This is a genomic window from Planotetraspora thailandica (assembly GCF_016863335.1).
Classification (GTDB): domain Bacteria; phylum Actinomycetota; class Actinomycetes; order Streptosporangiales; family Streptosporangiaceae; genus Planotetraspora; species Planotetraspora thailandica.
Window position 1 is genome coordinate 1 of the sequence record NZ_BOOR01000064.1, and the last position, 57,671, is coordinate 57,671.

Sequence of the window (57,671 nt, forward strand, 5' to 3'; positions counted from 1 at the left end):
GCAGCCGCCACCTCCGGCGGCTCCGCCAGGGCCAGCGCGGATGCGGCATCCACGAGTACCGCCACCAACGCACCAGACGATGCAGCGGGCCCGGTGGAGCCTGGCGGTTCGGTCGAGCTGTGCGAGGTGTGCGGCTGCGGGGGAGGCTCTTGCCCATCGCGCACATGCGCAGCGGAAAAAGCACGCTCCTCGGCAGGCGACCCATCGGATACCTCCGCCGCCGCCTCGCCCTTTGCCGCACTCTTTGTTCCGCCCTTCGCGCGCGTGGCCTCCCACCACTCCTTGATCCCCGACGCAGAGCTCAACGCCGAACTGCCGTCCGACGACCACGCCCGGGCCCGGGCCCGCTCCCGCACCTCCGCCCACCACTCAGAACCAACGAACTCGCCAGAAGCAAGAGACGGACGCCTGCGCCGATCGGCCACGCCCGCTTTCTCCCAAGAGCCCAGGATCGAAACTGTGTCTGAATACTCTCACACTGAGTAATCATTTGGCTACGGAAAGTAGAACACAATTTCTAGTCGCCCGATGCGCGCACCGATCTGCCAGTGCCATGATCCGCACGGCGGCCGGCCCGGGATCGTTCACCCTAAAAGGCGGTTGAGCTCGGCGACGTCCAGGGTGCCTGGCGCCAGCCGTTCGCGGGCGAAGCGGTTCGCCTCCCGCTGGAGCGCGGCGTTGACCGGCGTCGGCACGCCGTGAAGGCGGCCGAGCAACACGATCTCTCCGTTGAGATAGTCGGCCTCGATGGATCCGCTGCCCCTGGCCAGGCTCTGCCACGACGAGCTCCCCGCACGGGGAACACCGTTCAGCGTGCCGATCTCGACCGCGTCTCCCCGCGTCTCCCGCTCCTCCTGGTGTGAGGCGTACGGGATGTCCGCCGCGTCCAGCACGGCACGGCCCTCGGCGCGGGCGCGCCGGGCAATCCCGTGGACGCCGTCCACGGCGCCGCACATCGCCTCGGCGGCGTTGCCCAGGTTGCCCAGCAGCTTGGCGTACTTCCAGCGCATGACGTCCGGTACGGCGAAGCTCGCGAAAGAGCTCCCCGACAGGTCGGCCGCCATGCGGTCGGCGAGGTCGTCCACACCCTGGGGATAACGGCCGACCGGGAGCATGCCCGACAGCGGCCTGCCGTACGCGGCGACGACCCCGGGCTCCAGGTGGAGGGCGGGCAACCAGATGCACATGCCGTAGACCCGGGCGAACCGCCGCAGGGCGAGCCGCTCGTTCTCGACGGCGTTCTGCGCACACACGACGGGCAGCCGCTCGGCGGCCGAGCCGCCTCCCGCGACCGGCGCGTCCTCCCACGCGGCGAGGGCCGCGGCGGTGTCCTGCGTCTTGGTCGCGATCACGAGCACGTCGTCCGGGTCGAGAGGCACGGGCCTGTCGGCGGCCCGGATCGGCAGGGTGGCGTCCGCCTCGGGGGTGATCAGGCGCAGGCCGCCGTCACGGATGGCCTCGTAGTGGGGTCCGCGCGCGACGAGCAGCACGTCGTGGCCGCCCTGGTGGAGCCGCCCGCCGATGGTTCCACCGACCGCGCCGGCGCCGATGATGACATACCGCATCGCTCGATCCTGGCACGCCCGCCGGCCTTGGGTTTCAGTGGGCCGTCGCAGCGAATATGCTGCGTGCGGTACTTATTTCCCGCGTTATCCGGAGGACGGGCCGAAATGTACAAGGAGTTCCTCGGCGAGGTCGTCGTGTGGCTGATCCCTGTCGTCGTGCTCATCGGCCTGGCGTACCTGATCACGCGCCCTGCCTGAGACCATCGATCATCGTCTTCTGCAGCAGCCGGTAGGTCGTGTCCAGGTCTTCTGGCAGGCCGAATCCCCCGGCCACTTCGAGGACGACGAAGCCGTGCATGGCCGCCCGCAGGCAGCGGGCGGCATGGACCGCCGCTTCTCCTTCCAGGCCGCAGCCGCGTAGCACGGCGAGCGCGGCCGTCATCAGTTTTCCGCCCGCCTCGGCGAGAGCGGGGTCGCTCAGCGGCGCGGGCGGCATCGCCGCATACCGGTGGGGATGGTTCACCGCATACCTCCGCCACGCCTGCATCAGGGCGGCGACGGCCTCGTCTCCGCTCCTTCCCATGATCGCCTCGCCCAGGGCGTCGGTCATCTCCTCCAGCACCCGCCGCGCCACCAGCGAGCGGAGCTCGCCGATGTTCCGTACGTGCTTGTAGAGGGATGGCGCGGCCACGCCGGTGCGGGCGGCGACCGCCGACAACGTGAGCGAATCGGGACCCTGCTCGTCGACCACGCCGAGTGCGACGTCGACGACGGCGGCCGGGGACAGCCCCGCCCTAGGCACTGACGGACTCCTTGAGGAACGCGCGGATCACCTCGGTGGTCGCCTCTGGCCTGTCCTGGTACGGATAGTGCCCTGAGCCGTCGATCATCGCCAGGCGGGCGACCGGGGCCATCAGGTCGACCGCCATCCGGGCCTCCTCCTCCGGGTTCGGGAAGTCCGGGTCGCGGTCGCCCATGACGACCAGCACCGGGCAACGGACGTCCTTGGCGGGCTCGGTCCAGCGAACCGGTGTGGGCGCGATGACTCCCCGGGTCGCGGCCATTCTGCCGCGCTGCTTGAGGGTCGCCTTGAGATGGCGCAGGTGGGCGCCGAGGTCGGCGGGTTCGATGACGGGAAACAGCGACTTGTAGTACATCGTCCACAGCAGCGGGCTGTGCGTGACGGCTCCCTGTGCGGCCCGCAGGAACCAGCTGAGTTGTGCGTCGCGCACGAACGGGCTGATCAGCACCAGCCCCGCGACGTCGTCCGGGGCCATTTTCGCGGCCCACGGGCCGGCCGCCGTGCTCGACGAACTCCCGACCAGTACGGCAGGCCCGCCGAGGTGGCGGACGAGAGCGAGCAGGTCCTTCGCGACCTCCTCGGGCGCGTAGGAAGCCCATCCCGTGCTCGATTCGCCGTGCCCACGCACGTCGACGGTCGCGACGCGGAATCCGGACTGCACCAGAGGGGGTGCCAGGAGACGGTAAGCGGCACGGGTGTCGCCCATGCCATGCGCGCACACCACCAGCGGGCCGTTCTCAGGTCCGGTCACGCCGTACGCGATGGTGCCGCCGGGCACATCCAGGAAACGTGTTTCGCTAAGCGTCATAGCCAAAAAGCTATTCACATTAGCTTTCTGTGTCAATGCCTCTTCTTGACGGGGTCGGTCTCTGGGTGTTTGCCCTGATATAGGTAGCGTTGCGAAGTATGGGGGCCAGAGACGCGGTGCGCTCGTGGCTCCTTGAGGGGCTCCACCACTCGGACAAGCAGACCGTCGGGCCGTACGGTCCCGAGGTCCCGCACGAGCAGCACCGGTGGTGGCGGGTCATGTGCCTGACCGGTGTCGACTATTTCTCGACGCTGGGTTATCAGCCGGGCATCGCCGCGCTGGCGGCCGGTGCGTTGTCGCCGATCGCCACCCTGTTCCTCGTTCTGCTCACGCTGCTCGGGGCGTTGCCCGTCTACCGGCGGGTCGCCGAGGAGAGCCCGCACGGGCAGGGATCGATCGCGATGCTGGAGCGGCTGGCCCCGCAGTGGCGCGGCAAGCTGTTCGTGCTGGTGCTGCTGGGCTTCGCGGCCACCGACTTCGTGATCACGATGACGTTGTCGGCGGCCGACGCGACGGCGCACATCCTGGAGAACCCGTTCGTCCCCCACGTGCTCGAAGGGCACCAGGTGGCGGTGACCCTGGGCCTGCTCGGCCTGCTGGGCCTGGTCTTCCTGAGGGGCTTCCGGGAGGCCATCGGCATCGCGGTCGTGCTGGTCGGCGTCTATCTGCTGCTCAACGCCGTGGTCGTCGCCACCGCCCTGCTCCGTGTCGCCGACCACCCGGTGGCGATCATCGATTGGCACAGGCTGCTGGTGATCGAGCATCCCGGGCCGTTCGCCATGATCGGTTTCTCGCTGCTGGTGATGCCCAAGCTCGCCCTGGGACTGTCCGGATTCGAGACCGGCGTGTCCGTGATGCCGCTGATCAAGGGAGACCTGCGGCAGCGGATCACGGGCGCGAAGCGGCTTCTGACGGCCGCGGCCATCATCATGAGCGTCTTCCTGATCCTCAGCAGCTTCGCGACGAGTGTGCTGATCCCAGAAAGAGAGTTCCGGCAGGGCGGCAGCGCGAACGGCAGGGCCCTCGCCTACCTGGCGCACGCCTATCTGGGCAACGGGTTCGGCACGTTGTACGACGTCAGCACGATCGTGATCCTGTGGTTCGCGGGGGCCTCGGCGATGGCCGGGCTGATCAACCTGGTGCCGCGTTACCTTCCGCGGTACGGCATGGCCCCCGACTGGACGCGGGCCGTACGGCCGCTGGTTCTGGTCTTCACCGCCATCGCCTTCGCCATCACGATCATCTTCAAGGCCGACGTCAACGCCCAGGGCGGCGCGTACGCCACCGGAGTGCTCGTGCTGATCCTCTCGGCGTCGGTCGCGGTCACCATCTCGACCCATCGGCATGGCCAGCGAAGGCTGATGGCGGCCTTCCTCATCATCGACATGGTGCTGGCCTACACCCTGGTGGCCAATGTGTTCGAGCGGCCCGACGGCGTGAAGATCGCGTCCTTCTTCATCGTCGCCATCATCGTCACCTCGCTCGTCTCCCGGGCGACGCGGTCGACCGAGTTGCGGGTCAGCCGTGTCCACCTCGATCCGTGCGCGGAGGACTTCGTCAACGAGGCCGCCGGCGAGATTCATCTGATCGCCAACGACCCCGGCATGCGCGACCAGACCGAGTACCACGACAAACTGCGCGAGCAGTGGTTGATCCATCGCCTGCGCAGCGCCGAGCCGATCATGTTCGCCGAGGTGACCGTGCCGGACGCCTCGGAGTTCGAGAGCGAGTTGCGGATCTGCGGCGAGGACCGGTTCGGCTACCGCGTCCTGTCGCTGCAGAGCCCCACGGTGCCCAACGCCCTGGCGGCGCTGCTGCTCTACCTGCGCGACCGCACCGGCGCGGTTCCGCATATCTACTTCCACTGGACCGAGGGCAACCCGGTCGTGGCTATGCTCCGTTATCTCCTCTTCGGCGGCGGCGATGTGCCCGCCCTGACCCGTGAAGTGCTGCGTCAGGCCGAGTCGGATGTGGCACGTAGGCCACATGTGCACGTCGGCTGACTGCGCAGATCTTGACGCCTGCTTAGCCCTATGCCGCCACAGGTCACGTTTACCCTGGCCTCAAGAGGCAACGGATCTTGTCACGGGGAGGCCTCTATGTTCGGCATGACAACTGCGGCTCTGCTCGTCGCTCTGGGAACGGGGACCGCGGTTTCCGCCCAGCCGTCACCCTCACCCACACCCTCGGCGCCCACATCACCGGCGTCACCGTCTCCGTCCGTAGCGCCGTCGGCCCACACCAAGGCCGACGCCGTGATCAAGGACGCGCAGGGCACTCCGGTCGGCTCCCTGGAGGTCGAGGACAGGGGAAGCGGCAAGTCGATCGTGACCGTGGCGGTCGCCGGACTGCCTCCCGGATTCCATGGATTCCACGTCCACAGCAAGGGCGTCTGCGACCCTACGGCCAAGGACCCGGCCACGGGGAGCCCGTTCTTCAGCGCGGGCTCACACCTGGACACCTCGTCGCACCCCAACCACCGGGGTGACCTGCCGAATCTCCTGGTCGGCAAGGACGGCACCGGGGGCGCGAGCTATCTGACGGACCGCTTCTCGGTCGAGCAGCTCCTCACCGGTCAGGGGACGGCCATCGTCGTCCACTCCAAGCCGGACAACATGGCCAACATCCCTGACCGGTACGCCGCCGGCGGGAAGGCGGGCCCAGACGCCGACACGCTCAAGTCGGGGGACTCGGGAGCACGCCTGGCCTGCGGTGTGATCACCGGCCAGTAGTCGGCGGGGATGGTTTCCCGCCCCCGGCTGGTGGGAAGCCGGGGGCGGGAAACGCGGGGTGGATGGTCTCGAGGTGCGCGGCGCACAATCACTCTGGGTTGATATCCAGTTACCCTCTGTTTACACGCCGTCACGCCGTGTCGCTGATTCTTTGCCGATCGATGACCGCGGCGACTCTCCAGTCCTGGCCTGAAGTGGCGAAATGCCTGGCGTGGGGCGCTTTTCCGGCCGAGCTTTTCTTTGCCGGGCGGGGTGTTTCCCCGCCGGGTCCTCAGGGGGATCCCAGAGACCGGGCGGCAGCCCATGAGGCGGTCAAGTGTTCGGAAAGGTTCGGTGACGTCGCCGTGTCCGCGACAGTGGTGCCAGCTGACTGGGGGGGTGCCGTCGCGGCGGCGCTGGGCCCTGTGACAGGCAGGACGTGGACGGCGGTGCTGCTGGTCTGCATCTCCACCGTCGCGGGGGCGTGGCTCGCCCGGCGGCATTCCGGACGGGTGACCGCCTGGCTCGCCGTCACGTCGGCGATGATGCTCGTCACCGCCTTGGCGGACCTCCTGCCCGACGCCTGGGGTGACGCGGTGGAAAGCGGCGTTCCCCTGTGGGCGGTCGGGCTCGCGGTCGCCTTCGGCTTCTTGGTGATCACCCACTACAGCCGCAAGTCGTGCGCCTGCGACCCCGTCCCCGTACGGCCACGCCCCGCCGATCACGCGCCCGGGCGACACCGCCCGGTGCGGGAGGTCGTCGGCGCCGCGGCCTTCGGCGGCATGGAGACGGCGACCGCGCTCACCCTGCATCGCGCGATCGAGGGGGCGACGCTGGCGTTGAACGCCTCGGTCATCGTGGTCGTCGCGCTCATGGTCCACTCGGCCAGCGAAGGTCTGGCGCTGGCCGCGTTGCTCGACGTGGGTGGTCAGCGGCTGATCCCCTGGCTGATCGTGGCCTGTGTCAGCCCGGCGGTCGGCGTCGTCGCCGCCACCCTCAGCCCTCTTCCCGGCCAGGTGGTGTCGATCCTGCTGGGAATGGTCACCGGGGTCGCCCTGCGGACGGCCATCGCCGGCATGCAGCACGCCGCGGGGAGCAGAAAATGGACCTTCCCGTCCAAGCGGCACCTCGACGTGGCCGCCGCCGTGGTCGTGACCGGTGGCATCGTGCTCGTCGCGGCCACCGGCGCCAGGGCCGGGCACGTGACCCCCAGTCGTCCGCCGGCAGCCGCGCCGACGCCTGCCACGCGTGGGACTCCTCCCGCGGAGATGACGAAGGACCAGCTGCGCACGGCGATGTCGACCGGGCGGCTCAGCCTGGCCGACGTGCTCGCGCGAGACGACGGCATGACCAGGCGGCTCGCCGTCGCGTGGATCCTGCGGCATGTCCCCGGGCTGGGCGGGGCCGACGTCCAGGCGGCTCTGTCGGCCCTGGGCATCGACGGGAACAGCCATGTCGGAGATCTCGGCGCGGCTGAGCGCGCCGAACTGCTCAAGACGCTGCCCCCGAAGCCTCACTGAGTCCCTAACCGCCGTGGGCTCCGTGGAAGGGCGTGGTCACCCCCTCGTAGGCAAGATGAAGGGCCATGCCCTCGTCGGCGTGGACGAGATTGTGGCAGTGGTTCATCCAGAGGCCGGGGTTGGTGGCACGGAAGGCGACCTGCCAGACCTCGCCTGGCCGTACGTCGAAGGTGTCCAGCCAGAGCGGGCTGCCCGAGGGGGAGCGTCCGTCACGTGAGAGCACCAGCACCCGATGGCCGTGCAGGTGCCACGGATGGATGTCGCGGCTCCGGTTCACGACGGTGAGCCGCACCAGATCGCCGGACGAGACCATCTCTGTCGGGATCGACGGGAAGGCGTGGCCGCCCACCGTGTACGCGTACATGGGACGCCCGCCGGACAGGGCCAGGCCCCGGTCGAGCACCAGGGTGAAGTCCCGGTCGAACCGGCTGGACCCGCTGATGGGCGCCGGAGCCGCCGTGCCGTACCGGAGAAGGTCGAGGTCGGGCCAGCCGGCCGTGTCCTCTTCCGGCGCGCCTGCGCTGCTTCCAGGCGAGAGCCGTACGGACGTGGTGCGGTCGTCGGTGCGCAGGACGACCATACGGTCGGCGGGCATGGTGAAGGTGAGGTCGTAGCGGCCGCCCGCGGGCAGGCGCAGGCCCACGCGGCCGAGCTCGCCGGGGCCGTTCAGATCGGTGCCGTCCACGGAGGACAGCCGGTACGGCGTGCCGGAGAGGGTGAACCGGTGCGGGGTGTCGTCGGTGTTGATCAGGCGAAGCCGTACGGGAGTGCCGGGAGCCGCCTGCCGGTCGAGGGGTTGGTCGCGGTCACCGACGACGGTCCGGCCCGCGAACGTGTGGACCGGCAGGGCGAGGTCCACGCCCGCAGGTGGGGGGCCGACGAGCAGCGTGCCGTACAGGCCCATCTTGACGCCGAGGGAGGAGACCTCGTGGGTGTGGTACCAGTAGGTGCCCTGCCGGTCGGCGAGGAATCGGTAGACGAACTCCTGGCCTGGCATGACGGCCTCCTGGGTGAGGCCGGGCACGCCGTCCTCCCCGGCGGGCACGTCGTAGCCGTGCCAGTGCAGGGTCACGCCCGAGGCGATGTCCGCGTTGCGGAGCCGTACCTCGATGAGGTCTCCCACGTTCGCCGTGATCGGCGGGCCGGGCACCTTCCCGTCGAACGTCCACGCTGCGACCTTCTGGCCGGACGACAGCGTGACGGTGGCGGTGCGGGCGGTCAGGCTGTAGCGGCGCACGACCCCGCCGGGGGAGGGGGAGTCGGGGCCGCGGAACGAGGTCACCGGTCTGCCCGGCTCCTGCCCGGCCACCGCAAGCCTGGCTCCGCCGCCGTGGTAGCCCATGGCGGCCGTCAGGGACTGGTCGCGGCCGTCGTCCATCGTGGGCGGCGGAACGAAGGCCAGGCCCACACCGGCCACGCCTGCGATGGCGGTGACCGCGATGGCGATCCGCGGGGAGCGGCCGGGCCCGGCGACGATCCGCCAGGTCAGCAGCGTCGCGCCGGCGACCGCCGCCGTGATGGCCAGCGCCGAGCCCAGCGTGGCCGGATAGCCGAGCAACAACGTGCCTGCGAGGCCGCCGACTGCCGCGTATCCCGCCGCCAGGAGCGCGACGACGACGGACGGCTGAGGATCGGCCGCTCGGGTCAGCCGGGGTACGGCGACCACGGTGGCCGTCACCCCGGTCACCAGGAGAAGGGGCAGGGCCACGACGACCTTCTCCTGGACGAACCACCAGCCCGCTCCGGACAGTGCGACGACGACCCCGACGCGGGTCAAGGAGGCGAGGATCGCCACTCCGAGGACGGCGAGCGCCGCCCGCGGCCGCCGGGACGCCGCCGCCACCCCCGAACCCAGCCACGCCGCCGCGGTCACCACGGCGGCGAGCAGGTCGAGCGTCATCAGCGTGGCGGGAGTCATGACGCCTGCGCCACCGGCTCCGGGGCCGCCTTCAGGAGCTTGCGCGCCTGGTTGAACACCGACGCGCTGACACCCATGATCGCCATGCCGTTGATGGCGTGGAGCCCGAGGACGGCCAGCGAGAGAGGGGTGGTGTTACCGCTGCTGTCGTCGAAGGCGCTGCCCAGCGCAATGATCAGCACCTGGACGATGATCAGGCCGAGCGGCAGGATCGTGAGCCCGATCAGGCGGCCCGGCACCTTGGACACGGCAGCGGCGATGGTCGCGAGCAGCGACAGGACGGGGATGACCATCATGCCGTTGAGGCCGTGGAGCGCGAACGAGTCGCTGTCCTGCGGTTTGTCGAACGCGCCGACGGCCGCGAGATACCACTGCACCACGACGGCGGCCATCATGAGACCGGCCAAGACGGCATAGACCCTGCGCATGGTGTGCTCCCTCAAGGTGGGGGTGGGCGGACAGTGGCGATCGTGTCCCATGCGCCCCCGCTGAGGCGTCCGCCGCCCAGCGACGATTTCCCTACGGCCCAGGGAGTACGGCACCTTCCCGCCTCCTACCTCCCATGGAGTGCCTCGGCCCCACCCTCACCCCGCCCTCGCCCTCGTGGGCCCATGCGGAACCTCACGGAACCTCGCGCGTGATCATGCAGAAGTTCGCCGATCACGGCCTCTGCCTGCGCAAACCCTGGCCGTGATCATGCAGAAGTTCGGGGGCATGCGGTGTGACCTGCGCGAACGCCGATCGTGATCATGCAGAAATTCGCCAGAGAGGCCTGTGGCCTGAGGGTGCGCCATTCGTGATCATGCACATGTCGGCGTGGTCCTTCGCCTTCACCTGCGATGGGTGTCGCGGTCTCGGGCGCTCCTGCGGCGTACGGCCAGGCGGCGGAGATGAGGAGTCCTGCATGATCACGAATTGCCTTCGCGCTGCTCAGGGGTACGACTTCCGAAGTACTGCATGATCACGATGACTGTTCGGGCAGGCCAGACCGTACGCGCCCGAACTTCTGCATGATCACGCACAGGGATTGCGCAGCTCAGGCCACATGTGCGCGAACTTCTGCATGATCACGGCTAAGGGTTGGGCGGCTAAGGGTTGGGTGGCTGGGGGTTGGGTGCTCGCGAAACTTTGCACGATCACACCCGGCTCTTCTGCTTCGTGCCGTCGCAGTTTGGGAGGAAACTGGGATGGTTCTTTTACTTGATTGAATCAAGTCTAGTGTTACCGTGAGTCTGTGCCCGGCGACTGGGCTGGGGTAGGGCCGATGCATCGGATGCACGGCGTCCGTACCGGCCGGGGCGAGGGCGACGGACGTGAGAGCCCACCCGTTTCCATACGAGTCGAGCCGTGAGGGCCCGCTTCGGATGCCACGCGGGCCGGATGTGGGAATCGGCGCAAGAGTCCTCACGTTCTGTGGTGATTGAGTTGCACTCCGGATGGCAGGCCGGTTCGACAATCCTTCGCGCCGCATACAGTATGCGGGTAGAGGGGGTCGCCCGATCGGGGGAGGGGGTGCTCCGTGGCCGGTTCCGGTGGTCTGCTGACGCGTTTTCGCAGGTCGGTGTCGCGGATGCTCCCGCGCTCGATTCGTGGGCGTCTGACGGCTCTGGTGACGTTGCTGGCGCTGTTGTTGCTGGTGCCGACGGGAATCGCGGAGGCGGTGATCGGACGGCAGGCCGTCGCGAACGGGATCTGGCTGGAGGTACGCCGGCAGGCGGGAATGACGGCGGCGTCGGTGCGAGCCGGTCGGCAAGCGGCGGTGCTGCAGCCCCGGGTGGACGGGGTGCACCTGGTGCAGGTAGTCGACGCCGGGCACCGGGTGGTCAACGCCTCGCCGAAAGCGGCGGGTTTGCCGCCGTTGAGTTCGGTGCGCCCACCGGCCGGTAATCCGGAGCGCGATGTGGAGAGTTGCCTGCCGCATCTGGGGTGTTTGCGGGTGGCGGCGTTGCGGGTGGCGCCGGGGGCTGATTCGCCGGTGGTGTACGCGGGGCGCCCGGCGGCCAGCGTTCGGCCGTTCGAGGCGTTCGGCCAGTTCTTCGGCCTGCAGGAGGGGGTGCTGACGATCTTGGCGGCATGGGCGACATGGAAGGTCACCGGACGCACGCTGCGGCCGGTGGAGGAGATACGGGCCGACCTGGCGGCGATCGGCGGCGACGACATCAGCAGCCGGGTGCCCGAACCCTCGGGACAGGACGAGATCGCCCGCCTGGCGCGGACGGTCAACGGCACGCTGAGCCGCATCGAGGAGGCCAAGCACGGCACCGAGCGGGTGCTGATGCGCCAGCGGCAGTTCGTGGCCGACGCCTCCCACGAGTTGCGCACCCCGCTGGCCGGGCTGCGCGCGGAGCTGGAAGAGGCTCAGATGCATCCGAGAGAGACGGATCTTCCCGAGCTCTTGAGCAACGCGTTGTTCGACGTGGACCGCCTGGAGGCGATCATCGCGGACCTGCTGCTGCTGGCCCGGGTGGACTCCATAGGGGAATCCGAGCGCACGCGAGTGGATCTGTCAGAGCTGGTGGCCGGCGCGGCGATGCGGCGGCTGGGCCGGTTGCCGGTGCGGGTGACGACAGAGCCGGGAGTGCACGTCACCGTGGTGCGCTCTCAGGTGGCCCGGGTCGTGGCCAACCTGCTGGACAACGCCCAGCGGCACGCCCGCCGTTCGGTGGAGGTCCACGTGAAGCGGGACAGGGCCACGGCGGTGTTGCTGGTGATGGACGACGGGCCGGGGATCCCGGCGGCCCATCGAGACCGGATCTTCGAGCGGTTCACCCGGCTGGACACCGCACGCAGCCGCGACCACGGAGGCACGGGGCTGGGGCTGGCCATCGCCAGGGACGTCGCCATGGCTCACGACGGCACCCTCACGGCCTGCGAATCGCCCTCGGGCGGCGCCTGCTTCATTCTCCGGCTGCCTTTGGACGACCCCGCGAACTAGATGATCGAGGTCATCCGGGGGATGATCACGAGCATCGACGTGCCGGCGCCCTGGGGGCTCAAGATCCGCATGTGGCCGCCCAGCGCCTCGATGCGGTCGCTCAGGCCGATGAGCCCGGATCCGCGCTCCGGATCCGCGCCGCCGATCCCGTCGTCGCTGACGGACAGGCACAGCCGGTCGTCCTCGATCGCGAGGTCGACGTGGGCGACGGAAGCCTGGGCGTGCTTGGCGACGTTGGCCAGCGCCTCGGAGACGATGTAGTAGGTCGTGACCTCGACGCGCTCGGGCAGACGCCCGTTCGCACGCACGCTCAACTCGACAGGTACGGCTGAGCGCCGCGCGAGCGTCCTCAGCGCCGGAATGAGCCCGCCCTTCGACACGATGGCGGGATGGATGCCACGGGAGAGCTCATGGAGGTCCTCCACGACACCGGCCAGGTCTTCGGCCGCGCCGGAGAGCTGCTTTCTGACGTCCTTCATGTCCGGGGGCATGGCCGTCTCGATGGACCGCAGCTGCAGGGCCAGCGAGACGAGTCGCTGCTGCGCGCCGTCGTGGAGATCGCGCTCGATCCTGCGGCGGGCCTCGTCGGAGGCGGCCACGACGCGGGCGCGCGAGACGGCGAGTTGCTGGCCGAACTGGGCGTTGGCGATCGCGGTCGCGACGAGCTCGGTGAACTCCAGCATGTGCTCTTCCACGCCCGGCGGCGGTTCGGCTGCGGCCGACAGGGCGATCATCGCACCCCACAGGCGTCCTTCCACGACGATGGGGACGCCGACAGCCGAGTTCATCCCCTGTCTCTTGCCCCATGCGCGAATATCGCCGGGGCCGTCGGAGTAGTCGGTCATCCGGGCGGGGCGGCCGGTGCGGTGGACGATGGCGGCGATGCTCGGCTCGTCGGCAGGCCAGCGCGTCCCGTCGGGGACGAGGAAGGCCGGCCCGCGGATGCTCCACGAGCCCATCGTTACGAGTGTGCCCGGCGGATCCGGAGCGTCGAAGCGGGTTATCACGGTGTGGTCGACCTTGAGGATGCGCCCCATCTCACCCGCGACCGCGTGGAACAGCTCGTTGGGCGACACACCATGGGCGACCAGCGTGGCGACGCGCCGCAGCGCCGCCTGCTCTTCGGCCACCCTGCGCAGCTGGGTGCGTATTTTCCGGATCGTCATGAACGACCCGGCCAGCAGCACGAGGACGATGACCGCCGCGAGGCCGAGCAGCTCAGGTTCGTAGACCAGCCCTGTGACCTTCGCCGTGGGGACGGGGAGAGAGTAAATTAAGGGATATCTGTGTGACACATCCGGTGGTGCGGACGCGAGGAGGCCCGCCGCCGCGACCAATAAGGCGCCTGTGACGATCCCCGTTATCCGGGGCGGGCGCGTCGGGCGTTGCAGCGACGACATCGGTCGCACACGCACAGTGAGGATTTTACTCCGGCGCCGCCCGGACGGGATCCGGCGGCCACCCGGTGCAGGGGGTGACCACAAATATGTGGGGTGACGCGCAGGCGGACGGCGCCCGGATAAGAATCGCGGTCGCGGATGACGACGTGCTGCTCCGGGAGGGGCTGGTGAGTCTGCTGGAGCGGTCGGGGTTCGAGGTGGTCGGTGGGGCGGGCAACGCCGGCGACCTGCTCGACCTCGTCAGGAAGCACGAGCCCGACATCGCGATCATCGACATCCGGATGCCACCGAGCAATGAGACGGAAGGCCTGGAAGCGGCCAAGGTCATCCGTACGGAGTTTCCCCGTATGGGCGTGCTCCTGCTGTCGGCGCACGTGGAGGTCGAGGAGGCCATGGAGCTGCTCGCCTCCGGGCACCGGATCGGCTATCTCCTGAAGAGCCGGGTCGCGGCCGTGGGCGACTTCATCGAGACGATCCGCCGGATCGCCGGCGGTGGATCGGTCGTCGATCCTCTTCTGGTCAAGGAGCTGTTCTCCGCCCGCCGCAGGAATGACCCCCTCGAGCAGCTGACCGAGCGGGAACGTGAGGTGCTCGCCCTGATGGCGGAGGGACGGTCGAACGCGGGCATCGCCCACCGGCTGTGGATCACCGAGGGCACCGTCGAGAAGCACGTGCGCAGCATCATGGCGCGGATGCAGCTCCCGGAGACGGGGGACGACCACCGCCGGGTGCTCGCGGTGATCGCATTCCTCGGCTCCCGGTGACACGACCAGGCGGGGGAGAGGTCAGGGGGCGCCGCAGGACGGCTGCCCATCGGAGTGAGCCGATCCGACGATCGCGCTGATCGCCTGCCCCGACAACCGCGACTTCGGCAGGAAGCCGAGTGCGGGACTGTCCGCGATCATCTCCGCCAGGTCGCCCTCGGCGTACGCCGAGGTCATGATGATGCTCGGATGGTCGGTCCGCCCGGTCGCCGAGAGCTCGCGCACCAGGTCGAGGCCCGATTCGTCACCGAGGCCGATGTCGATCAGCGCCACGTCGGGCCGGAGCTCGCCCGCCCGCCTGATCGCCTCTGCGCACGTCGACGCCACGCCTACAACCTCGATTCCGTCGTGCGTGAGCACGTCGCAGGCGATCATGAGGAAGTAGTCGTTGTCGTCGACGACCAGGCATCGCAGAGCCATGGTTCCAGGATCCTCCCGAGACGGGCCGTCAGGCATTGCAGCTAACGGGAATGACAGGAGTTCAGCTGGCATGCACCCGAGACGGAGGCTGGTGGCGAAGACGGCGACCGCTGTCCACGGGCATCGTGAGACGCGTCAGCCGTCTCCGCTCGGGAGTTGTCATGAAACGACAGATCCGCATCCCCCGGCCTCGCAGACCCGTCGCCGAGGCACCTTTGGATCTGCGCACTCCCCGGGGGCGGCGCCTGCCGTACTGACCGGCGCCGACCGGTTCCTCCGGCGCGTCAGCCGGGGAGGGGGATGCGCAGGTTGACCGTCCCCCGCATGTCGAGCCACGCGCTGTCCGGTCCGCGCACCAGGCGTAGCACCACCTCTTCGCAGCCGGGGCAGCGCGCGACCATGCCGGGGCCCGGGCCGTACACCCGGAGTGAGGCGATCGGGCCGGAAAGGCCGCAATGGACGCACTGGCCCAAGGCCGCCGTGACGTCCACGGCGAAGATCTCGCGCAGCGGGCCGGCCAGGGCGTTGCCGTCCTGGTAGGAGTCCTGCTCGGGTTCGGTCATGTCACCCTCCGGTGGGGCCGAAACGTTCGGTCTTGATCGCGGTGGCGTCGTGTCCCATGGCGAGCAGGATGTCGGAGACCGTCTCCACGAAGCCGGTCGGCCCGCAGACGAAACACTCGGGCCGGAACTCCGCCGGCCAGCCGCCGGTGTTGACGTCCGCCACGGTCACCCGCCCGGCCGGGCGGGCCCAGCCGTCCGGGACGACGCGGGTGTAGAGGTAGGTCACGTCCAGGCCGGAGATCGGCTTGCGCAACTCCTCGGCGTAGTAGCGCTCGCCCGGCTCGCGCAGCGAGTAGAGGAGCCGGAACGGCGTACGGCTGCCGGCCTGCTCACGGGCGCGGATCATGGCCATCAGCGGCACGATTCCGGACCCTCCTCCGACCAGGAGCACCGGCCGCGTGCCGTCCGGCCGCCACACGAACCAGCCGCCGACCGGGCCGCGGATCTCCAGCTCGTCGCCCGGCCTGAGCTCCTCGGTCAGGTACGGTGAGACCTCGCCGTCGGCCACCCGCTGCACCGTCAGGTCGACCCGTTCTCCGTCGGCGGCCGAGGCGATGGAATAGCTGCGCTGCGTGCTGTAGCCGTCCTCGGCGGTGAGCCGTACGTCGACGTGCTGGCCGGCCAGATGACCGGGCCAGCCCGGGATGTCGAGGACCAGCGTGCGAGCGGTGGGCGTCTCGTCTCGGATCTCGGCGAGCTTGGCGACGTGCCAGGCCAGCCTGCGCATGATCAATCTCCCTGGTAGCGCTGTTCGCGCCACGGGTCGCCGTAATTGTGGTAGCCGGCCGTCTCCCAGAAGCCGGGCCAGTCCTCGTTGAGGAGCCGGATGCCCTGGACCCACTTCGCGGACTTCCACAGATAGAGGTGGGGCACCAGGAGCCGGGCGGGGCCGCCGTGGGCCGGGGCGAGCTCTTCGCCGTCGAACTCGTAGGTGATCCACGCCTTGCCGTCGAGCAGGTCCTCGACCGGGAGGTTGGTGGTGTAGCCGCCGTAGGAGTAGACGAGGGCGTATTCGGCGCTCGACTCGACGTCGGCGAACAACGTGTCGAGGGACACGCCCTTCCAGGCGGTGCCGAGCTTCGACCACTTGGTGACGCAGTGCAGGTCGACGGTCGGAGTCTCGCTCGGCAGGGCCATCAGCTCCTGCCACGACCACCGGTGGGTCTTGCCGTCCTCGGTGTCGATGGCGAACTCCCACCGGTCCAGCGGCACCCGGGGCGTGGGCCCGGCGGACAGGACCGGGAAGTCATGGACGAGATATTGGCCCGGAGGCAGCTTCACGCCCTCGTCTCTGGGCCTGCCGCGAAAGCCGCGCGAAATGAATCCCATTTGTACCTCCGGCGCCACATTATCTGGCGTGCCCCCGGCCGGGAACGGCCGGGGGCGATCTTTGACGTCGGCGCCGGACGTCTGGATCTCACCTGTTCAGGATGCTTGAGGTGAGGACGCGACGCCCCCGGCGCCTCGCCGCAGCCCTTCGGCTTGGCGGAGGTGGGCCTCCGGGGGCGCCGCACCGGGTCGTCAGAAGACCGGAACGCCGTCGCGGACGAGCTTCCAGTTCGCCTCGGCGAAGGTGGCGGGGTCGATGGTCCCCGACGCCGTCGCGTACTCGATCAGTGCCTGGCGGATCTCCACCTGCCCGTTGTAGACCACCGGGGCGGTCGTCACGCCGGGGAAGCCGCCGCCGCCCGACTGCCGGTAGTTGTTGATCGCCACGACGAACTGCTTGTCGGCCGCGACCGGCAGGCCCTGGTAGGACAGGCCGATGATGCGCTGGCCGACCGGCTTGGAGATGTCGATGTCGTAGGTCACACCGGACAGCTGGTCGTAGTTGTAGTCGGGGGTGCCGCCCGCGTTGGTGAGGGAGCGCAGGTCGATCGGCGCACCCGGGGCGACCTGGTTGAAGTACCTCGCCGAGTACTCCAGGTAGTCCTTGATCTGGGCGCCGGTCAGCTTGATCCCGAGCAGCGTGTTGTCGTAGACGTACAGGCCGGCCATGTCACGCACGCTCACCGGGCCGGCGGGGAAGACCGCGGTCCGGCTGAACGGCGCGGCGATCGACAGTACGGGCAGCGACGCGTCGGGCGTGCCCGCGACGGCCTTGCCGACCAGGTCGGTCTGCACCTTCTGGATGTAGTCGAGGATCGCGGTGTCCTTGTACGGAGACTCCGCCGCGGACAACTGCTCCTTGGACTGGGCGACCACCTGGTTGACGTAGGCGACCGTCGTGTCGTGCTGCTTCTTCATGAGCGAGACGATCTTCGGGTCCTCGGGCACGGTGTTGCTGTTGAGCGTGGCGGACGACTTGCCGACCACGGTCCACTGGCCGCGCTGCTTGGTGAGGGTGAAGTCGACGACCGACAGGCGCTGGCCCCACCGGCCGGGCTCGGTCAGCAGGACCTGCTTGCCGGTGACCTTGTTGGTGACGAACCGCTGCGGCACGTCGTTGTGGGCGTGGCCGAACAGGACGGCGTCGATTCCCGGGACCTGCTCGGCGACCATGGCGGAGGCGTTCTCGACCGGCAGGTCCGAGCCGTAGGACGACATTCCGTTGTCGCCGGCGTGCGCGGTGACCAGCACCACGTCGGCGCCGAGGCCGCGGATGACCGGAACCCACTTCTTCGCGGTCTGGACGAGGTCGAGGAACTTGAGCTTGCCGTCGACGTTGGCCTTGTCCCAGACGGCGATGCCCGGGTTGGTGAGCCCGAGGATGCCGACCTTGACGGGCTTTTCGCCCTTGACCTTCATCGTCTTGAGGATGAAGGGCTGGTAGGCGGGCCGGCCGGTCTTCGCCGAAACCGCGTTGGCGCCCAGCACCGGGGCCTTCATCTGGTCGATCCACGTGGCCAGCAGGGGCAGGCCGTAGTTGAACTCGTGGTTGCCGAGGGTCACCGCGTCGTACCCGATGGCGTTCATGGCCTTGGCCATCGGGTGGGTGGCGCCGGTCTCGGTGACCGGCTCCTTCTTGGCGTAGTAGTAGTCGAGCGGCGTGCCCTGGATGGTGTCGCCGGAGTCGAACAGCAGCGTGTGGCCGGCTCCGCGGTCGGCCCTGATCTGGTTGACCAAGGTCGAGATCTTGGCGAGGCCGACGTCGTTGTGGGCGCTGTCGTCGTATTCGGCGTTCTTGTAGTAATCCCAGTTGACGGCGTTTCCGTGGATGTCGGAGCTGGCCATCACCGTGATCTTGAGCTGGTGGCCGGAGTTCGCGGAGGCAGGAGCGCCGGGCGCGAAGAGACCGACGGCCACGAGGATGGCGGCACCGGCGGTCAAGGCCTTGGGGATGTGAGAGGACATTTCCGCGACGCTAGCGATGGTCGATCACCGCCGCGTCACAGAGTTCTTAACCGGAAATGGAGATCAGAGGTCAGTTCGTCAGGCGCGCTCGGAGGCGGGCGACCTCAAGGCGCCGCCGTGGCCGACCCCGGTCCGACCGTGTCGCCCATATGGCCATTTTGTGACCTATGTCACATTAGGGGTCCTTAGGGTGGCCCTGGCACTCCGTGTCTAGAGCGGGCCAGTTTAGGGGCACCCTCCATGCGTCCGGCGGTGGTTTTCTGGAGGTGTGGCGGGATCGCCGTCGCGCCGACCGGAGCGAGGAAGGAGCCATCGTGACCAGCCCGATGCCGCCCTCTGACCGTGGGGATGCGGCGGCCGCCCACCCGCACGGGCGGTTCGCCGCGGACGCCGCTCACGAACTGTGCACGCCGGTCGCAGCCCTCCGCGTCGAGCTGGAGGAGGCCCGGCTCCACCCGTCGGAGACCGACCTGATCGAGCTTCTCGACCGGGCGCTGGTGAACGTCGACCGGCTGCAGGCGATCGTGACCGACCTGCTGACGCTCGCGCGCGCCCAGGCCGCCGGGCACGTCGATCGGCAACGGGTCGATCTGGCGGATCTGGTCAGCTCCGAGGTCGCGAGGCGCAGCGACCGGCTGCAGACGGTGGTGTCGTCCGCCGGCCAGGGTGTCGCCGCGATCGTCGTCGACGTCGACCGCTTCCAGCTGCGCCGGGTTCTCGCGATCCTGCTGGACAACGCCCATCGGCACGCCAGGAACTCGGTCCGCGTCGAGGTGAGGTGGGACGGCGAGTCGGCCGAGCTCTCGGTCGCCGACGACGGCCCGGGAATAGCGCCGGAGCACAGGGAGCGCATCTTCGAACCGTTCTCCCGGCTCGACCCCGCCCGTGATCGCAGGAAAGGCGGCGCGGGCCTCGGCCTGGCGATCGCCAAGGAGATCGTCAGAGCTCACGGGGGGACCGTGGAGGTCGACTCCTCTCCCGGCGGCGGTGCCCGTTTCGTCGTCCGGCTTCCCGTCGCGCGGCTGCTGGAGGCGTGCCAGCGGGCCGAGACCTGGCTGGACAGCGAGGCCTCGTCGGGAGAACCGCTGGAGGATCGCGGTGACCAGACCGAACGCGGACTCGGCACCTTTACGGTCGAAGACCGGGCATATCGGCTGCGGCCACGGTCGGAGATGGTCAGACCCGCTCAAGAACGGTGGCGTTGGCCAGACCACCGGCCTCGCACATTGTCTGGAGCGCGTAGCGGGCGCCTCGCTGCCGCATCGCGTTCACGAGCGTCGTCATGATGCGGGCACCGCTCGCCCCGAGCGGATGGCCCAGAGCGATGGCGCCGCCGTTCACGTTGACCTTGTCCGGGTCGGCGCCCGTCTCCTGCAGCCAGGCGAGCACGACGCTCGCGAACGCCTCGTTGACCTCGAACAGGTCGATGTCGTCCAGCCGGAGACCGGCCCGGCGCAGCACCTTCTCCGTGGCCGGGATGACCCCGGTCAGCATGAGAAGCGGGTCGGAGCCCGTCACGGCGAAGCTGTGCAGGCGGGCGAGAGGGCGCAGGCCGAGCCTGGTGGCCGTCTCGCTCGTCGTGATCAGCACCGCCGCCGCGCCGTCGTTGACGGGGCTGCTGTTGCCCGCCGTGACCGACCAGTCGATCTGAGGGAAACGCTCGGCGTAGCCGGGGTCGGCGAAGGCCGGCCTGAGGGTGGAGAGGATCTCCACGGTGGTGCCCGGCCGTACGGACTCGTCGGTGTCATGGGTGCCGCTGCGGCCGCTGATCGGCGCGATCTCGGCGGCGAACCGCCCGTCGGCGTAGGCCGCGGCGGCCTTCGCGTGTGAACCGGCGGAGAAGACGTCCATCTGCTCGCGCGTGATCGACCACTTGGCCGCTATCAGCTCGGCGCTGATCCCCTGCGGCACGAGCCCGCCAGGGAAGCGCGCGGCGACGCCGGGGCCGAAGGGGTCGGCTCCCGGCGGCACGTTCGACCACATCGGGACCCGGCTCATCGACTCCACGCCGCATGCCACGACCATGTCGTACGCGCCGGAGATGACGCCCTGGGCGGCGAAGTGCACGGCCTGCTGTGATGATCCGCACTGCCGGTCGACCGTCACGGCGGGCACCGAGTCGAGGAAGCCAGCCGACAGCCAGGCGTATCTCGTGGTGTTCATGGCCTGCTCGCCCACCTGGTCGACGCAGCCGCCGATCACGTCGTCCACCTGGGCGGGGTCGATCCCGGTGCGGTCGACGAGGGCGCGCAGGGTGTGCGCGAGCAACTCCACCGGATGGACCGACGCCAGCGCGCCGTTGGGCTTGCCCTTCCCCGTCGGGGTCCGCACGGCCTCCACGATCACGGCGTCACGCATCGCGACCTCCCATTAGTTTGAAAACCAAACCGAATATAGCTCTACTCGGGTTCGGAAATCAAACCAAGAGCGCCCCGGGAGGCGTGGGCCTCCCGGGGCGTCCCCAGGTCAGGGGTAGCTGACCCAGTTGGCCACATTGCCGGCCGAGTTGGACGGGCCTCCGGTGTTGTTGATCACGTGGCTGATCGTGCCGGTGCCGCCGAGCGACACCGTGACCATGCTGTGGAACCGCACGTTCGGCTTGTTCGGCGCCTCGTAAGAGTGCGCCAGGACGACGCCCGGGTTCACGTTGAAATAGCAGTAGCTGCCCAGACCCCACGCCTCATGTGTGGTGACGGAGTCGGCCACCTTGTAGGCGGCGTAGCCCTGGGTGCTCCCGTTCATCCACGCCGCCTGGTTCGGCGGGTCGTACGGAAGCTCGTTCTGGTAGAAGAACGTCCGGCCGCCGTTGCCGTTCCAGATGGTCTGGTACTGCTGGTAGTGCTCGACGAACAGGCCGTACATCGTGACGTCGTTCCCGTTGACAATCAGGCCGTTGGCGGCGGTGTTCGACGTCCAGCCGACGCGGCTGCCGTGGTCGGCCCGCCAGAGCCACATGTGATCGCCGATGACGTCCGAGCTGTTGATCACCAGGCTCTGGGTGGCCTTGCCGACGCCGGCTCCGCCGATCCGGAAGAACACGTCGTGCAGCGAGGTCGGGTTGGCCGTGTGGTCGGCGGACGACCCGGACGGGCCGACCTGCATGAGCGTCGGCGAGTTGGTCGTGCCCGCGTCGATCAGCAACCCGGCGATCTTCACGCCGTCGACGTCGGCCACGGAGACCGCGGTGACGCCGTTGTCCGGGATGAGAGTGGCCAGGCCGAGGCCGAGCACCACCGTGTCGGCCCGGTTGATCCTGATCGTGTCGTTCAGGTGATAGACGCCCGGAGTGAACAGCAGGTTCTTGCCCTGGGCGAGCGCGGCGTCGATCTCAGCCGCCGTGTTGCCCGGCTTGGCGACGAAGAACTGGCCGATCGGGATCGACGACCCGGCCGGCGTGCCGTTCGCCCAGGTTGTGCCGGAGGAGTTGGTCCGGAGCGCGGGCACGAACACCTGGTAGGCGCCCGCGGAGTCGACGTACAGGAACGGCTTCTCCCGCGTCACCGGAGCTGTGGCGACCGTGGTGTACGGCGGGGCGGGGAAGGTGTTGGCGGGCGCGCCGTTCACTCCCACGAAGACCATGTTCCAGTTGGAGCCCGTCCAGCTGCCCCACTGGGCGTTGCGCGACAACCACTGCTGCTGCGAGCCCGAGCGCACCTGGCCGTCGATCTTGGAGTCGGCGATGAACCCGCCGCTCGACCAGCCGCCGTCATCGAGCTGCAGGTTGCCCCTGACGTGCATCCGCCGATACGGCGCAGCCTGCGAGACCGCCCACCTGTCGGTGCCGGACGGCGGGTTGACCGAGAGGTTCTCCGCGCCGCGCCAGAAGTTCTGGGTCGCGTTGCCCTGGAACCAGTCGGCCTCGACGTGCACGCCCCCGTTGATCGTGACGTTGTCCGGCGACATGCCCAGGCCGAGCACCTGGGTGTAGAAGCCCACGTTCACGTCGACGTTGTAGGCGCCCGGCTTGAACAGCAGGGCGTACCGGTTGGCCCCGAACTGGTTCGACTCCTGCTGGGAGAAGACCGAGTTGAGGCGGCTCTGGATGGTCGCGGCCGGCATCGACGGGTCGAAGACCAGGACGTTCGGCCCGAGATCGGGGGTGCCGGGGGGCGGGGGCGGAGTCGATGGAGTTCCCATGGTGAAAGACTGCGCCGCCGTGCCGTTGCACGTGTACTGCCCGAGCTGGACGCTGTCGGCGGTGGAGGCGGCCGGCACGTCGAGGCACTTGCCGCTGTAGCGGTTGACGAAGTGGTAGGAGCCGCCGGCCTCCTCGACGGGCAGCCACTGCTGGTTGTTGCCGCCCACGTAGTTCCAGAGCTGGATCGGCGCGTCGTCGGCCGTGGAGACGTCCTTGACGTCCCATGACTGGGCGGTGTTCGTGCTCACGTTGACGCGGTAGTAGCCGCCGCCGGTCGCCTGTAACTGCCACAGCTGGGCGCCGGTGCCGTTGCACGCGTACTGCTGTACGGCCGTGCCGTTCGCGGTGGCGGCGGCCCGCGCGTCCACGCACTTGCCGCTGCTCACGTTCACCACGGTCGTCAGGCCGGTCGGCACCGCCGCCTGGGCGGGGGCGGCCGGGAAGGCCCCGAGGGCCAGCGTGGAGGTCAGGGCGGCGAGTGCCGCCAGGAGGGGGAGTGATGGCCGATGTCGGCGTCGCAGAGTCACACGGTCTCCTCGTGTGCACGGTGTGCCCCGCAGGGCCCACCGCAGGGGGGTGGTGGCCGGTGGGCGAAGGACCCCCGCCCGGGTGCGCGTCCAACCGGCGGCGTACGGCCGGAACCGTACAACTGTAAAGTTTCTTTGTCAATTAGGCTGTCAAGCCTCTGTTGACGCGCTCCGGGCCGCGCGCGGGGCCGGGCGTCGGGCGAGAGGCGGTTCGGGTGCCGGCTGGAAGTGGTCCGGAAATGACGCGCAAGCGCCCCGCAATTTCGGAAAATTCCGATTTTGAACGCTATTAATGTCTTCTCGGGGGACTGCCGTCTATTTACTTTCTTCTGGCGGCGTCGGTCGTGTTGTCATCTACCGCCTCGGGTATTCGTGCATCAAATCCCTTCTCTCTTGATAAGCGGAAAAAGCTGACTTATCAGATGTCGACCTGAACGGGAAAAAGCACGTGATCGTTCGCAGCAAGACGACGGCTACCGGGGAACTCATGGGCAAGGGGACGCCCGCCGATCGTGCGAGTGAATCCCATGGTTCGCGGATGGCCCCGATTCTCGGCCCCGCCTTCGTCGCGGCCATCGCCTATGTCGATCCGGGCAACGTGGCCACTAATCTCACCGCCGGCGCCACGTACGGCTATCTGCTCGTGTGGGTGGTCGTGGTGGCCAGCCTGGTCGCGATCCTGGTCCAGTTCCAGGCGGCCAAGCTCGGGATGGCCACCGGCAAGAGCCTTCCCCAGCTCTGCCGCGAACGCCTGCCCCGCTGGGGCACCCGCATGTTGTGGGTCCAGGCGGAGGTGGTGGTGCTGGCGACCGACCTCGCCGAGTTCGTCGGCGCGGCCATCGGCATGCGGTTGCTGTTCGGCATGCCCGTCGCGATCTCGGCGGCCCTGACCGCCGTGATCTCCCTGCTGATGTTGGAACTGCGCAGGCAGGGCCGTACCCGACGGTTCGAGCTCATGAGCGCGGCCGCCCTGCTGCTCGTCGGCGCGGGCATGCTGTACGACATCGTCGTGGTGGGGCACCAGTCGGCAGCCGGGCTGGCGGGCGGCCTGCTGCCGGGCCTGGACGGCGCGGGGTCGCTCGTCCTGGCCATGGGCATCGTGGGTGCGACCGTGATGCCGCACGCCGTCTACCTGCACTCGGCGCTGGTCCAGGGCCGGGGGATGAGCACCGACGCGGTGCGGCGCAGCCCCGGGCTCGTGCGCAGGGCTCTGCGGCTCGACTGCGTGCTCGCCCTCGGCGTCGCCACCGTGATCAACGTGTCGATGATCGCTTTCGGCGCCGGCTTCGGCGCGGCGACCGGCGGGGCGTGGACCGGCGACCTGGTCGCCGCGCACGGGGAGCTTGCGGGCAGGATCGGCGGCCTCGCCGCCCTGGCGTTCGCCGTGGCGCTGCTGTCGTCGGGCGTCTCGTCGGCCGGCGTCGGCACGCTCGCCGGAGACGTGGTGATGCAGGGGTTCCTCGGCTGGCGGATCTCCCCGTACCTGCGCAGGGTCCTGACGATGGCGCCGGCCGTGCTGGCGCTGACCCTCGGCGTGCCCCTGACCGGTCTGCTGGTCGCCAGCCAGGTGGTGATCTCGCTCGGCGTGCCGGTGGCCCTGTTCCTGCTCGTCTGGTTCTGCCGGGACAGGTCGCTGATGGGCCCGCTCGTCAACGCCCCGCTGACGACACGCGTCGCGGGTGTGGCGGGCGCGGTGGTCGCAACGCTCGGGGTGAGCCTGCCGTTCACGCTTCTCTTCTGATGATTCCGGGCCAAATGCGCGGAATTTCTCTCTATCGCATCGATTGAAGGATGAGCTCAAATGCCCGACCGCACACAAAGGCAGATTCCGCAGCCGCAACGCGACGGCCAGGGAGGCGTCGACACCGGCCCCCGGAACGTCGAACTCGACATTCAGAACCCGGATCTGCTCACGCCGCCGGTGACCGACCACGGCACCGTCCCGAACATGAAGTTCTCCTTCTCGATGGCGCACACCCGGATCGAGGAGGGCGGCTGGACGCGGGAGGTGACGCAGCGCGAACTGCCGATCGCCACCACGCTGGCCGGGGTCGACATGCACCTCAACCCGGGCGCTTATCGCGAGCTCCACTGGCACAAGGAGGCCGAGTGGGCCTACGTGCTCGAGGGCAGCTGCCGGATCGGCGCGGTCGACCAGGAGGGCCGCAACTTCCTCGACGACGTGCGGCGGGGAGACCTGTGGTTCTTCCCAAAGGGAATCCCGCACTACATCCAGGCGCTCGAGGAGGGCGTGGAGTTCCTGCTGGTCTTCGACGACGGCGCGTTCTCGGAGAACTCCACCTTCATGGCCAGCGACTTCTTCGCGCGCACGCCGAAGAGCGTGCTCGCCAAGAACTTCGGCTGGTCCATGGAGCAGATGGCGAACATGCCGGAGAAGGAGAAGTACATCTTCAAGGGCCAGGTGCCGCCGTCCCTGGAGTCCGACCGGGTGGTCAGCCCCACGGGCGACGTGCCCCGGACGTTCAAGCACGCCATGTTGTCGGAGGCCCCGATCGAGTTCGACGGGGGCAGGGTGCGGATCGTCGACTCGACGTCGTTCACGGCGGCCGACACGATCTGCGCCGCCCTGGTGGAGGTCGACCCGGGCGGCCTGCGCGAGCTGCACTGGCATCCGACCGACGACGAGTGGCAGTACTACATCTCCGGATTCGGCCGTATGGGCGTGTTCGCCAGCTCCGGCCTGGCACGGACGTTCAACTTCCAGGCCGGTGACGTCGGCTATGTGCCGTTCGCCTACGGGCACTACATCGAGAATCTCGGGAAGGAACCGCTCGTGTTCCTGGAGATGTTCCGCAACCCGCGTTTCGAGGACATTTCAGCCACCCAGTGGATGGCCAACCTGCCGCCGCAAGTCAGCGCCGACACGCTCAACGTGCCGCGGTCGATGATCGAGGCGCTGCCGAAGCAGAAGCACAGCGTCGTGCGCTGACCTCTGGATCGGTACAAACAGTCGACGCCAAGATGATCTTGATACATCGGATGTATTTTTGGACGCCACGAATCGTGGCGATCCCGCAAAATCCGCGCAGATCGCAGGCTGTGGCGTCACAAATGCCCAGATTCGTGGGCGGGATGTCACCGCCCTGACATCTCTTGACGGCCAAAGACATCCAATGTTAACTACGCGTAACAGTCTGCAGCTGTGATGGGTGCGACCGGTCGGGCCTTTGCGTCCGTGCCGGTTCGCGCCGGTCGTTCGCTGCGCAGGGGGGCGGTGAGACCGCCACGGCCGGTCGCCGATCACCGGTCGTGGCGGCCGAGCCGTCCCCCTGCCAGGTTTCGCGTCCCCCCGCACCCTTGGCGATCTCGGCGTGGGCGGAGGCACGCGCTCGATCGAGGTACGGCCAGGCGAGGCCGCTGCCTGGAGGTGTCACAGCAGCAGCGAGTAAGGGAGAACATGTCGATGAGGGTGCTGCGGTCCCTTGCCTTGTTATTTCTCGCCGGTTCCCTGGCGGCGGGCGGCCTGGCCGCGCCCGCGCAGGCCTCGACCACGGATTCGGCCTTCGACCAGACCGCGGGAGCGCTCAAGGTCGACTACGCCGGCTACATGTCCAAGCACGACATCGTCTACAACCGCCCCAACACCAACCCGCTCTATGGGCTGACCGTCGGCAACGGCCGTACCGGCGCCATGGTGTGGAACCAGAACGGGCTGACGATGCAGGTGTCGGGTGTCGACCTGTCGGAGCAGTCGGCCTACGCCGCCGGATTGGCCAACCTGTACACGACCCCCGCGATGGACAGCGGGTATTCGACCTACCAGCAGCGCCTCTCCCTTTATGACGGGACGCTGACCACCAAGTACGACTCCAACCGCACCGTCACCATCATGGGCTCGCCCAACTCCGAGGTGATGGGCATCCACGTGGACGACACCCGCGGCGGAGTCTCCAACGTCGCCTTCGACCTCAGCATGTGGGACCCGGCGACCGTCACCAACATGGCCGACGTGCCGGATCTGAACACCTGGAAGACCATTTCCACGTTCTCCGACGCCAACGTGGCCGGCTTCAGCCGCGGCCAGACCGACGCGAACGGCTTCGGCTACTCGATGGCGGCCACCGTGGAGGGCGCGAACTTCACCACCCAGGTCGTCGACGGGCGGAAGGTGCGGCTGAACATCACGCCGACCTCCAGCTACACGATCTGGCTCACGGCGGCGAGCAGGATCAACGCTCCGAACCGCGACTCGGTCACCCAGGCCCGCAACCAGCTGTCCTCGGTCAAGGCCACGGGCTACGCCACGACGTTCACCAACTACAAGAACTTCTGGCACGCGTTCTGGAACAAGTCGTTCGTCCAGTACTCCAACGGGTCCAAGGACGCCGACTACATGGAGAACGTCTACTACCTGAGCACGTACATGATCGCCGCGGCGGGCTTCGGCAACTACCCCGCGCACTTCATCAACGGCGTCTTCCGTGCCACCCAGGACCAGAGCAAGTGGAGCAACGCGTACTGGTACTGGAACCAGCGCGACGTGTACCTCTCCTTCCTCGCCTCCAACCACCCGGACCTGACCGACCGGCACAACAACCTCTACAGCCGCAACTACAACGCGCTGAAGGCGTACACGCAGACGAGGTACGGCGTGGACGGGCTGTGGGTGCCGGAGACCATGGGCTGGGACGGCAACGCGCGCGGCACGACCGGCAGCGACTACACCAAGAACATCCTGTCGACCGGCTACGAGGCCGCCTACAGCATGTACATGCGGTACCGCTACACCAACGACGCCACCTACCTGCAGAACGTCGCCTACCCGTTCATGCGGGAGACCGCGAAGTTCTACTCGGCCATGTTGTCCTACGACAGCGCGACCAACACGTACTACATGGCCAACTCCAACTCGCACGAGACGTACTGGAACGTCAAGAACGCGATCACCGACCTGGCGGCCGTGCGCAGCATCTTCCCGCTGACCATTCAGGTCAGCCAGCAGCTCGGCGTCGACGCGGGGCTCCGGTCGACCTGGCAGAACGTGCTCGACCACCTCACGCCGTACGTCGTGTCGAACGGCGCCTACCAGCCGCACCAGCCGCCGATCTCGCAGACGCGCAACGGCGAGAACGTCTCGTCGGAGCTGATCTGGCCGTACGACCTGACCGGCATCGGCTCCTCCGACTACCAGACCGCGCTGAACACCTGGAACCAGCGGCCGTTCCCGTACGGCAACGTGTGGGCCAACGACGCCGTCCAGGCCGCCCGGCTGGGCCTCGGCGACCAGGCGTACAACGGCATGAAGACGATGCTGCAGAAGTACCAGAACTACCCGAACGGCATGACCAACAACACCAACGGCGTCTTCGAGTACCTCGGCGTGCACCTGACGGCGATGAACGAGACGCTGCTGCAGAGCTACAACGACAAGATCCGCGTGTTCCCCGCCGTGCCGTCCGACTCGTCGTTCGTCGGGAAGTTCACCCTGCTGGCCAAGGACGGCTTCCTCGTCAGCTCCGAGCGCGAGGCAGGCGAGATCAAGTACGTCGGGCTCAAGAGCCAGTACGGCAAGCAGGCGACGGTGGTCAACCCGTGGGGCACCCAGCAGGTCCGCGTGCGCAGGGCGTCCGACAACGCGATCATCACCACCAGCTCGAACGGTGAGATCACGTTCCCGACCGCGGCCAACACGGTCTACGTCGTCGAGCGCACGGCCAAGCCGCTGAGCAGCTACACCTCGACCACGCTGACCGGCACGGCCAACCAGGGCGTCAAGACCCTGAGCGGCACCGCCTCGGCCCTCGGCACGGCCCCGCAGACGGGCAACTCGCTGATCAACGACACCGAGCTGACCTACGACGCGAACTGGTACCAGACGACGGCCCGCGGCTACGGCGACTACAACGACGACACCCACCACACCAACACCGTGGGCGCCACCGCCACCTACACCTTCACCGGAACCGGCATCGACTACCTGTCCGAGCGCAACGGCGACATGGGCAACGTCGACGTCTACATCGACAACGTCTTCCAGACCAACGTCAACCTGAACGTGTCCGGCGGACGCCAGGTGCAGCAGGTCGTGTACAGCAAGACCGGGCTGTCCAACGGACAGCACACCCTGAAGATCGTCAACAAGTCGACGGCCGTCGGCATGGTCGACGCCGTGCGGGTGACCACCGGGTCCTCCGGCGCCGGGACGGTCAGCCTGCGGTCCCGGGCCAACAACCTGTACGTCACCGCGCCCACCGGCTCGTCGCTGATCGCGAGCGCGACGGCCATCGGCACGAACGAGCAGTTCGACCGCGTCAACCTGGGCAACGGCAACATCGCGCTGAAGGCCAGGAGCAACAGCCAGTTCGTGACGGCGGAGAACGCCGGGGCGGCGGCGCTGATCGCCAACCGGCCGACGGCCGGCTCGTGGGAGACCTTCCAGCTGATCAACAACCCGGACGGCTCCGTCAGCCTCAGGGCGGGGGTGAACAGCAAGTACGTCTGCGCGGAGGGCGCGGGCGCGCAGCCGCTGATCGCCAACAGGGACGCGATCGGCCCGTGGGAGTCGTTCGACCTCATCACCAACTAAGCCATCTCCTCACCCCCCCACATCGGGCCCGGCGGGTCGGCTGACCCGCCGGGCTCCGGTGTTCACAGAACAAGACCGGCGGCCGCCTTCGTGACCGCCCTGACCCCGATGGTCGTGACCATGCCAGCCACCAACCCCGTTCCCTGGACCGGCACCTGGTCCGCCTCGCCCCAGGACGGCGGGCAGAGCTTCACCGATCAGACCGTCCGCCAGATCGTGCACACCAGCATCGGCGGCACCTCGGTCCGCATCCACCTGTCCAACGCCTTCGGCACCCGGCCGGTCGTCATCGACGACGTGCACGTGGCCCGCCGTACGAGCGGATCCGGCGTCGATCCCGCCACCGACACGGTGGTGACCTTCGGCGGGCGGCGCTCGGTCACCGTCCCCGCAGGCGGGCTGGCGGTCAGCGACGCCGCCGGCATCACCGTTTCCGCGCGGTCGGATCTCGCCGTCAGCCTCCATCTGCCGGAGCCGACCGGGCCCTCGACCTTGCACCAGACCTCGACGCAGACGAACTACATCGCTTCCGGCGACGTCAGCGGCGACGCCACCCTCTCCGGGGCTCAGGAGGCCGGCAGCTACTTCTTCCTGGCCAACGTCGACGTGCGGAACGCCTCCTCGCAGGGGACGGTCGTCACGCTCGGTGCGTCGATCACGGACGGGGTCGGCTCCAGCCTCGACGCCAACCGGCGCTGGCCCAACCGGCTGGCCTCCCGCCTGGCCACCTCCGGCCGGGTGGTCGGCGTGCTCAACCAGGGCATCAGCGGCAACCGCCTGCTGGCCGACGGGGCGGGGCAGAGCGCGGCCGACCGGTTCGAGCGCGACGTGCTGAGCCAGCCGGGCGTCCGCTGGGTGATCTTCTCCGACGACCCGATCAACGATCTGGCCTCGTCCGATCCGCCGCCCACGGCGTCGCAGCTGATCGCCGCGACTCGCGAGCTCATCTCCCGCGCCCACGCCAGGCAAATCATGTTCATCTGCTCGACGCTGACGCCGTTTCGCGGCTTCGACGCCTGGTCGCAGGAGACGGAGGACGCCAGGGTCGCGTACAACGAGTTCGTGCGCGAAGGAGGCGACTGCGACGCCGTACTCGACCTGGACCTCGCGACCCGGGACCCCGGCAACCCGCAGATGTTCCTGCCGGCCTACGACACGGGCGACCACCTGCATCCGAACGAGGCCGGCCTGCGGGCCATCGCCGACGCCGTCGACCTCGGCTGGTTCGACCGACGGTGGTGAACTGTCACCAGGGATCGGTGCCGAGGGAGGCCATCACCTCGGCCGCCGTGCCGTAGACCGCCATCTCCGCGGTGAGCCCGAGGGCGTCGAAGACCTTTTTCACCCGAGGCGACAGGCCGCAGACCGCCACCCGGTCCCCCCGGCCCAACTCGACGTAGGTGTCGAAGATGATCTGCAGTCCGGTGCTGTCGACGAAGTCGAGACGGGTGAGGTCGAAGAGCAGCCGGGGCGTCGGATGGGCGAGGGCGGCCTGGACCTCCTCACGCAGTCGCGGCTCCGTCGCGATGTCCAGTTCTCCGCAGACGTGGATGACGGTGAACGGAGGCCGGCGCTCGGTCGAGACGCGAAATTCCTGCATTCTGCTCACCTCCGTCGCGTCGCGGAGTGATGCCCCCTGAGACAGAAGCCTAGGTCGGCCTGTTCTGAGGGTCGGGCGGGGGTGGTCTCCGTCACATTGCTCGGTTCTTCGCTCCTTTCACTCTGGTGACATGCGGCACGTCGGTTGACGCGATCGGGAGGAAAAGGTACGTTCCGGTAGGTTTTGCGGTTGTCCAAGGGAAATCCGGTGAGATTCCGGTGCGGACGCGCCACTGTGACCAGGACGGTGATCCTGGGAGCCAGGTCGCTTGGCTGCCGCGGCCTCATGCCGTGGGACGCGTCATCCCTGAGGAGGATCCGCCGTGCGTGACCGTGCCGTTCCCCCCGGGCTGACGGCGCCCGCTTTCCCGCGGACCGCCGTGCCGACCCGGAAGGCCACCCCTTGAACGTCACCTATCCGTTCAGCGCCGTCGTCGGCCTCGACGACCTCAAGCTGGCCCTGGTGCTCAACGCCGTATCACCCCGGGTAGGCGGTGTGCTCGTGCGCGGGGAGAAGGGCACCGCGAAGTCGACCATCGTGCGCGCGCTGGCCGCGCAGCTGCCGCAGGTCGCCGTGGTCGCCGGCTGCCGGTTCGCCTGCGACCCCGACGCTCCCGACCCCGGCTGCCCCGACGGGCCGCACGAGCCGGACGCCCAGCGCACGCAGCGGTCCGCCGCCCTGGTCGAGCTGCCCGTCGGAGCGTCGGAGGACCGGCTCGTCGGCTCGCTCGACCTGGAGCGGGCGCTGGTCGAGGGGGTGAAGGCCTTCGAGCCTGGCCTGCTCGCGGCGGCCCACCGCGGCGTGCTCTATGTGGACGAGGTCAACCTCCTCCATGATCATCTGGTCGACCTGCTGCTCGACGCGGCCGCCCTCGGCACCTGCTATGTCGAACGGGAATCGGTCTCCGTACGGCACGCCGCCAGGTTTCTGCTGGTCGGCACCATGAATCCCGAGGAGGGCGAGCTCCGGCCGCAACTTCTCGACCGATTCGGGCTGACGGTCGAGGTGCGGGCCTCCCGCGACCCGGACGACCGGGCCGAGGTGGTGCGCCGCCGGCTCGCCTTCGACGCCGACCCCGCCGGATTCGCCGCCCGCTGGACCGAGGACGAGGCGGCCCTCGCGGACAGGATCGCGACGGCCAGGGCTCTGCTGCCCGGCGTCCGACTGCCCGACGCCCGTCTGCGCCAAATCGCCACGGTGTGCGCGGGGTTCGAGGTCGACGGCCTGCGGGCCGACCTGGTCACTGCCAACGCCGCCATCGCGCACGCCGCCTGGCAGGGCCGTGACGTGGTCACCACAGAAGACGTGCGTGCGGCGGCCCGGCTGTCGTTGCCCCACCGCCGCCGCCGCGACCCTTTCGACGCGCCGGGCCTGGACGAGTCGCTGCTCGAAGACCTGCTCGAGCGCACATCCCAGGACGACGACCCTCCCAGCCCCCCGGACGACGACCCTTCCGGCGGACCTTCGGGTTCCCCGGACGAGCCGGGCACGCCGCCTCCCGGGCAGCCGTCCGAGGCCGGCCCGGGTGAGGCTTCCGGCCCGGGTGCTTCCGCTCCTTCTTCCGGCGCCGACAGCGGGCCGCAGACGGAGCAGGTGGAACCGTCCGGGCAAGGCGGCGGAGCCGAACAGGTGGCAGCGGCGGCCGAGCCGTACAGGGTGCCGGTGTTGAAGGTGCCGGGGCTGGGCGAGGGCGCGTCGGGCAGGCGGTCGCGGGCGCGCACCCCGCACGGCCGCACAACAGGCTCGCGGCTGCCCGAAGGCCGTGCCGCGTCGGTGCACCTGATGGGGACGCTGCTGGCCGCCGCGCCGTACCAGCGGGAACGCGGCAGGACCGGGCCCGGACTGCTGATCCGCGAGGGCGATCTGCGTGAGGCGGTCCGCGAGGGCCGCGAGGGCAACCTGGTGTTGTTCGTCGTCGACGCCAGCGGCTCCATGGCGGCCCGCAAGCGCATGACGGTGGTGAAGACCGCCGTGCTGAGCCTCCTGCTGGACGCCTACCAGCGGCGGGACAAGATCGGGCTCGTCACGTTCCGGGGCTCGGCGGCCCAGGTGGCGTTGCCGCCGACCTCGTCGGTCGAGGCGGGCGCCGCCCGGCTGCGCTCCCTGCCGACCGGTGGCCGCACACCCCTCGCGGAAGGACTGGCCCGCGCCGCCGACGTGCTGCGGGTCGAGCGCCTGCGCGACCCCGCCCGCCGGCCCCTGCTGGTGCTCGTCACCGACGGGCGCGCGACGGCCGGAGGCGACGTCGACCGGGCCGCCGCGCTGCTGCGCGGCGTGACGAGCGTGGTCGTCGACTGCGAGACCGGCCCGGTACGGCTCGGCCTTGCCGTACGGCTGGCGGGTCTGATGGGGGCCGAGGCGGTCGCCCTCGACGCGTTGTCCGACCTCGGTGCACTCGTCCGCGACCACCGCAGCGAGGGTCGCGCGTACAGAAAGGCGGTCTGACATGCCACAGGGCAAGCCGGCCAGCGTTCCCGACGACGGCCTCACCACGCGGCAACGCAGGACGAGGCCGCTGCTGATGGTCCACACCGGGCCGGGGAAGGGCAAGTCGACCGCCGCGTTCGGCATGGCCCTGCGCGCGTGGAACCAGGGCTGGCCGATCGGGGTGTTCCAGTTCGTGAAGTCGGCCAAGTGGCGCATCGGCGAGGAACGCGCCCTCACGGTGCTCGGCGCCAGCGGCGAGGGCGGGCCGGTGACCTGGCACAAGATGGGGGAGGGCTGGTCCTGGATCCAGCGTCCCGGCACGGAGGAGGATCACGCCGCCGACGCCCGGGAGGGTTGGGAACAGATCAAGCGTGACCTGGCCGCCGAGACCTACCGCTTCTATGTGCTCGACGAGTTCACCTACCCCCTCAAATGGGGCTGGCTCGACCTCGACGACGTGCTGGAGGCGCTCGCCTCCCGGCCGGGCACCCAGCACGTCGTGATCACCGGCAGGGACGCCCCCGACCGGCTGATCGAGGCCGCGGACCTGGTGACCGAGATGGGCAAGATCCGCCACCCGATGGACACCGGCCAAAAAGGCCAAAAAGGCATCGAATGGTAAATCCCCCCCACCCCGCCCCGTGGCCCCCACCCCCGTGGCCCTCGCCCGTGGCCCCCGCCCCGTACTCGTGATCATGCAGAAGTTCGCGTGCGACACTCCTGACCTGCGCCGCCGCTTGCCGTGATCATGCAGAAGTTCACTTACGGCACTCCTGGCCTGCGCCGACAATTTTCGTGATCATGCAGAAGTTCGCGTACGGCCAGGCTGGCCTGGGACGATGTATTTCGTGATCATGCACTTCTTCGTGCACTGTGCTTCCGAACAGCGACGACGTCGTACGTGATCATGCACGCGAGTCCTGGATGCATGATCACGTGACTTGTCGCCCCAGGTCGGGCCCCGTTTCTCCGCGAATCTGCATGATCGCGCGAGCTGTTTTCCCAGGTCGGGTCTGCCGTACTCGAAGAACTGCATGATCACGAATCGTGTTGCCGCAGGTCACCGCCGGTTCTGGCGAACTTCTGCATGATCACGGAAATGGTTGGCGCAGGTCAGATGGCCTGCGCCCGAACTTCTGCATGATCACGCCCAAGGGGGTTCATGATCATGCCCAAGGGGGTTCATGATCATGCCCAGGGGGGGCGTGATCACGCCGCCAAGGGGGTGCATGATCACGCGCAAGGGGTTATGCGCCTTGGGTGTCTTCTAGGTCGCCTTCGGTTTTGAGGTAGACCTCTTGGAGGCCGCGCAGGATGTCGGGGTCCGGGTGCTCCCACATGCCCCGGTCGGCCGCCTCCAGCAGACGTTCGGCGATGCCGTGCAGCGCCCACGGGTTCGACTTCGCCATGAACGCCTGGTTCTCGGGGTCGAGCACGTACGTCTCGGTCAGCTTGTCGTACATCCAGTCGGCGATGACGCCGGTCGTGGCGTCGTAGCCGAAGAGGTAGTCGACGGTCGCGGCCAGTTCGAACGCGCCCTTGTAGCCGTGCCGCCGCATCGCGGCCAGCCAGTTGGGGTTGACGACCCTGGCGCGGAAGACGCGTGAGGTCTCCTCCGACAGGGTGCGGGTGCGCACGGCGTCGGGGCGGGTGCTGTCGCCGACGTAGGCGGCCGGGGCGGTCCCCGTGAGCGCGCGCACCGTTGCGATCATGCCGCCGTGGTACTGGAAGTAGTCGTCGGAGTCGGCGATGTCGTGCTCGCGGGTGTCGACGTTCTTCGCGGCGACGGCGATCCGCTTGTAGGCGCTCTCCATGTCGGTCCTGGCGGGCACGCCGTCCAGATCGCGGCCGTAGGCGAAGCCACCCCAGACGGCGTAGACCTCGGCGAGGTCGGCGTCGTCGCGCCAGTTCCTGCTGTCGATGAGGGGCAGCAGCCCGGCCCCGTACGCGCCCGGCGCCGAGCCGAAGATGCGCATGGTGGCCCGCCGGGCGTCCCCGTGGCCCGCCTGGTCGGCGGTGACGTGGGCGCGCACGTAGTTGAGCTCGTCGGGTTCGTCGAGCCCGGCGGCCAGTCGCACGGCGTCGTCGAGCATCGCGACGACGTGCGGGAACGCGTCGCGGAAGAAGCCGCTGATGCGCACGGTGACGTCGATGCGGGGGCGGCCGAGCTCATCCGAGGCGATCGGCTCCAGGTGGGTCACCCGGCGCGACGCTTCGTCCCAGACCGGCCGCACACCGAGCAGGGCGAGCACTTCGGCGACGTCGTCGCCCGCGGTGCGCATCGCGCTGGTTCCCCAGATGGACAACCCGACCGAGCGCGGCCAGTCGCCCGTGTCGGCCTTGTAACGCTCGAGCAGCGAGTCGGCCATCGCCTGCCCGGTCTCCCAGGCCAGCCTGCTCGGCACGGCCCGCGGGTCGACGGAGTAGAAGTTACGGCCGGTCGGCAGCACGTTGATGAGCCCGCGCAGCGGTGAGCCGCTCGGCCCGGCAGGAACGTAGCCGCCGTCGAGGGCGTGGAGCAGATGGTCGATCTCGTCGGTGGTGCGGGCCAGCCGGGGCACCACTTCGGTGGCGGCGAAGGTCAGGATCCGTGCGACGAGCGCGCGCCTGTCGCCGGGGATCGTCTCCACGACGCCGCCGACCGCGCCGGGGTCCCAGCCGCGATCCTCCATCGCCTCGATCAGGGCCCGCGCCGTCGCCTCCGCCTGGTCGACGCTCGCCAGCGCGGCGCTGCCGTCCTCGGCGAGCCCCAGCGCCTCCCGCAGGCCGGGCAGCGTCTCCTTGCCGGCCCACATCTGCCGGGCGCGCAGCATCGCGAGCACCAGGTCGACGCGGACCTTGCCGGTGGGCGCCTCACCCAGCACGTGCAGCCCGTCGCGGATCTGGGCGTCCTTGACCTCGCACAACCAGCCGTCGACGTGCAGCAGGAAGTCGTCGAACTCGGTGTCGTGCGGCCGGTTGTCCAGCCCGAGGTCGTGGTCGAGCTTGGCCGCCTGGATCAGCGTCCAGATCTGCGCCCTGATCGCGGGCAGCTTCGCCGGGTCCATGGCGGCGATCGTGGCGTGCTCGTCCAGCAACTGCTCCAGCCGGGCGATGTCGCCGTAGGTGTCCGCGCGGGCCATCGGCGGCACCATGTGGTCGACCAGTACGGCATGCGTGCGCCGCTTGGCCTGGGTGCCCTCACCGGGGTCGTTGACGAGGAACGGGTAGACCAGCGGCAGGTCGCCGAGCGCCGCGTCGGGACCGCATGCGGCCGACATGCCGGCCGACTTGCCCGGCAGCCATTCCAGGTTGCCGTGCTTGCCGACGTGCACCATGGCGTGCGCGCCGAAGTCGGCGGCCAGCCAGCGGTAGGCGGCCAGGTAGTGGTGGCTGGGCGGCAGGTCGGGATCGTGATAGATGGCGATCGGGTTCTCCCCGAAGCCCCGCGGCGGCTGGACCATCACGACGAGGTTCCCGGCGCGCAGCGCGGCCAGCACGATCTCGCCGTCGGGGTCGTGTGACCGGTCCACGAACAGCTCGCCCGGCGGCGGCCCCCAGTGGCGCTCCATCGCCGTACGCAGGTCTTCGGGCAGCGTGGCGTACCACTCGCGGTAGGACGCGGCCGAGATGCGCACCGGATTGCCCGAGAGCTGCTCCTCGGTCAGCCAGTCCTGATCCTGGCCGCCCGCGGCGATGAGGGCGTGGATGAGCGCGTCGCCGTCCTGATCCGCCATGCCGGGCAGGCCCTCGCCCAGGTCGTAGCCCGCCTCGGCGAGCCTGGCGAGCAACCTGACCGTGCTGGCCGGGGTGTCCAGGCCGACCGCGTTGCCGACCCGTGAGTGCTTGGTCGGATACGCCGACAGCATGACCACCAGCCGCCGTTCGGCGGGCGGGGTGTGCCGCAGCAAGCCATGCCGTACGGCGATCCCGGCGACGCGGGATGCCCGTTCGGGGTCGGCGACGTAGACGGTGAGCCCGTCGGGGTCGATCTCCTTGAACGAGAACGGCACCGTGATGATGCGGCCGTCGAACTCCGGGATGGCCACCTGCGAGGCCGCGTCGAGCGGGGACAGGCCGTCGTCGTTCTCGTCCCAGGCCTGCCTGCTGGTCGTGAGGCACAGGCCCTGCAGGATCGGCACGTCGAGGTCGGCGAGCGCGCCCACGTCCCACGCCTCGTCGTCGCCGCCCGCGGACGCGGTGGCCGGGCGCGATCCGCCGGCCGCGAGCACGGTGACGACCAGCGCGTCGGCCGCGCGGAGGGTGTCGAACAGCTCCGGCTCGGCCGTGCGCAGGGACGAACAGAAGATCGGCAGCGCCTGGCCGCCCGCGTCCTCGATCGCCTGGCTGAGCGTCTCGACGAACCCGGTGTTGCCCGCCATGTGATGCGCCCGGTAGTAGAGCACGCCGACGACGGGACCTTCCGTACGGCGGGGCGTGCGCTCCAGGCGGCCCCAGGTGGGGGTGGCCGCGGGCGGCGCGAATCCGTGCCCGGTGAGCAGCACGGTGTCCGACAGGAACTTGTGCAGCTCGGTCAGGTTGGCGGGGCCGCCGTGCGCGAGGTAGGCGTGGGCCTCCGCGCAGGTGCCGCCGCTGACCGTGGACAGCTCCATCAGCTCGGCGTCGGGCGCCTGCTCGCCGCCGAGCACGACCACCGGACGCGGGCCCGCGAGCAGCGCGTCGAGCCCCTCTTCCCAGGCCCTGCGCCCGCCGAGCAGCCGTACGACCACCACGTCGGTGCCCTCCACCAGGGCGGGCAGGTCGTCGGCGGTCAGCCGTGCGGGGTTGCCCAGACGGTAGGGCGCGTCGCTGGCCCTGGCGCTGAGCAGGTCGGTGTCGGAGGTGGACAGCAGCAGGACGGTCGCGGTGTCGGACGGCGTCGGGCGCACGGGGGTTCCTCCCTCGGGGTCCTCGCCCCGGTCGTGGGTGTCGCGGCGGCAGGAGTCTCCTGGCTCCCAGATCGACGCTCACCCCGGCCTTCCCGTCCGTTGCCGGACCGTGGCCCGTGATGGGGGTCACTCCCTGGTCACAGTGGCGGGACCGCGCCGGTGTTCCACCGGCTTCCTCCCTGTGCCGTCGCTTACCGATGAGACTACGGCAGCCCTATGCAATGCAATAACTGGCGTTAGCATCCTCTTCGTGGCGATAGCCGACTTTTCCGGACGCGCGCACCCTGACGCCTGTCCGGGGGCGCTACAGGTGCATACCGCCGCCGACGGCGGACTCGCCCGCATCCGCGTTCCCGGCGGCGCTCTCACCCCCTCACAGCTGCACGAACTGGCGGCCTGTGCCGCCGAGCTGGGCGCGGGGGTCGTCGAGCTGACCTCCCGGGCCAACGTGCAGGTGCGCGGGCTGGGGTCGCCGGAGACCTTCGCGACCCGGATGGCAGCGGCAGGCCTTCTCCCGTCCGACACCCACGAACGGGTGCGCAACATCGTCGCCTCCCCGCTGTCGGGGCGCGTGCACACGAGCCTGATCGACGTGCGCCCGCTGGTCGAGGCCCTCGACTCGGCGCTGTGCGCCCGGCCCCGGCTCGCCGGCCTGTCGGGACGCTTTCTGTTCGCGCTGGACGACGGCACGGGCGACGTCGCCGGGCTCGGCGCCGACGTCACGCTCCTGGCCCGATCCCGTACGGCATGGGCCGTCCTGCTCGCAGGCGTCGAGGCCGGGATCGTCCAGGCGCTTGACGACGCGGTCGGCGTCATGCTGGCCGCCGCGGAGGCGTTCCTGGACGAACTGGCCGTGCCGGAAGAGGTGGCCGGGCCTGGTTCGGCATGGCGGATCGCCGAGCTGGAGAACGGGCCCGCCCGTGTCGCCGCCCGGCTGCGCCCCGGCGACCCGGCTGTCGCTGACGGAACCACCCGTAATGCGGGCGGCACGCCCCGGCCCGGCACACACGATCAGACCGACGGGCGGGTGGCGCTGGAGGTCGTGGTGCCGCTCGGTCGGCTGTCGGCCGCTCAGGCACACCTCCTCGCCGAGGCGGCGCGGGAAACGCAGGGGGAGACCCGGCTCACGCCATGGCGGACGGTCATCGTGCCGGACCTGGCCCCGGCGTCGGCCGCCCGCTGGGCGCGGGCCGTCACCGAGGCCGGGCTCGTCGCCGATCCGTCCTCGCCCTGGGCCGGGGTGAGCGCCTGCACAGGACGGCCCGGTTGCGCGAAGTCACTGGCCGACGTGCAGGCGGACGCCACCCGCGCCGTCACACAGGCCTCCACCCAGGCGGCTCACCTGCTGCCCGTCCACTGGGCGGGATGCGAACGCCGTTGCGGCCGGCCACGCGGCACAGTCGTCGAGGTGGTGGCCACGGGCCACGGATACCGAATCGAGCTGGACGGCGACCGCCGTACCGGTTCCGACGTGGACGAGACGGCCGCCGCCGTCGCCGCGTTCAGGACGTCCACGCCTGAAGCCAGAGGGGAAAAGTGACCGACTACGTACGGGACGGCGCCGAGATCTACAGGCGCTCGTTCGCCACGATCAGGGCCGAGACCGATCTCAGCCGCATGCCCGCCGACGTGGCCCAGGTGGCGGTGCGGATGGTGCACGCCTGCGGCATGACCGACCTGGTCGACGACCTCGCCTGGTCGCCCGGCGTCGTCGCCCGCGCCCGCGAGGCGCTGCGGGGCGGCGCACCGATCCTGTGCGACGCGCAGATGGTCGCCTCCGGAGTCACGCGGCGGCGGCTTCCCGCCGACAACGCGGTGGTGTGCACGCTCGGCGACCCGGAGGTGCCCGGCCTCGCGGAACGGCTCGGCACCACCCGCAGCGCGGCGGCGCTGGACTTGTGGGGCGATCGGCTGGGCGGAGCGGTCGTGGCGATCGGCAACGCGCCGACCGCGTTGTTCCGCCTGCTCGAACTAGTGGAAGCCGGTGCGCCGCGCCCGGCAGCCGTGCTCGGCATCCCGGTGGGCTTCATCGGCGCGGCCGAGTCGAAGCAGGCGCTGGCGGAAAGCGACCTGGAGTTTCTGGTGGTGCACGGCCGCAGGGGCGGCAGCGCGATGGTGGCGGCGGCGGTCAACGCCATCGCAAGTGAGCGGGAGTGACGCGATGACAGGTCGGCTCTACGGTGTCGGGCTCGGCCCGGGAGATCCCGAGCTGGTGACGGTGAAGGCGGCCCGCCTGATCGGCGAGGCCGATGTGATCGCCTATCACAGCGCCAGGCACGGCCGGAGCATCGCCCGGTCGATCGCCCTGCCGTACATGCGGGACGGGCAGATCGAAGAGCTGCTGCAATACCCGCTGACCACGGAGACGACCGATCACCCCGGCGGCTACCAGGGCGCTCTGGACGACTTCTACGCCGTCTGCGCGGACCGGCTGGCCGTCCACCTGGACGCGGGCAGGGTCGTCGTCGTGCTGTGCGAGGGCGACCCGCTCTTCTACGGCTCGTACATGCACATGCACAAGCGGCTGGCCCACCGGTACACGACCGAGGTGGTGCCGGGCGTGACCTCGGTGAGCGGGGCGTCGGCGGTGCTCGGCCGCCCGCTGGTGGAGCGCGAGGAGACGCTGACCGTGCTGCCGGGCACGCTTCCGGCCGACGTGCTGGCCGACAAGCTGCGGGCCGCCGACTCGGCCGCGGTGCTCAAGCTGGGCCGCACCTTCGAGAAGGTGCGGGACGCGTTCGCCGAGGCCGGGCGGCTCGACGAGGCGTGGTACGTCGAGCGCGCCACCACGAGCGGGCAGCGCATCGCTCCGCTGAAGGACGTGGACCCGTCGCAGGTGCCGTACTTCTCCCTCGCCCTGCTCCCCAGCCCGGCCGAGCGCACCTTCGTGCCGGAGCCGGCCGCGGACGAGCGGCCGGGCCGGGTCACGGTGATCGGGCTCGGCCCCGCAGGGCGCCCGTGGCTCACCCCGGAGGCGCAGGAAGCGCTCGACGACGCCACCGACCTGGTCGGATACGGCCCGTACGTCGACCGGGTGCCGCCGAACGCGCGCCAGCGCCGCCACCGGACGGACAACAGGGTCGAGGCCGAGCGGGCGAGGCACGCGCTGGAGATGGCCCTCGACGGGGCGCGGGTGGCGGTGGTCTCCTCCGGCGACCCGGGCGTGTTCGCGATGGCCAGTGCGGTGCTCGAGGCCGCCGCCGAGCCGAGGTTCGCCGAGGTGCCCGTGCGGATCGTCCCGGGGCTGACCGCGGCGCAGGCGGTGGCGAGCAGGGCGGGTGCGCCGCTCGGCCACGACTACTGCGTGGTGTCGCTGTCGGACCTGCTCAAGCCGTGGGAGGTCGTTGCAGACCGCATCAGCGCGGCCGCGAAGGCCGACATGGTGCTGGCCGTCTACAACCCCGCCTCGCGCAGCCGCCGCTGGCAGGTCGCCGCCGCCCGCGACCTGCTGCTCGAACACCGCGACCCGGGCACGCCCGTGGTCGTCGGGCGCGACGTCGGCGGTCCCGAGGAGAGCGTCACGGTCACCACGCTGGGCGAGCTCGACCCGGAGACCGTCGACATGCGCTGCCTGCTGCTCGTCGGGTCGTCGACGACCCGTGTGGTCGAGCGGGAAGGCGGCCGGGTCGTCTACACCCCACGCCGCTACCCCGCGTGAAGCCCCGCCTCATGAACCCACTCAAGGGCGGCCTCGACGGTCTCGGCCGGCCGTACGCCGCCGGGCAGGGGCGGCCGGTCCACCATGATCACGGGCAGGCCGAGCTCGCGGGCGGCGACCAGCTTGGCGGTGGTCATCTGCCCGCCGCTGTCCTTGGTGACGAGCACGTCGAGCCGGTGCTCCGCGATGAGGGCCCGCTCGCCCTCCACCGTGTACGGCCCGCGGGCGAGCACGACGTGCACGTTGGCCGGGATGGGCGGCTCCGGCGGGTCGACCGACCGGGCGAGGAACCACAACCCTTCGACGGCCGTGAAGGCGCCCGTGAAGGCGGGAAGGCTCCTGCGTCCTGTCGTGAGGAACACCCGGCGGCCGAGGGAGGGCAGCAGCTCCGCTGCGGCGCCGAGCGACGCGACGCGGTGCCAGGCGTCGCCGGGCCCTTCCGTCCATCCCGGGCGTCGCAGCACCAGCAGCGGGACGCCGGTGCGCTCGGCCGCCTGCGCCGCCGACGCTGTCATGCGCTCGGCGAACGGATGGGTCGCGTCGACCATGGCGTCGACGGCGTGCTCGCGGAGCCAGGCCGCGAGGCCGTCGGGCCCGCCGAAGCCGCCCTCGTGCACCTCGCCGACCGGCAGGCGCGGGTTGCTCACCCGTCCGGCCAGCGACGACACCACGTGAACGCCGGGCTCTGGGTCGAGCGCCGCCGCCAGCGCCCGCGCCTCGGCCGTGCCTCCCAGGATCAGCACGCGCATGCGATGGTCCTCCTCGTCTCCTTCACCCGGGTGGTGTCCTCATGAGCAGCCCGCTGCGACACGGCTGGACGACCGGCGCGTGCGCGACGGCCGCCACGAAGGCCGCATACACGGCGCTGCTCACCGGAGACTTCCCCGACCCGGTGACGATCACATTGCCCCGTGACCGGCGGCCGGCCTTCGCGCTCGCGCGGGAGTCGCTCGGCGACGGCGTCGCCTCCGCCTCCGTGGTCAAGGACGCGGGCGACGACCCCGACGTGACGCACGGCGCGCTGATCACCTCGACCGTACGGCCGGGCGGCCCGGGCAGCGGCGTGACGTTCGTGGCCGGGCCCGGGGTAGGCACGGTCACGAAGCCGGGCCTTCCCCTCGACGTGGGCGAGCCGGCCATCAACCCGGTGCCCCGCAGGCTGATGCGTGAGCATGTGGCCGAGGTGGCCGCTTCGCACGGCGGCAGCGGCGACGTCGTCGTGGAGATCTCGGTCGACGGCGGCGAGGAACTGGCCCGCCACACCTGGAACCCGAGGCTGGGCATCCTGGGCGGCCTGTCGATCCTCGGCACGACCGGCGTCGTGGTGCCCTATTCGTGCTCGGCGTGGATCGACTCGATCCGGCGCGGCGTCGACGTCGCGAGGGCGGCGGGCCACACGCATGTGGCCGGGTGCACCGGCAGCACGTCGGAGCGGGTGGCCGCCGAGCTGTACGGCCTGCCCGACGACGCGCTGCTCGACATGGGCGACTTCGCCGGGGCGCTGCTGAAATATCTGCGCCGCCATCCCGTGCCGCGGCTCACCGTGGCCGGCGGGATCGGCAAGCTGTCCAAGCTGGCCGACGGGCATCTCGACCTGCATTCGGGCCGGTCGCAGGTCAACCCCGACCTGCTGGCGCGGCTCGTGCTCGATGCGGGCGGCGGTTCCGCGCTCGCCGAAGAGGTCAGGGAGGCCAACACGGCGCTCCACGCCCTGCGGTTGTGCCAGGAGGCCGGACTGCCGTTGGGCGACCTGGTCGCCGAGGGTGCCTGCGCCACGGCGGCCGAGGTGTTGCGGGAGGCCCCGGTCGAGGTCGACATCGTGGTCATCGACCGGGCCGGCGTGATCGTCGGACGGGCGGGCGGCCGCTCCTGACGGTCCGGCTGCTCCTGACGGCCCGGCCACGAGGGGGCCTGCGGTCACGGTCCTGTCTACTGTCACGACCGGCGGCGGCCGGGTGAGTAGAGGTGGCTGTCGGGGAACTCCGACGCGGCGAGTACCCGGCCGACGACGATGACGGCCGTCCGTTGGATCCCCGCCTGCCGCACCTGCTCGGCGATGTCGGACAGCGTGCCCCGCAAGATCACCTCGTCCTCGCGGCTCGCCCGGGCGACGACCGCGACAGGGCAGGCGGCGCCGTAGGACGGGAGGAGTTCGGCGACCACGGCGTCGATCCGCTGCACGGCCAGGTGGAGCACCATGGTGGCCGTGCTCGCCGACAACGTCGCGAGGTCCTCGCCATCGGGCATCGGCGTCGCCCGCGCGGCTGTGCGGGTGAGGATGACGGTCTGCCCGACCGCGGGCACGGTGAGCTCGCGGCCCAGCGACGCTGCGGCCGCGGCGAAGGCGGGCACCCCCGGCACCACCTCATAGGGGATGCCGAGCGCGTCGAGGCGGCGCATCTGCTCGGCCACGGCGCTGAACACCGACGGGTCGCCGGAATGCAGCCGCGCGACGTCGTGCCCGGCCTCGTGCGCGCCGGCCATCTCGGCGACGATCTGGTCGAGCGTCAGGTTGGCCGTGTCGACGAGCTTTGCTCCCTCGGGGCACGAGCCGAGTAGCTCGCGGGGCACCAGCGACCCGGCGTACAGGCAGACGGGTGAGCTCTCCAGCACGCGCAGCCCGCGCACCGTGATGAGGTCGGCCGCACCCGGGCCCGCGCCGACGAAACGCACCGTCATGAAGCATCTCCTTGGGGGCTTTTGGTCACCGACCAGACGGTCACCGGCATCATGGCCCGCCAGCCGGTGAAGCCGCCGACTGGGGAGGCCCGTTGCACGGCCAGGCGGACGAGGTCGCCGCCGAGCCTGCCGTACCACTGCCCGACGACGGCCTCGGACTCCAGCGTGACCGCGTTGGCCACGAGCCGGCCTCCGGGTCGCAGGGCGGCCCAGCACGCCTCGACGACGCCGGGCGCGGTGACGCCTCCGCCGACGAACACCGCGTCAGGCCGGGGCAGCCCGTCGAGGGCCGCGGGGGCGGCGCCTTCGACCACGCGGAGGCCGGGCACGCCCAGGGCGTCGGCGTTGCGGCGGATGCGCTCGGCGCGTTCGGCCCTGCCTTCGACGGCGACAGCCGTACAGGACGGGTGGGACCGCATCCACTCGATCGCGATGCTGCCCGCGCCCGCGCCCACGTCCCACAACGTCTCGCCGGGCAGGGGGGCGAGCCGCGAAAGGCTGACGGCGCGCACCTCGCGTTTGGTGAGCTGCCCGTCATGCTCGAAGGCGTCGTCGGGCAGCCCGGGCACGAGGGGGAGGGCCCGGGTGTCGGGCCCGGCGGCGCATTCGACGGCGACGACGTTCAGCGCCGCGGACGTGGTGTGCGGCCAGGCGGCGGCGGTGCCGTCTTGCCGCGCCTCGGTCGGCGCGCCGAGATCGGACAGCACGATCAGCTTGCTCGCTCCGTAACCACGCGCGGTGAGCAGCCCGGCCACCCGGGAGGGCGTCGCGCCGTCGGCGCTGAGCACGATCAGACGGCGGCCCGGCTGCACGGGGGCGTTGAGCACGGCGAGGGGGCGGCCGACGAGGCTGACCACCTCGACCTGCTCGGCGGGCCAGCCCAGCCGTGCGCAGGCCAGCGAGAGCGACGACAGGTGCGGCAGCACGCGCAGGCGGCCCGGCCCGAGCAGTCGCGCCAGGGTCGAGCCGATGCCGAAGAACATGGGGTCGCCGCTCGCCAGGACGCAGACGTCACGCCCGGCGTGCTCGTCGATCAGACCGGGGAGCGCGGCCAGCAACGGGGACGGCCAGGCGACGCGCTCGGCGCCCGAGGGCGGCACCAGGTCGAGCTGCCGGGGGCCGCCGATCAGCACCTCCGCCTTCTCGAGGGCGGCGCGTGAGGCGGGGGCCAGGCCGGGCCAGCCGTCGGCGCCGATCCCGACGACGGTGATCACATGTTCCCCAGCACGCGGGTGACCTGGATCTCCAGCACCACGCGCTGGGGGTTGACCCGCGGTTGCTTGTACCGCTCGGCATATCGCCGTTCGGCGTCGGCGACGCGCTCGGGGTCGGCGTGCACCACGGCGGTTCCTTCGAGCGTCGACCAGCGGCGGCCGTCGACCTGGCAGAGCGCGACCGGTATGCCCTCCGCACCGGCGGCGGAGACGAGGCGGGCCTTGTGCGACGCGCCGGACGTGATCACGCGCGCGGTCGCCGTCGCGAGGTCGAGGGTGGCGCCGACCGGCACAACATGCGGGGTGCCGTCTGGCCGGACGGTCGTGAGCGTGCACAGGTGTCGCTCCCGCCAGAACTCGGCGAACGCCTCGCCGCGCTCGACCAGATCCACACCCGTCCCCTTTCGACCGTTTTCGACGCCATCGTAGTGGCGGACCGGCCGATCAGGTCACGACCGGTGGCCGAGCCCGGCCTGGCGGGCGCGCACGATGGCCTCGGCACGGTCGGCGACCTGAAGCTTTGCGAAGATCGAGGAGATGTGGTTGCTGACGGTCTTCGGACTGATCACGAGACGCCGGGCGATCACCGCGTTGGCGTGACCGGCGGCGATGAGGTCGAGCACCTCGCGTTCCCGGCCGGTCAGCTCGGGGAACGGCTCCGCGGCCGACACGCTGCGGCCGCCCCCGGCGAAGAAGTCGATGATCCGGCGGGCCACCGTGGGCCCGAAGACGGCCTGACCCGCGGCGACGGAACGCACCGCCCTGACGATCTCGTCCTGCTGCGCCCCCTTGACGAGGTAGCCGGACGCCCCGGCGCGCATCGCCGCGAAGACGGACTCGTCGTCTTCGAACATCGTCAGGACCAGGACCCGGGTGTCGGGCGCGACGCGCAGGATCGACCGGGTGGCCTCGACGCCGTTGACGCCGGGCATGTGGAGGTCCATCACGACGACGTCGGGGTGGCTGAGCTGGGCTTCGCGGCGGGCGGCCTCGCCGTCGCCCGCCTCGCCGACGATCTCGATGTCGGTCAGTGAGGCGACGAGGGCGCGCATGCCCTCGCGCATCATCGGGTGGTCGTCGACGACGACGACGCGAATCATGATCTCTCCAGTGGGAGTAGGGCGTGGACGCGGCCGCCACGGTCGGTCGGCCCCGCGGTGAGGACGCCTCCGAGCTCGGAGGCGCGTTCGTGCATGGAGCGCAGTCCGACGCCGTGACGCCACGCGGCGCCGCCTTCGCCGGAGGCGCCGCCTTCGCCGGAGGCGCCGTCGTCGCGGATCTCCAGATGCAGTGAGCGGTCGGCGCGCAGGGAGATGACGCACGAGCCGGCGCCGCCGTGACGAAGGGCGTTGGTCACGGCTTCCGTCGCGATGCGATACGCCGCGACCTCGACGGCGGCGGGCAGCGCGGGCAGGTCGCCGGGGGAGTCGATCGTGACCGCGAAAAGGCCGTCGTCGCGCCGCCACGACTGCTCCGCGTGCTGGCGCAGGGCCCCGAGCAGGCCGAGTTCGTCCAGGTCCGGCGGGCGCAGGTCGTAGACGAGCCGGCGGATGTCGGCGATCGCGTTCGTCAGGTCGGCGCGCAGGTCCAGCAGCAGCCGTCCCGACCGGTCGGGGTCGGCGATGCGCAGGTTGTGGGCGGCGTCGGCTTTGAGAGTGACCGCGGTCAGGGCGCTGCCGAGGCCGTCGTGCAGGTCACGGCGCAGCCGGCGGCGCTCCTCCTCCCTGGCGGCGACGATCCGGGCCCGCGATTCGCGCAACTGCTCCGACAGGCGGACCGCCTGCAACGCCACGCCGATGGGTGCGGCGAGCAGATCGAGGGCCCGCCGGTCGGCCGCCGACAGGCGCGACTCTCCCGTGCGCAGCCCCACCAGCAGGTCGGCGGGCCCGCCGTCGGCGACCTCCAGCGCCACGGTGTGGCACACCTCGGAGGCCGTGCCGTACGTCGCGAGGAGTCTGCCGTCCACGCTGACCGCCGCGTACGGCAGGCGCAGCGCCTCGCATACCGCGTGGAGCACGCCGTCGAGCCCGGTGCCGAGCCGTATGCCGACACGGGCGGCGGCCGCCGCGGGGTCCTGCCGCCGGCCGTACATGAGCCGGTCCACGAACGACTGGACGGCCGAGCGCGCCGGGGCGAACGCCAGCGCGACCACCCCGGTCGCCAGCAGCGGGCTCGCGGTGAGGTGCTCACGCGCGAGCGCGCCCAAGCCCGCGACGATGCCCAGATAAGAGCCGACCACGCCGACGGTGAGCAGGCCGTACACGATCGACCGGTTGATGACGAGCCGGATGTCGTAGAGCTGGTGGCGCAGGATCGCGATCGTCGCGGCGGCGGGGATCAGCGGCAGGGTGAGCAGGAACAGGATCGGCCCGTCGGTGGTCACGATGCGTTGCGCGTTGAGGACGACGAAGACGGCCGTCGCCCACAGCAGCCAGAGCATCTGGAGCCGCTGCACGCCACGCGAGCGGCGCACCCGCACTCCGAGCGCGACGACGCTCGTGAGCAGCAGGAGCGCGCCCACGCCGGCCGCCACCGGCGTCACGGCCGCCACGACCTGTCCGGCGGCCTCGGGCAGCAGCGGGCTCCGGTCGGCGATCGGCTCGTGGTCGAGGCTGCCCGGCTGCAGCGTCAGCAGCGGGACGAACGCGAGCATGGCCACGGTGGCCGCCGCTACAGGCCGCCAGCGCGGAGACAGCGGCGGGCCGTCCGGGAACAGCTGCAGGATCAGCGGCAGACAGACGGCGGGGGCAGGGATCCACACGGTGATGCCGACGACGTCGATCAGCCGCTCCCACGCGGGGGACCACGCGATCACACCGGACAGCAGGCCCAGGCAGGCCACGCTCGCCGAATAGCACGCGCCGAACGCGACGAACAGCAGCCCGATGCGGTGCCGCGGCCGGTGGGCCAGGACGAGAGCGCCGAACGCGGTGAACGTCACCGCCACGGCCGAGTTGGTCAGCAGGTAGGTCTCGGCCGCGTCGGCCAGGTCGTAGCCGCCGGCGAACCACGAGACCCATGCGGACGCGATCACCACGACCGTGACCGCGAACGCCGCGACCGGCACCGCACGGCTGTCTGACATGGGCCCATCATCGGGTTCCACGACCCCTGGAAGCCATAGGGGCGTGCTCCCATACCGAGCCGCAAAACCCGGGCGGAATAGGGGCGTACGCCCACGATGGCGGGATCCTCCGCGACCCACTCTCGACCAGAAAGCACGTTGTCCCATTCGGAGGGTCCCATGACGTACGAGTCCCCCATCGAAACGGCGGCGCAGGCGCCCGTCAGGCAGCCTCGCGACGTTCGAGGCTTCTGGCGTGTCCTGCTGGCGGTGATCGCCCCGCTGCCCCTGCTGGGCCAGGCGTTCTACGTGCTGCTGAACCCGCTTCCCGGAGGCGGCGACTTCGCCGCCGGTTTGGCGAAGGTCCAGGCCGACCAGCAGGTCATGAGCACGATCCAGTGGTTGAACGCCGTGTTCGTGATCGCGCTCATCCCCGCGGCCGTCGCGGTCGCGTGGGTGGCGCGGCGCGGTGCTCCCCGGCTCGCGACGGCCGGAGCGGTGGTGTCGCTGCTGGGTTTCCTCGCCGGCTTCGGCAGGCTGCCGAACGACGACCTCGTCATGCTGAGCGCGGTGCGCAGCGGCCTCGACCACGGTGTGGTCGCCAAGCTCGACGCGGCGTTGTGGGAGGACCCCGTCGTCTCCGTGGCCTCCGGCCTGTGGATCCTGGGGCTCACCGTGGGCCTGGCGCTCCTGGGCGCGGCGCTGTGGCGCAGCCGGGTCGCGCCCGCCTGGACGGGCATCGCCCTCATGATCGCCGGACCGACCCATCCGTTCCTCCCGGGCCAGGCCGCCGCCGCGGGCCTCGTCGTCGGCGCGGTGGGCTTCGCCGGAGCCTCCCTCGCGCTGCTGCGCATGCGCAACGACGAGTTCGACCTGCCTCCCGCCGGCCGGTGACCGGCCACACGACGGCACTTATCGACGGCACCGACGACGCGCGGCCGGTCACCGGTCGCGCGTCGTGTTTTTACCGCCTTTCCGACAGCCGCAGCAGCGTGAGGTAGCGCTTGACGACCCGCCCTCCGTACCGGCCGTCGATGAGGGACGAGATGCAGCCGAACAGCCCGGCGCGGGCCTCGGCGGGCAGCGCCCGGTGATTGGAGTAGGTGGAAAGCACGTCGAGGTATTCCTGCGTGCTGTAGGAGAACTCCCATTCGTAACGGCGGAACCGTGAGACGCCGAAACGGCCGGAGGCGTCGACCTCGGCGGCGTCCGACGGCAATGACGTCGACGGCTTGAGCGTCAGGCCCGGCGGGGTGTCGGGGTCGAACTTCTCGTAGCAGCGCTGGACGTCGGCGAAGAACCCGGCGGTCCCGCCGCTGACGTGATGGGTGGAGATGACGGCGAGGGTGCCGCCGGGGCGCAGCGCGTCGGCCGTCTTGGCGACCCGGACGGCCGGGTCGATCCAGTGGAAGCTGGTCGCCGCGAGCACGACGTCGAACGGCTCCGGCGGCAGCGGCCAGTCCTCGAACGCGGCGTTGACCACCTCGACCTGGGGGAAGCCCGCGAGCTTGCGGCGGGCGAACGCGGCCATCTCGGCACCGAGTTCCACGGCGACCACCTGGCATCCGCGCTCGGCGAGCGGAACGGTCGCCTGCCCGGTGCCGCAGCCGATCTCCAGCACCCGGCTTCCGGGCGCGATCTCGTCGAAGAGCTCCGGGGGGTAGCCGGGGCGGGCCCGGTCGTAGAGCGCGGGGTCCTCGGTGAACGTACGGCGAAGCGTGTTCCGATCTCCGGCCATGTCTGCAGGCTACGTGTTCGACGCGTGCGACGGCTTGTCGCGGGGCGCTCGTCATCGTATATTCGCAAGCGAGTACTCGTCAGCGAGGTGAGAGCGGATGGCCGGACGCCGCAGAGTGGGCAACCTCCTTGCCCTCGCCGTGCTCTCGGCGGTGGTCGAACGACCGATGCACCCCTACGAGATGGCCTCGGTGCTTCGTGAGCGCGGCAAGGACCGCGACATGAACATCAAATGGGGCTCCCTCTACACCGTCGTACGGAATCTCGAGAAGCACGGCCTGATCGAGGCGGTCGAGAGCGTGCGCACCGGCGGCCGTCCCGAGCGCACGATCTACCGGATCACCGACGCCGGCCGTGAGGAGCTCGTCGACTGGGTGCGGGAGCTGATCTCCACACCCGAGCGCGAGTTCTTCCGGTTCGAGGCCGGCCTGTCGGTGATGGTGGTGCTCGCGCCCGACGAGGTGATGGAGCTTCTCGGCCGGCGGCTGAGCCTGCTGGAGCAGGAGATCGCCGCGGCGCGGGAGTCCTTGGCGGCCTTCAGCCGTGAGCTCTCCCGCATGCTCCTCATCGAGGCGGAGTTCGACCTGGCCATGCGCGAGGCGGAGGCGGCCTGGGTCCGCTCGCTGCTCGACGAGCTCACGTCGGGTTCCATGCCCGACCTCGAGCTCTGGCGGAAGTTCCACGAGACGGGGGAGATCCCGGCCGAGGTGCGCGACATGGCGGAAAGGAGCCGCACCGGCAACCAGAAGTGAGAAGGACCCCGGCGGGGGTGCTGCAACACCGCCGACGGGGTCCTCGACCTCGAACCGAACCCGCCAAGGGGAACCAGCACGAGGTGGCAACCGCAAGGATAGCTGGGCACCCCTTCACGGGCCGGTTCGCACGTTCACGAACCGGAGGAATCCATGAAGCAAGCGGCGGAACACGCCGTCGAGGCGGACAGCCTCGTGAAGACCTACCCCGGCGGCGTCACGGCGCTCGCCGGGCTGTCGATCACCGTCAGGCCGGGTGAGGTGTTCGGGCTGCTCGGCCCGAACGGCGCCGGCAAGTCGACCACCGTCAACATCCTGACGACCCTGGTCCGGCCGGACTCCGGTACGGCGAGCATCGCCGGCCACGGCATCCTGAGCCGGCCCGACCAGGTGCGCCGCCTCATCGGGGTGGTGTCGCAACGCTCCGGGGCCGACCCGTCGGCGAGCGGGCGCGACAACCTCCTGCTGCAGGGCCGCCTGTACGGCATGGGCGGGCCCGCGCTCACCCGGCGCGTCGAGGAACTGCTCGGCCGGTTCGACCTCGGGGAGGCGGCAGGCCGCCCGGTCCGGACGTACTCCGGCGGTATGCAGCGCCGGCTCGACGTCGCGCTCGGGCTGGTCCACCGGCCACGCGTCCTCTTCCTCGACGAGCCGACGACAGGGCTCGACCCGGAGGCCCGTGCCGCGATGTGGGAGGAGATCGCCCGGCTGGCGGCCGGCGATTCGCTGGCGATCCTGCTGACCACCCACTATCTCGACGAGGCCGACCGGCTTGCGAGCCGGCTGGCCATCGTCGACCGCGGCCGCGTCGTCGCGGAGGGCACCCCCGACGGACTCAAGGCCGAGTTGCGCGGCGACGCCGTCCATCTCGAGCTGAGCGAGCCGCCCGACGAGCAGGAGGCGCGCTCCCTGGTCGAGATGCTGCCGGGCGTGCGCGAGATCACGCTGGACGGCCGGCGGCTCAGCGCCCGCGCCGATGACGGCGCCGCCGCCGTGCCGGTGGCCATCGCGGCGCTGGACCAGGCCGGCATGCCGGTCGCGGCGGTCACGGTGGCCCGTCCGTCGCTCGACGACGTCTACCTGCGCTACGCGGGCCGCCGATTCGCGCAGACCGACGAGCCCGTCGCCGGAGGTGCACGGTGAGCGCACTCCTCGTGGACACCTGGTGGATGACTCACCGCCGCCTGAAGGCGCAGCTGCGCCAGCCCGGCCTCGTCGTCATGACGCTGGTGCAGCCCGCCATCTGGCTGTTCCTGTTCGGCGGGCTGTTCCGCAAGGTCGCCGAACTGCCCGGCTTCGGCGCGGCGTCCTATGTCGACTACCTCGTGCCGGGCGTGGTCGTGATGAGCGCGGTGTCGTCGAGCATGTGGTCGGGCATGGGCGTCATCGAGGAGATCGAGCGCGGCACGCTCAACCGGTTCCTCGTCTCGCCGGTCAGGCGCAGCGCCATCCTCAACGCGGGGGTCGTCGAGCAGGCGGTCACCACCGCGATCCAGTCGGTGGTCATCGTGGGACTCGGCAGGCTCGCCGGCGCCTCCTATCCCGGAGGCTTCGTCGGCGTCGCCGTACTGGTCGTCGCGTCGGTGCTGCTCGGCGCCGTCTTCAGCGCCCTGTCCAACACGATGGGGCTGCTGGTCCGTCAGCGGGAGACCATCATCGGGCTGAGCGTCGCCCTCCTGCTCCCGCTCACCTTCCTGTCCACCGCGTTCATGGCCCCCGCCCTGATGCCGGACTGGATCAAGGCGGTGGCGTCGTTCAATCCCCTCAACTGGTCGCTCGACACCGCGCGGGCGGCGTTGACCGCCGACCCCGACTGGTCCGTCGTCGCGGTGCACGGCGGGTGGCTGCTCGCTCTGGCGGCGGTGATGATCGCGACGTCCACGTTGTCGTTCCGCAGCTACCAGAAGTCCGTCTGAGTACGGCCGGCCGGCGCTCGCGGCGCCGGCCGGCCGATCCCAGACGAAGGTTCGGAAGCGCCGTATCCTTTCACCGCGACCACGTCGATGAAAGGATACGGATTATCCTTTCACGCTCGGTCGGGAAGAGCGCCTGATCCCCGTGTTTTACGGGCTCGCAGCGCACTGTGCGGAGACTGCTGGAGCCACTGGAGCCAACTCGGCCGGGACCGACGGGCGGGGACAAAACGGCTCGCTGTCATGGCGCACCGACCGGCACAATCGGCTGATCAACCCCGCCGAGCACAGTCCTGTGAAAGGACGCCTCCGTGAGGAAGATCACGACCATCTACGTCCGCGACTGAGACGGCGACGCCAAGTTCGTCACCCGCGAGGAGAACCCGGAGTGCGCGTGGGTGTTCTCCGGCGTGGGGACGCCCACTCTCAAATGGGACGGCACCTGTGTGATGTTCGACGGGGCCGGCTTGTGGGCGCGCCGCGAGGTCAGGCCGGGCAAGCAGGCGCCCGCCGGGTTCGTCGCCCTGTCGACCGACGAGGAGACAGGCAAGACGGTCGGGTGGGAGCCCATGGCGCAGTCCGGCTTCGCCCGCTGGCACGCGGAGGCCGAGGCGGCCGCGCACGGGCCGTTCGAGCCGGGCACCTACGAACTGCTCGGCCCCAAGGTCAACGGCAACCCTGACGCGTTTCCCGGGCGCGTCCTGATGCGCCACGCCTGGGCTCCGGACGCGCTCGACGAGGACGTCAAGACGGCCCTGAGCGACTTCGACGGCCTGCGTGACTGGCTCCACGCACGCCCGTACGAGGGCGTCGTCTGGCACCACCCGGACGGCCGCATGGCCAAGATCAAGGGGCGCGACTTTCCCCGGGCCCAGCCCGGCTCCTGAAGCATGGCCTCGGCTCCCGAGGCGCCCGGCGGGGGCCGGGTTCGGGATGATTTTCACCTTTGCCGAGGCAACGCGAGAACCTCCCCGAAAGTGCCCGATATTCACAATGAATTTGTCATACCCAAATGGCGAATTATCTGGTCATAATGCATACGTCTCGGGGAGACGTACATAACGGTGGGAGTTCATGGGGGACTTCGTCGGCGCGGCGCTGGGCTTTCCGGCCGTCCTGTTCAGCTTCATGCTGGCGGTCGTCATCGGCTACTGGGTTCTCGTGCTGCTGGGCGGCTTGGACGGGGATCTGCCCGACGACCTCCTGTCGGCCGTCGGGCTACGCGGAGTGCCCGCGGCCGTCACCGTCTCGCTGATGGTGGCGATCGCCTGGTTCGTCAGCCTGGTCGGCGTCGTGCTGGTCGACGGCGTGGCGGCCCGGGTGGCCGTGCTGGTGGTCGCCCTGCTCGCCGCCTGGGCGTGCACCCGCCTGCTCGCCCTGCCACTGCGCCGCATGCTGCCCCCGGCTTCGCCGTCCAGGAGCGACTTCGTCGGCCGGATGTGCGTCATCCGCACCGGCCGGGTCGGGCGTGACTTCGGGCAGGCCGAGGTCACCGCCGAGGACGGTTCGACGGCCATCGTCCAGGTCCGGCAGACCGGAGACGACGACCTGCGCGCGGGCAGTTCCGCCCTCATCTTCGACTACGACCCCGAAGGCGAATTCTTCTGGGTCATGGCTTATGAAATGCACTGACAGGGGACCTCGGTATGGATGTCATCTCCACAGGAATGGGCGTGCTGTTAGGCGTCGTCCTTCTCGTCGTCATCGGCACGGTGCTCGTCGTCAGCCGCCTGTTCCGCAAGGTCGAGCAGGGCAAGGCCCTGATCATCTCCAAGGTGCGCAAGGTGGACGTCACGTTCACCGGGGCCGTCGTCTTCCCCGTTCTGCACAAATCAGAGACGATGGACATTTCGGTTAAAACCATCGAAATTACGCGGACCGGGCAGGAAGGGCTGATCTGCCGCGACAACATTCGGGCCGACATCCGCATCACGTTCTTCGTGCGAGTCAACAAGACGGTGGAAGACGTCATCAAGGTCGCCCAGGCGATCGGCACGGCCAGGGCCAGCGACGAGCAGACCCTGCAGGTGCTGTTCAACGCGAAGTTCTCCGAGGCGCTGAAGACGGTCGGCAAGCAGCTCGACTTCGTCGACCTCTACACCAAGCGCGACGAGTTCCGCGACCAGATCATCCGGGTGATCGGCACCGACCTGAACGGCTACAGCCTTGAGGACGCCGCGATCGACTTTCTGGAGCAGACGCCGCTGGCGCAGCTCGACCCGGCCAACATCCTCGACGCCCAGGGCATCCGCAAGATCACCGAGCTGACCGCGATCGAGCACGTGAAGACCAACGAGTACCAGCGCAACGAGGAGAAGGAGATCACCCGCCAGAACGTCGACGCGCGGGAGGCCATCCTCGAGTTGGAGCGCCGGCAGGCCGACGCCGAGACCAAGCAGAAGCGCGAGATCGAGACCATGCGGGCCCGCGAGGAGGCCGAGACCTCCCGGGTGCGCGCGGAGGAGCGGCTCAGGGCGCAGACCGCCATAATCCGCACCGACGAGCAGCTGGGCATCCAGGAGGAGAACCGGGCCAGGGAGGTCGCCGTCGCGGAGAAGAACCGCGAGCGGGTCATCGCGATCGAGAGCGAGCGCATCGAGAAGGACCGCATGCTCGAGGTCATCGCCCGGGAGCGGGAGACCGAGCTGTCGCGCATCGCGAAGGACAAGGAGCTCGAGGTCGAGAAGCGCGCCATCGCGGAGGTGACGCGCGAGCGGATCGCGGTCGACAAGACGGTCGCCGAGCAGGAGGAGAACATCAAGCGCCTGCGCGTCGTCGAGGAGGCCGAGCGCGTACGGCAGGCCCTGGTGATCCAGGCCGAGGCCGAGGCGCAGGAGAACCTGGTCAAGGACATCAAGGCGGCCGAGGCCGCCGAGCAGGCCGCCAAGCACAAGGCCCGCGAGGAGCTGGTGCTCGCCGAGGCCAGGCAGCAGGCCGCCGAGCTGGACAGCAGGGCGAAGATCCGCCTGGCCGAGGGGCTGCAGGCCGAGGCGGCCGCCGCCGGGCTCGCCGAGGTGCAGGTGCGCGAGCGTGACGCCGACGCCATTGAGAAGGTGGGCCGCGCGCAGGCCGTCGTCGACCGGGAGAAGGGGCTCGCCGCCGCGGCGGCCGTGGGCGAGAAGCTCAAGGCGGAGGCCGAGGGTCTCACCGAGAAGGCCGCGGCGCTGGCCGCCCTCGACGAGGCGAGCCGCGGCCACGAGGAGTACCGCCTGCGACTGGAGGCCGACAAGGAGGTCAGGCTCCGGCACATCGACGTGCAGCGGGAGATCGCCGAGGCGCAGGCGACCGTGCTTGCCGCCGGTCTGGAGAAGGCCGACATCGACATCGTGGGCGGCGACGACGTCTTCTTCGACCGGCTCATGGGCTCGATCGCGATGGGCAAGAGCCTCGACGGGTTCGTCGAGAACTCCGGTGTCGCCCATGCGATCGCCAAGCCGTACCTGGACGGGAAGGCCAGCCTGCCCGCCGACATCGGCCGCATCCTCGGGTCGGTGGACGCCGCGGGTGTGCGCGACCTGACGCTGTCGGCGCTGCTGGCCAAACTGATCAAAGAGGGCGGCCCCGACAGCGACAAGCTGCAGGCGCTGCTGAGCGCCGCGCAACGGCTCGGCGTCTCCGAGCAGCCCGCGGTCTCGCTCGACCCGGCCAAGCACTGAAGCGCACGCGCGTGACGCAGACATCGGCACCAGAGACCTCCGGGACCGAACTGACGCGGGCCGGGCTCGACGCCGGCACCTACGAGGTGCTGCGGGCCCGGCTGGCGGAGCAGGCCAAGGAGCTCGCCCGCCGGGCAGAGGCGCTCAACGGCGAGCGGCTGGGGGTCTTCGGCGGCGCCGAGCTCCGCCTGGTCGGCACCGAGCGCATCCGCACCGAGAACAACTGCGTGCCCCGCGACATCGTGTCGGCG

The 57,671-nt window shown here is 70.1% G+C and carries 46 protein-coding genes and 2 riboswitches (1 of these 48 running past the window's edge); of the genes, 24 read left to right on the top strand and 22 right to left on the bottom strand.

Annotated features, from left to right (window positions below):
* Positions 1-584: 584 nt before the first annotated feature.
* The 3 genes from Pth03_RS33605 to Pth03_RS33615 form a co-directional block, all read right to left on the bottom strand.
* Complete coding sequence (locus tag Pth03_RS33605) at positions 585-1,565, bottom strand: ketopantoate reductase family protein (RefSeq protein WP_203948493.1); 981 nt, start codon at positions 1,563-1,565, stop codon at positions 585-587.
* 181 nt (positions 1,566-1,746) lie between these two features.
* Positions 1,747-2,307 (bottom strand): TetR/AcrR family transcriptional regulator, encoded by a 561-nt coding sequence (locus tag Pth03_RS33610; protein ID WP_203948494.1) that lies wholly within the window; start codon positions 2,305-2,307, stop codon positions 1,747-1,749.
* Positions 2,300-3,115 (bottom strand): alpha/beta fold hydrolase, encoded by an 816-nt coding sequence (locus Pth03_RS33615; RefSeq protein ID WP_203948495.1) that lies wholly within the window; start codon positions 3,113-3,115, stop codon positions 2,300-2,302. Before Pth03_RS33615 ends, Pth03_RS33610 begins: the two co-directional genes overlap by 8 nt.
* A gap of 98 nt (positions 3,116-3,213) precedes the next feature.
* Here Pth03_RS33615 and Pth03_RS33620 point away from each other — a divergent pair, with 98 nt between their 5' ends.
* The 3 genes from Pth03_RS33620 to Pth03_RS33630 all read left to right on the top strand — a co-directional run bounded on the left by Pth03_RS33620 (position 3,214) and on the right by Pth03_RS33630 (position 7,346).
* Complete coding sequence (locus Pth03_RS33620; protein WP_203948496.1) at positions 3,214-5,118, top strand: amino acid transporter; 1,905 nt, start codon at positions 3,214-3,216, stop codon at positions 5,116-5,118.
* 96 nt (positions 5,119-5,214) lie between these two features.
* Positions 5,215-5,847 carry a superoxide dismutase family protein gene (locus tag Pth03_RS33625; protein WP_203948497.1) on the top strand — a complete coding sequence of 211 codons (633 nt, stop codon included), beginning with the start codon at positions 5,215-5,217 and terminating at the stop codon, positions 5,845-5,847.
* A gap of 404 nt (positions 5,848-6,251) precedes the next feature.
* Positions 6,252-7,346, top strand: coding sequence for a ZIP family metal transporter (locus Pth03_RS33630; RefSeq protein WP_203948498.1), 1,095 nt, complete (start codon positions 6,252-6,254; stop codon positions 7,344-7,346).
* 4 nt (positions 7,347-7,350) lie between these two features.
* Here the strand turns inward: Pth03_RS33630 and Pth03_RS33635 are convergent, their stop codons facing one another.
* Both Pth03_RS33635 and Pth03_RS33640 read right to left on the bottom strand, forming a co-directional pair.
* Positions 7,351-9,264 (bottom strand): multicopper oxidase family protein, encoded by a 1,914-nt coding sequence (locus tag Pth03_RS33635; protein ID WP_203948499.1) that lies wholly within the window; start codon positions 9,262-9,264, stop codon positions 7,351-7,353.
* Positions 9,261-9,692 (bottom strand): DUF6220 domain-containing protein, encoded by a 432-nt coding sequence (locus Pth03_RS33640; RefSeq protein ID WP_203948500.1) that lies wholly within the window; start codon positions 9,690-9,692, stop codon positions 9,261-9,263. The genes Pth03_RS33635 and Pth03_RS33640 overlap by 4 nt, the downstream gene beginning before the upstream one ends.
* 1,091 nt (positions 9,693-10,783) lie before the next feature.
* Between Pth03_RS33640 and Pth03_RS33645 the strand changes: the two genes are divergently transcribed.
* Entirely contained in the window at positions 10,784-12,199 is a 1,416-nt protein-coding gene (locus tag Pth03_RS33645; RefSeq protein WP_203948501.1) for a sensor histidine kinase, read from the top strand.
* Here Pth03_RS33645 and Pth03_RS33650 read toward each other — a convergent pair.
* Positions 12,196-13,614, bottom strand: a complete 1,419-nt coding sequence (locus tag Pth03_RS33650) for a GAF domain-containing sensor histidine kinase (protein WP_203948502.1) — start codon at positions 13,612-13,614, stop codon at positions 12,196-12,198. The two genes, Pth03_RS33645 and Pth03_RS33650, sit on opposite strands and share 4 nt — an antisense overlap.
* A 59-nt stretch (positions 13,615-13,673) precedes the next feature.
* On the opposite strand from Pth03_RS33650, the gene Pth03_RS33655 reads away from it, so the two are divergent.
* On the top strand, positions 13,674-14,363 hold the full coding sequence (locus tag Pth03_RS33655) for a response regulator transcription factor (protein WP_308442403.1): 690 nt from the start codon (positions 13,674-13,676) through the stop codon (positions 14,361-14,363).
* Positions 14,364-14,384: 21 nt separating this feature from the next.
* On the opposite strand, the gene Pth03_RS33660 is transcribed toward Pth03_RS33655, so the two are convergent.
* From Pth03_RS33660 to Pth03_RS33680, 5 genes are all read right to left on the bottom strand, one after another.
* A complete protein-coding gene (locus Pth03_RS33660) occupies positions 14,385-14,783 on the bottom strand; it encodes a response regulator (RefSeq protein ID WP_203948503.1) in 399 nt (132 codons plus the stop codon).
* Between the two features lie 284 nt (positions 14,784-15,067).
* Positions 15,068-15,346: a DUF6510 family protein gene (locus Pth03_RS33665; RefSeq protein ID WP_203948504.1), complete on the bottom strand. Its 279-nt coding sequence runs from the start codon at positions 15,344-15,346 to the stop codon at positions 15,068-15,070.
* A 1-nt stretch (position 15,347) separates the two neighbouring features.
* Positions 15,348-16,073, bottom strand: coding sequence for a ferredoxin reductase (locus Pth03_RS33670; protein ID WP_203948505.1), 726 nt, complete (start codon positions 16,071-16,073; stop codon positions 15,348-15,350).
* 2 nt (positions 16,074-16,075) lie between these two features.
* Entirely contained in the window at positions 16,076-16,675 is a 600-nt protein-coding gene (locus Pth03_RS33675; protein WP_203948506.1) for a sulfite oxidase-like oxidoreductase, read from the bottom strand.
* A 192-nt stretch (positions 16,676-16,867) separates the two neighbouring features.
* Entirely contained in the window at positions 16,868-18,640 is a 1,773-nt protein-coding gene (locus tag Pth03_RS33680) for a bifunctional metallophosphatase/5'-nucleotidase (RefSeq protein ID WP_203948507.1), read from the bottom strand.
* A gap of 314 nt (positions 18,641-18,954) precedes the next feature.
* On the opposite strand from Pth03_RS33680, the gene Pth03_RS33685 reads away from it, so the two are divergent.
* Positions 18,955-19,926 (top strand): sensor histidine kinase, encoded by a 972-nt coding sequence (locus tag Pth03_RS33685; RefSeq protein ID WP_203948508.1) that lies wholly within the window; start codon positions 18,955-18,957, stop codon positions 19,924-19,926.
* On the opposite strand, the gene Pth03_RS33690 is transcribed toward Pth03_RS33685, so the two are convergent.
* A complete protein-coding gene (locus tag Pth03_RS33690) occupies positions 19,817-20,998 on the bottom strand; it encodes a thiolase family protein (protein WP_203948509.1) in 1,182 nt (393 codons plus the stop codon). The genes Pth03_RS33685 and Pth03_RS33690 overlap by 110 nt on opposite strands.
* A 108-nt stretch (positions 20,999-21,106) precedes the next feature.
* Positions 21,107-23,305, bottom strand: coding sequence for an RICIN domain-containing protein (locus tag Pth03_RS33695; protein WP_203948510.1), 2,199 nt, complete (start codon positions 23,303-23,305; stop codon positions 21,107-21,109).
* Positions 23,306-23,843: 538 nt separating this feature from the next.
* On the opposite strand from Pth03_RS33695, the gene Pth03_RS33700 reads away from it, so the two are divergent.
* The 4 genes from Pth03_RS33700 (at position 23,844) to Pth03_RS33715 (ending at position 31,094) form a co-directional block, all read left to right on the top strand.
* Positions 23,844-25,046, top strand: a complete 1,203-nt coding sequence (locus tag Pth03_RS33700) for an Nramp family divalent metal transporter (protein WP_203948511.1) — start codon at positions 23,844-23,846, stop codon at positions 25,044-25,046.
* 60 nt (positions 25,047-25,106) lie between these two features.
* Positions 25,107-26,255 (top strand): oxalate decarboxylase family bicupin, encoded by a 1,149-nt coding sequence (locus Pth03_RS33705; RefSeq protein ID WP_203948512.1) that lies wholly within the window; start codon positions 25,107-25,109, stop codon positions 26,253-26,255.
* A 474-nt stretch (positions 26,256-26,729) separates the two neighbouring features.
* Complete coding sequence (locus tag Pth03_RS33710) at positions 26,730-29,852, top strand: fascin domain-containing protein (protein WP_203948513.1); 3,123 nt, start codon at positions 26,730-26,732, stop codon at positions 29,850-29,852.
* Positions 29,853-29,972: 120 nt separating this feature from the next.
* Positions 29,973-31,094, top strand: coding sequence for an SGNH/GDSL hydrolase family protein (locus tag Pth03_RS33715; RefSeq protein WP_203948514.1), 1,122 nt, complete (start codon positions 29,973-29,975; stop codon positions 31,092-31,094).
* Between the two features lie 4 nt (positions 31,095-31,098).
* On the opposite strand, the gene Pth03_RS33720 is transcribed toward Pth03_RS33715, so the two are convergent.
* Positions 31,099-31,452, bottom strand: a complete 354-nt coding sequence (locus Pth03_RS33720) for an STAS domain-containing protein (protein WP_203948515.1) — start codon at positions 31,450-31,452, stop codon at positions 31,099-31,101.
* A 161-nt stretch (positions 31,453-31,613) separates the two neighbouring features.
* A riboswitch (cobalamin riboswitch) is annotated at positions 31,614-31,742 on the top strand.
* A 112-nt stretch (positions 31,743-31,854) separates the two neighbouring features.
* Between Pth03_RS33720 and Pth03_RS33725 the strand changes: the two genes are divergently transcribed.
* On the top strand, positions 31,855-33,897 hold the full coding sequence (locus Pth03_RS33725) for a putative cobaltochelatase (protein ID WP_203948516.1): 2,043 nt from the start codon (positions 31,855-31,857) through the stop codon (positions 33,895-33,897).
* A gap of 1 nt (position 33,898) precedes the next feature.
* On the top strand, positions 33,899-34,501 hold the full coding sequence (gene cobO, locus Pth03_RS33730) for a cob(I)yrinic acid a,c-diamide adenosyltransferase (RefSeq protein ID WP_203948517.1): 603 nt from the start codon (positions 33,899-33,901) through the stop codon (positions 34,499-34,501).
* A gap of 625 nt (positions 34,502-35,126) precedes the next feature.
* Here cobO and cobN read toward each other — a convergent pair.
* On the bottom strand, positions 35,127-38,747 hold the full coding sequence (gene cobN, locus Pth03_RS33735) for a cobaltochelatase subunit CobN (protein ID WP_203948518.1): 3,621 nt from the start codon (positions 38,745-38,747) through the stop codon (positions 35,127-35,129).
* Positions 38,748-38,780: 33 nt separating this feature from the next.
* Positions 38,781-38,970, bottom strand: a riboswitch (cobalamin riboswitch).
* A gap of 27 nt (positions 38,971-38,997) precedes the next feature.
* Between cobN and cobG the strand changes: the two genes are divergently transcribed.
* From cobG to Pth03_RS33750, 3 genes are read left to right on the top strand one after another with little or no spacing between them, the layout of a single operon-like run.
* Entirely contained in the window at positions 38,998-40,287 is a 1,290-nt protein-coding gene (cobG, locus tag Pth03_RS33740) for a precorrin-3B synthase (RefSeq protein ID WP_203948519.1), read from the top strand.
* Positions 40,284-40,904: a precorrin-8X methylmutase gene (locus tag Pth03_RS33745; protein ID WP_203948520.1), complete on the top strand. Its 621-nt coding sequence runs from the start codon at positions 40,284-40,286 to the stop codon at positions 40,902-40,904. Before cobG ends, Pth03_RS33745 begins: the two co-directional genes overlap by 4 nt.
* Before the next feature lie 4 nt (positions 40,905-40,908).
* On the top strand, positions 40,909-42,405 hold the full coding sequence (locus tag Pth03_RS33750; protein WP_203948521.1) for a precorrin-2 C(20)-methyltransferase: 1,497 nt from the start codon (positions 40,909-40,911) through the stop codon (positions 42,403-42,405).
* Here the strand turns inward: Pth03_RS33750 and Pth03_RS33755 are convergent.
* Entirely contained in the window at positions 42,393-43,154 is a 762-nt protein-coding gene (locus Pth03_RS33755; protein ID WP_203948522.1) for a cobalt-precorrin-6A reductase, read from the bottom strand. The two genes, Pth03_RS33750 and Pth03_RS33755, sit on opposite strands and share 13 nt — an antisense overlap.
* A gap of 41 nt (positions 43,155-43,195) precedes the next feature.
* Here Pth03_RS33755 and Pth03_RS33760 point away from each other — a divergent pair, with 41 nt between their 5' ends.
* Positions 43,196-44,278: a cobalt-precorrin-5B (C(1))-methyltransferase gene (locus Pth03_RS33760; protein WP_203948523.1), complete on the top strand. Its 1,083-nt coding sequence runs from the start codon at positions 43,196-43,198 to the stop codon at positions 44,276-44,278.
* Positions 44,279-44,340: 62 nt separating this feature from the next.
* On the opposite strand, the gene cobM is transcribed toward Pth03_RS33760, so the two are convergent.
* The 5 genes from cobM to Pth03_RS33785 are packed head-to-tail and all read right to left on the bottom strand — an operon-like array spanning position 44,341 to position 49,383.
* Positions 44,341-45,084 carry a precorrin-4 C(11)-methyltransferase gene (cobM, locus tag Pth03_RS33765; protein WP_203948524.1) on the bottom strand — a complete coding sequence of 248 codons (744 nt, stop codon included), beginning with the start codon at positions 45,082-45,084 and terminating at the stop codon, positions 44,341-44,343.
* Positions 45,081-46,298 carry a precorrin-6y C5,15-methyltransferase (decarboxylating) subunit CbiE gene (gene cbiE / locus Pth03_RS33770; RefSeq protein ID WP_203948525.1) on the bottom strand — a complete coding sequence of 406 codons (1,218 nt, stop codon included), beginning with the start codon at positions 46,296-46,298 and terminating at the stop codon, positions 45,081-45,083. The genes cobM and cbiE overlap by 4 nt, the downstream gene beginning before the upstream one ends.
* Positions 46,295-46,690, bottom strand: a complete 396-nt coding sequence (locus tag Pth03_RS33775; RefSeq protein WP_203948526.1) for a TIGR03618 family F420-dependent PPOX class oxidoreductase — start codon at positions 46,688-46,690, stop codon at positions 46,295-46,297. Before Pth03_RS33775 ends, cbiE begins: the two co-directional genes overlap by 4 nt.
* Before the next feature lie 57 nt (positions 46,691-46,747).
* Positions 46,748-47,398, bottom strand: a complete 651-nt coding sequence (locus Pth03_RS33780) for a response regulator (RefSeq protein WP_203948527.1) — start codon at positions 47,396-47,398, stop codon at positions 46,748-46,750.
* The gene (locus Pth03_RS33785) at positions 47,395-49,383 is read right to left on the bottom strand and encodes a sensor histidine kinase (protein WP_203948528.1); all 1,989 of its coding nucleotides are present in this window, start codon (positions 49,381-49,383) and stop codon (positions 47,395-47,397) included. Before Pth03_RS33785 ends, Pth03_RS33780 begins: the two co-directional genes overlap by 4 nt.
* 159 nt (positions 49,384-49,542) lie before the next feature.
* Between Pth03_RS33785 and Pth03_RS33790 the strand changes: the two genes are divergently transcribed.
* The gene (locus tag Pth03_RS33790) at positions 49,543-50,256 is read left to right on the top strand and encodes a hypothetical protein (protein WP_203948529.1); all 714 of its coding nucleotides are present in this window, start codon (positions 49,543-49,545) and stop codon (positions 50,254-50,256) included.
* Positions 50,257-50,326: 70 nt separating this feature from the next.
* On the opposite strand, the gene Pth03_RS33795 is transcribed toward Pth03_RS33790, so the two are convergent.
* A complete protein-coding gene (locus Pth03_RS33795; RefSeq protein WP_203948530.1) occupies positions 50,327-51,100 on the bottom strand; it encodes a class I SAM-dependent methyltransferase in 774 nt (257 codons plus the stop codon).
* A 97-nt stretch (positions 51,101-51,197) separates the two neighbouring features.
* Here Pth03_RS33795 and Pth03_RS33800 point away from each other — a divergent pair, with 97 nt between their 5' ends.
* The 7 genes from Pth03_RS33800 to Pth03_RS33830 all read left to right on the top strand — a co-directional run.
* On the top strand, positions 51,198-51,851 hold the full coding sequence (locus tag Pth03_RS33800) for a PadR family transcriptional regulator (RefSeq protein WP_203948531.1): 654 nt from the start codon (positions 51,198-51,200) through the stop codon (positions 51,849-51,851).
* A 153-nt stretch (positions 51,852-52,004) separates the two neighbouring features.
* On the top strand, positions 52,005-52,994 hold the full coding sequence (locus tag Pth03_RS33805) for an ATP-binding cassette domain-containing protein (protein ID WP_203948532.1): 990 nt from the start codon (positions 52,005-52,007) through the stop codon (positions 52,992-52,994).
* Positions 52,991-53,767 (top strand): ABC transporter permease, encoded by a 777-nt coding sequence (locus Pth03_RS33810; protein WP_203948533.1) that lies wholly within the window; start codon positions 52,991-52,993, stop codon positions 53,765-53,767. The genes Pth03_RS33805 and Pth03_RS33810 overlap by 4 nt, the downstream gene beginning before the upstream one ends.
* Before the next feature lie 407 nt (positions 53,768-54,174).
* Positions 54,175-54,651 (top strand): hypothetical protein, encoded by a 477-nt coding sequence (locus tag Pth03_RS33815; RefSeq protein WP_203948534.1) that lies wholly within the window; start codon positions 54,175-54,177, stop codon positions 54,649-54,651.
* 187 nt (positions 54,652-54,838) lie between these two features.
* The gene (locus Pth03_RS33820) at positions 54,839-55,396 is read left to right on the top strand and encodes a hypothetical protein (protein ID WP_203948535.1); all 558 of its coding nucleotides are present in this window, start codon (positions 54,839-54,841) and stop codon (positions 55,394-55,396) included.
* Positions 55,397-55,410: 14 nt separating this feature from the next.
* Complete coding sequence (locus Pth03_RS33825) at positions 55,411-57,420, top strand: flotillin family protein (protein ID WP_203948536.1); 2,010 nt, start codon at positions 55,411-55,413, stop codon at positions 57,418-57,420.
* 11 nt (positions 57,421-57,431) lie between these two features.
* Positions 57,432-57,671 carry the 5' end (the start) of a DNA repair ATPase gene (locus tag Pth03_RS33830; RefSeq protein WP_203948537.1) on the top strand. The gene runs 4,713 nt beyond the window's last position, so 240 of the gene's 4,953 nt are visible here — the first part of the coding sequence; it begins with the start codon at positions 57,432-57,434; the stop codon falls past the right edge of the window.

Coding starts and splice junctions, on each gene's coding strand:
- Pth03_RS33675 (WP_203948506.1), bottom strand. CDS start 16,675: ATGGGATTCATTTCGCGCGGCTTTCGCGGCAGGCCCAGAGACGAGGGC.
- Pth03_RS33690 (WP_203948509.1), bottom strand. CDS start 20,998: ATGCGTGACGCCGTGATCGTGGAGGCCGTGCGGACCCCGACGGGGAAG.
- Pth03_RS33700 (WP_203948511.1), top strand. CDS start 23,844: ATGGCCCCGATTCTCGGCCCCGCCTTCGTCGCGGCCATCGCCTATGTC.
- cobO (WP_203948517.1), top strand. CDS start 33,899: ATGCCACAGGGCAAGCCGGCCAGCGTTCCCGACGACGGCCTCACCACG.
- Pth03_RS33790 (WP_203948529.1), top strand. CDS start 49,543: ATGACGTACGAGTCCCCCATCGAAACGGCGGCGCAGGCGCCCGTCAGG.
- Pth03_RS33755 (WP_203948522.1), bottom strand. CDS start 43,154: ATGCGCGTGCTGATCCTGGGAGGCACGGCCGAGGCGCGGGCGCTGGCG.
- Pth03_RS33805 (WP_203948532.1), top strand. CDS start 52,005: ATGAAGCAAGCGGCGGAACACGCCGTCGAGGCGGACAGCCTCGTGAAG.
- Pth03_RS33670 (WP_203948505.1), bottom strand. CDS start 16,073: ATGCGCAGGCTGGCCTGGCACGTCGCCAAGCTCGCCGAGATCCGAGAC.
- cobM (WP_203948524.1), bottom strand. CDS start 45,084: ATGACGGTGCGTTTCGTCGGCGCGGGCCCGGGTGCGGCCGACCTCATC.
- Pth03_RS33665 (WP_203948504.1), bottom strand. CDS start 15,346: ATGACCGAACCCGAGCAGGACTCCTACCAGGACGGCAACGCCCTGGCC.
- Pth03_RS33720 (WP_203948515.1), bottom strand. CDS start 31,452: ATGCAGGAATTTCGCGTCTCGACCGAGCGCCGGCCTCCGTTCACCGTC.
- Pth03_RS33640 (WP_203948500.1), bottom strand. CDS start 9,692: ATGCGCAGGGTCTATGCCGTCTTGGCCGGTCTCATGATGGCCGCCGTC.
- Pth03_RS33820 (WP_203948535.1), top strand. CDS start 54,839: ATGGGGGACTTCGTCGGCGCGGCGCTGGGCTTTCCGGCCGTCCTGTTC.
- Pth03_RS33680 (WP_203948507.1), bottom strand. CDS start 18,640: ATGTCCTCTCACATCCCCAAGGCCTTGACCGCCGGTGCCGCCATCCTC.
- Pth03_RS33605 (WP_203948493.1), bottom strand. CDS start 1,565: ATGCGGTATGTCATCATCGGCGCCGGCGCGGTCGGTGGAACCATCGGC.
- Pth03_RS33795 (WP_203948530.1), bottom strand. CDS start 51,100: ATGGCCGGAGATCGGAACACGCTTCGCCGTACGTTCACCGAGGACCCC.
- Pth03_RS33780 (WP_203948527.1), bottom strand. CDS start 47,398: ATGATTCGCGTCGTCGTCGTCGACGACCACCCGATGATGCGCGAGGGC.
- Pth03_RS33715 (WP_203948514.1), top strand. CDS start 29,973: ATGCCAGCCACCAACCCCGTTCCCTGGACCGGCACCTGGTCCGCCTCG.
- Pth03_RS33705 (WP_203948512.1), top strand. CDS start 25,107: ATGCCCGACCGCACACAAAGGCAGATTCCGCAGCCGCAACGCGACGGC.
- Pth03_RS33800 (WP_203948531.1), top strand. CDS start 51,198: ATGGCCGGACGCCGCAGAGTGGGCAACCTCCTTGCCCTCGCCGTGCTC.
- Pth03_RS33615 (WP_203948495.1), bottom strand. CDS start 3,115: ATGACGCTTAGCGAAACACGTTTCCTGGATGTGCCCGGCGGCACCATC.
- Pth03_RS33750 (WP_203948521.1), top strand. CDS start 40,909: ATGACAGGTCGGCTCTACGGTGTCGGGCTCGGCCCGGGAGATCCCGAG.
- Pth03_RS33825 (WP_203948536.1), top strand. CDS start 55,411: ATGGATGTCATCTCCACAGGAATGGGCGTGCTGTTAGGCGTCGTCCTT.
- Pth03_RS33635 (WP_203948499.1), bottom strand. CDS start 9,264: ATGACTCCCGCCACGCTGATGACGCTCGACCTGCTCGCCGCCGTGGTG.
- Pth03_RS33760 (WP_203948523.1), top strand. CDS start 43,196: ATGAGCAGCCCGCTGCGACACGGCTGGACGACCGGCGCGTGCGCGACG.
- Pth03_RS33660 (WP_203948503.1), bottom strand. CDS start 14,783: ATGGCTCTGCGATGCCTGGTCGTCGACGACAACGACTACTTCCTCATG.
- Pth03_RS33710 (WP_203948513.1), top strand. CDS start 26,730: ATGAGGGTGCTGCGGTCCCTTGCCTTGTTATTTCTCGCCGGTTCCCTG.
- Pth03_RS33785 (WP_203948528.1), bottom strand. CDS start 49,383: ATGTCAGACAGCCGTGCGGTGCCGGTCGCGGCGTTCGCGGTCACGGTC.
- Pth03_RS33625 (WP_203948497.1), top strand. CDS start 5,215: ATGTTCGGCATGACAACTGCGGCTCTGCTCGTCGCTCTGGGAACGGGG.
- Pth03_RS33620 (WP_203948496.1), top strand. CDS start 3,214: ATGGGGGCCAGAGACGCGGTGCGCTCGTGGCTCCTTGAGGGGCTCCAC.